Source organism: Desulfurobacteriaceae bacterium (assembly GCA_039832905.1).
GTDB lineage: Bacteria > Aquificota > Aquificia > Desulfurobacteriales > Desulfurobacteriaceae > Desulfurobacterium.
Map to the genome: position 1 here is coordinate 1 of JBDOLX010000018.1, position 44137 is coordinate 44137.

Consider the following 44137-nt stretch of genomic DNA (forward strand, 5'->3'; position numbering starts at 1 on the left):
TAAGGCTGTATCTAAGTACCTTGACAATGACAAGACTCCAAAGAGAAAGGTTGGAGAACTTGACACTCGTGGTAGCCACTACTGGCTTGCACGCTACTGGGCTGAAGAACTTGCTAACCAGAAAGAGGATGAGGAACTTGCAAAGATCTTCGAACCTGTGGCAAAAGCTCTCATCGAAAACGAAGAGAAGATCTTAGAAGAAATCAGATCTACAGAAGGATCTCCAAAGGATATCGGTGGATACTACCACCCAGATGATGAAAAGGCTACTGCTGCTATGAGACCAAGCAAGACATTTAACGAGATCATCGATAACCTATAAGCAAATTTTTGGTGTAAAATTTGGGGGCTTCTACCGTATCAGGTGGAAGCCCTTTTCCTATGTAAAGAACTTGTAAGGAGGAAACTTAGATGGCTCAAAGGGGTATTAGGGAATACGACGGAAAGAGAATATTAGCTACCCACTGGGACGAGTACTTTGCTCCAGCGTTTGAGTATGACTTTAAATCCGTTCTTGTAACTCCACAGACAGACTTAGATAAGCTTCCAGAAGAATATCCATGGCTTAAAGAGCTTCCTCTTGTAGCAAAGCCAGACATGCTTTTTGGAAAAAGAGGAAAGCTCGGACTTATTCTATTTAAGAAGGAAAAGCCTTGTGATGTTGACTATGAAACTGTAAAGGAGTGGATTAAGCAAAAAAGAGAAGAAGAAGTAGAAATTAAAGGAAAGAAAGGAAAACTTACCCACTTCCTCATTGAACCATGTGTTCCACACGCTCAAGAAGACGAATACTACGTAGCTTTTACACTTGATAGAGAAGGTGATAAAGTATTCATGTCTGCCTTTGGTGGAATTGACGTAGAAGAGAACTGGAATAAGGTTAGAGAAGTTCTTATTCCAGCTTTAGCATCTGACGAAGAAGCTGCTAAGCTTATTGAAGAAAACGTTCCAGAAGAAATTAAGGATAAAGAAAAGTATGCAGACTTCGTAAAGAGACTTTACAAGTTCTTTAAAGACATGCACTTTGCATACCTTGAAATCAACCCACTTGTTATGGTAGGAAACAAGGTTTATCCACTTGACTTTGTAGGAAGACTTGATGACACAGCTCAGTTCTTAGTTGGTAGAAAGTGGGGAGAAATAGAATTCCCAGCAGGATTTGGTGGAGAACTTACACCAGAAGAGAAATACATCAAAGAAATGGACGAAAAGTCTGGAGCTTCCCTCAAGCTTACTATCCTCAATCCAAAGGGTAGAATCTGGACACTCGTTGCAGGTGGTGGAGCATCTGTAGTTTACGCAGATACTGTAGCTGACCTTGGATACGTTCATGAACTTGCTAACTACGGTGAATACTCCGGAAACCCATCAAGGGCGGAAACAAGAGAGTACGTTAAAACAGTTCTTGACCTTATGACAAGAGAGAAAGATCCACAAGGAAGACCAAAGATCCTCATCATTGGTGGAGCTATTGCTAACTTTACAGACGTTGCCAAGACTTTTGACGGAATTATTGATGCTTTCAAAGAGTATGCAGATAAAATGAAAGAAGTTGGAGTTAAGATTTACGTGCGTCGTGGAGGACCAAACTACGAAGTAGGTCTTGCAAGAATTAAGAAAGCAGCTGAAGAACTTGGTCTTCCAATAGAGGTTTATGGACCTGAAACACACATTACAGCAATCGTTAAGAAAGCTCTTGAAGAAAATCCTTAATTTGGAGGAAGAATATGGCAAGACCCGATTACATTCTATTTGACAGAGAAACAAAGGCAATATTCTGGAACCTTAACAGAAATGCTATTCAAAGAATGCTCGATTACGACTACACAGTAGGAAGATCTCCATCTATCGTTGCTATTGTTGCTCCAACACAAAGCAGAAAGTTTGAAAAGTTCTTCTTTGGAACTCAGGAAATAATGATTCCTATCTATAGATCTACAGTTGAAGCTGCAGAAAAACACCCTGAAGCAGATGTTCTTGTTAACTTTGCATCCTTTAGAACTGCTTACAACGTAACAATCGAGGCTCTTAACATTCCAACTATTAGAACTGTAGCTATTACAGCAGAAGGTATTCCAGAAAGACTTGCAAGAGATATGGCTCTTAGAGCCAAGCAGCTTGGTAAGTGGATAATCGGTCCTGCTACAGTTGGTGGTATTGCTGCTGGTGCATTTAGAATCGGAAACGCTGGTGGAACAATTGAAAACATCGTTAAGTCTAAACTTCACAGACCTGGTTCTTGCGGTCTTGTTACAAGATCTGGAGGACTCTTTAACGAGCTTTCTAACATCATCGCAAGAAACGCTGATGGTATCGTAGAAGGTATCGCTATTGGTGGTGATAGGTTCCCAGGATCTGACTTCCTTGATCACCTTTTAAGATTCCAAAAGAACCCTCAAGTTAAGTACATGATAATGCTCGGTGAAGTTGGTGGCGAGCTTGAGTATAAAGTTGCTGAAGCTATCAAATCTGGACTTATTACAAAGCCTGTAATCGCTTGGTGTATTGGAACAATCGCTAAGCACTTTGGTGGAGAAGTTCAGTTCGGACACGCAGGTGCTAAAGCTGGTGCTGACAGAGAAACAGCAGATGCTAAGAATAGGGCTCTCAAAGAAGCAGGAGCTATCGTTCCAGATTCCTTCAACGACTTCCCAGAAGTTATTAGAGAAGTTTACGAGGATCTTAAGAGAAAAGGTGAAATTGGAGAAATTGAAGAACCAGAAGTTCCACCAATTCCAGAAGATTATGCAAAAGCTGTTAAGGCTGGAAAGGTTAGAAGACCTACAAACTTCATCTGTACAATTTCCGATGACAGAGGAGAAGAGGCTACTTACTGCGGTATTCCAATCTCTGAAGTTGTTGAAAAAGATTACTCAATTGCTGATGTTATTGGTCTCCTTTGGTTCAAGAAGAAGTTCCCAGCATGGGCTTCAAAGTTCATTGATATGGTAATCAAGGTTGTTGCTGATCACGGTCCTGCTGTTTCCGGTGCCCACAACGCAAAAGTAACTGCAAGGGCAGGAAAAGATCTTATGTCCTGTCTTGCTACAGGTATTCTCACAATTGGACCAAGATTTGGTGGTGCTATTGACGGTGCTGCTAAGTACTTCAAGATGGCAAAAGAGAAGGGAATGGATCCTTACGAGTTCGTAGAATACATGAAGAACGTTGAGAAGATACCAATTCCAGGTATTGGACACAGAATTAAGTCTACAAAGAACCCTGACAAGAGGGTTGAACTTCTCAAGAAGTTTGCAAAAGAGAACTTCCCATCAACAGAACTTCTTGACTACGCTCTTGAAGTTGAAAAGGTTACAACAGCTAAGAAAGAGAACCTCATTCTCAACGTTGACGGAACAATTGGTGTTCTCCTTGTAGACATGTTCAGAAACCTTGGCTACACAGACGAAGAAATTGATGAACTCATCAATGCAGGAGCCTTCAACGCCTTCTTCGTACTTGGAAGATCTATCGGATTTATTGGACACATCCTTGACGAGAAAAGACTCGCCATGCCTCTTTACAGACATCCATGGGACGATATCCTCTACGACGTTAAGAGACCTGAGGAAGCTTAATATTAGGGGGACTGTTGTCCCCCCTTTTTAAAATATCTAAAAATAAAGACCAAGAAAGGTAAAAGAAGTAAGCTTGTATTTTCTATTTCCCAAGTATTTCTTATCATTGAAAAAGTTAATTTCCCGTAATCCACTAATCTCTAGAATACCTAAACTCAAGATCTGGCCATCAGTGTGATGTTTCTCACCTTTTTCAAAGTTGTATGAATTACTAAAAAACAAAGGATTTTGATAAACTCTTATAAGATGGGAAAAGTCTTAAACGTTTTAACAAAAAAGAGGGGGATGTAGTCCACTATTCTTTGCGTACCTTTTAAAACGTTAGGCAAACAGTTTAGAGGAGAAATTCAAATGAAAAATAGTATGAAGCATAACGATCATAACATAACCATAGAAATGCCTCATCATGAGAAAGATGTAAAGCATGAAGGACATAAAATGAATCATAGCAGTCACCATGCTCATATGGTAGAAGATTTTAAAAGACGTTTCCTTATTTCTTCTATACTAACAATACCTATTCTGATCTTATCGCCCTTCATTCAAAACCTATTAGGTATTAGGCTAAGTTTTCCAGGGGATGTTTATGTTCTTTTTGGTCTGTCAACTGTAATTTACCTTTATGGTGGTTTCCCCTTTCTCGAAGGTTTTGTTAATGAAATAAGAACAAAAAAACCTGGAATGATGACACTGATTGCTACTGCAATAACAACGGCATACATCTACAGCAGCTTGGTTGTTTTTGGACTGAAGGGAAAAAGTTTTTTCTGGGAATTAGCTACTTTGATAGATATTATGCTGCTTGGACACTGGATTGAAATGAAGTCAATTATAGGGGCTTCTCAAGCCTTAGAAAAGTTAGCCAGATTAATGCCATCAAAGGCCCATAAATTCATGCCAGATGAAACTTTAAAAGATATTCCTCTCCAAGAACTAAAACCAGGAGATATAGTAATTGTAAAGCCAGGGGAAAAGATTCCTGCAGATGGGATCGTTATTGAGGGAGAAACTTCAGTAAATGAGGCGATGTTAACTGGTGAGAGTAAACCTGTTCCGAAAAAGAAAGGCAGTATAGTTATAGGTGGTTCTATTAACGGAGAAGGCTCAATTAAGGTTGAAGTTAAAAAAATTGGTAAAGATTCTTTTCTATCTCAGGTGATCGATCTTGTAAAGAAAGCCCAGGAAAGCAAATCAAAAACCCAAGATCTGGCAAATCGTGCTGCAGTCTGGTTAACAATAGTTGCTTTAGTTGGAGGAGCTATTACTTTCTTTGTGTGGACTGTAATAGTGCATAAAGATGTAGCTTTTGCTTTAGAGCGAACTGTTGCAGTTATGGTTATTACCTGTCCTCATGCTCTTGGCTTGGCAGTTCCATTGGTAGTAGCTGTCTCAACAGCTATCGCTGCAAAAAAGGGTTTCCTAATACGAAATCGTATTGCTTTTGAGAAGGCAAGGAATCTTCAAGCAGTAGTTTTTGACAAAACTGGAACGTTAACAGAAGGAAAATTTGGAGTTTCCGATGTAATCGTTTTATCTGAAGACATTACCGCTGAAGAAATTCTAAACTACGCAGCTTCTATTGAGCTACATTCGGAACATCCAATAGCAAAAGCAATTGTTTCTGCATCTAAAAAGACTATGGAAGTAAAGGAGTTCAGAGCCATTCCAGGAAAAGGAGCTGAAGGGAAAGTCAATGGAAAGAAAGTAATAGTTGTTAGTCCAGGCTTTTTAAAAGAAAAAGGTATTCATCTTTATGATGAAAAAGTTTTAAAGTTAGCATCAGAAGGAAAAACGGTAGTATACGTTTTAATAGATGGAGAACCAAAGGGTGCCATAGGTCTCGCAGATATAATTAGACATGAGTCTAAGGAAGCTATAAAAAGGCTAAAAGAAATGGGGATAAAATGCATAATGCTTACGGGAGACAACAAACAAGTTGCTAGTTGGGTTGCGAAAGAAGTTGGTCTTGATGAGTTCTTTGCTGAGGTTTTACCTAATGAAAAAGCCAAGAAGATAAAGGAGATACAATCCCGTGGTCTTGTTGTTGCAATGGTTGGTGATGGAATCAACGACGCACCAGCACTAGTTCAGGCAGATGTGGGAATCGCTATCGGTGCAGGAACCGATGTAGCAATTGAATCTGCAGACATAGTTCTTGTAAGAGATGATCCAAGGGACGTTGTTTCTATAGTTAAGCTTGCACGAGCTACTTACAAGAAGATAGTTCAAAATTTGATATGGTCTACGGGCTACAACGCAGTTGCTATACCCCTTGCTGCAGGTATTCTTTATAATTCTGGTTTCCTGCTTAGCCCAGCAGTAGGTGCAGTACTGATGTCCTTGAGTACGGTTATAGTAGCAATAAATGCTAAACTTCTGAAAATTTAGAAATGTCTTTATTTAAAAAGAAAAAACTTTTTTAAAGGTTCTAAAACACTATAGGTTCAAACTGGTAAAATTCTCCTGCACGCGATTAGTTTAAGTCTTAGGTGAGGAGGCATATATGTCTGTTAGAGTTCGCTTTGCTCCTAGTCCAACAGGTTTTATGCACGTTGGAAATGCAAGAACTGCTCTATTTAACTACCTATTCGCAAGACATCACAATGGAACTTTTATACTAAGAATAGAGGATACAGATACAGAAAGACACAGCGAAGAAGCGGTAAAGGTTATTTATGATGCCTTAAGGTGGATGGGGATAAATTGGGATGAAGGTCCAGATGTTGGAGGGAATTTTGGTCCTTATAGACAGTCCGAAAGACTAGACATTTATAGAAAGTACATTGAAGAGCTTAAAAGAAAAGGTCTTGTTTATGAGTGTTTCTGCACTCAAGAAGAACTTGATGAAATGAGAAAGAGACAACTTGAAAAGGGAGAACCACCAAGATATACAGGAAAATGTAGAAATCTTACGGAGGATGAAAAAGAAAAGCTAAGGGCAGAAGGTAGAAAACCGGTTCTAAGGTTTAAAGTTCCTGAAGATAGAACAATAAAGTTTCAAGATCTAGTTAAAGGAGAAATAGAAATTCATTCAAGACAACTTGGTGGAGATTTTGTAATTGTTCGCTCAAATGGGATGCCTGTTTACAATTTTGTTGTTGTAGTTGACGACGCCTTAATGGGAATCACACACGTTATTAGGGGAGAAGATCACATATCCAATACTCCTAAGCAGATACTAATCTACGAAGCTTTAGGGTTCAAAGTTCCACAGTTTGCTCACCTTCCGATGATACTTGGTCAGGACAGAAGTAAACTATCAAAGCGCCACGGTTCAACAAGTGTTAAGGAGTTTCAAGAAAAGGGTTATCTATCTGAGGCCTTTACAAACTTCTTAGCTCTCCTTGGCTGGTATCCAAAAGATGGAAAGGAAATTCTATCCTTGGAAGAACTTATTGAGAGATTTGACATAAAAGACGTAAATAGCGCCCCTGCTGTTTTTGATACAACAAAACTGAATTGGATGAATCAGGTTTACATTAGAAACTACCCTGTAGAAAAACTAACAGAACTCGTTATTCCATACCTTGAAAAAGCTGGATTTAAAGTAGATAACTACGAGAAAGATTGGCTAGCTAAAGTGATTGAGGCAACTAGGGAATACTTTACGGTTCTCTCTGATGCACCAACGTATATGGAAACTTTCCTAAAGGATAACTTTGATATCGAAGAAGACGCAAAGAATTTTGTCTTAGAAGATGAATTAAGGCTCAAAGTTATTGAAACTTTTTACAACAAAGTTAAAGATCTTCAAGACGAACTAACAAAAGAGAAGTTTAAGGAAGTTGTAAAAGCGGTAGGAAAAGAACTCAAAGCTAAAGGAAAGAACCTATTTATGCCTGTGAGGGTAGGACTTACCGGAAAAACTAAAGGGGTTGAACTTGATATTCTGGTAGATCTTCTTGGAAAAGAAAGGGTATTAAAAAGACTTGAAAACAGTATTGAAAAGCTTAAGCGGGAGTAGGGGATGGCTGAAGCTCAAAATTTAAAAGAAAAAGTGTTTTTCATTCTTACGGGTATTAGACTCCACGCTAAAGAGTATTTTCTACGTCTAACCGGTCTTTTTAAGAGATATGAATACTGTATAGCCTTTCCCTCTATTCCAGAAGGATTGAGAGCTGAAAAGTACATAAAAGGATTTAAGGCAGTTTCTATCCCCATACCTAATGAAATTTTCGAAGAGTGTGGTGTAGGAATACTGGTAAAAGAAGAGGATAAAGATAGATTAATAAAACATCTGAAAGATAATGGTATCCTAATTTCTGGAGTGTTCAAAAGGGTGGAGGATACTTTTCAAGAGGTTGAAAAGCCGTGAAAATAGCTATACTTGGTTCAGGTAGCTGGGGAACAGCATTAGCTATTCACTTTGGAAAGGCAGGTTTTGAAGTCTTCCAATGGTGTAGAGAGGCAGAGGTAGCAGAGAATATAAATGAAAAGAGAGAAAATCCATTTTATTTGAAAGGTTTCAAATACCCAAAAAATGTAAGAGCTACTTCTAATTTAAAAGAAGTTTTCAAAGAGAACTGTAACCTCTTCTTTTCTGTTATTCCTACCCAGTTTACAAGAGACTTTTGGAAAGAGATAAAGCCTTTTATAAAGGATCAAAAGGTTATCTGTGCAAGTAAGGGAATAGAGATAGAAACCCTTAAAACACTATCTATGGTCTTTGAGGAGATTTTTGGGAAAGTTGACAACTATTACGTTCTTTCTGGTCCTACTTTCGCAAAAGAGGTAGCTGCTGGACTTCCGGCAGCTGCTGTAATTGCTGGATATAACGACGGAGATGTTTTAGATCTTGTAAAAGTTCTTAATACTAAGACCTTAAGACTTTACGCATCAGATGATGTCAAAGGTGTGGAGCTCGGTGGAGCTCTTAAAAATGTAATAGCAATCGCTGCAGGCATCTGTGATGGAATGGGACTTGGTAACAACGCGCGTGCCGCTCTTATTACAAGGGGACTTTCTGAAATAAAAAGATTGGGAAAATTTTTGGGAGCAAAAGAGGAAACTTTTTATGGTCTTTCGGGTTTGGGAGACTTAATTTTAACTTGTACTGGTGATCTTTCAAGAAATAGACAGTTTGGATTGTCTATAGGTAGAAAAGAAGGAAAAGTTGATGAGAAATACGTAGTTGAAGGAGTTCACACAGTAAGAGCTGTGGTAAAGCTTGCCAAAAAATTCAACGTAGAAATGCCAATTTGTCAAGCAGTGTACAAAATTGTTTATGAAAAGTTGGACATGAAGAAAGTGATAGAGGAACTCCTCTCCCGTCCTGTGAAAGGAGAAAATTACTAATGAGCTGTTTTAATTTTGGAAAAGAGGACGAACTTTTCCCATTTGAAGAAAATGCCAATAGATGGATTGAAGGAATATCCCCTGACTGGAAAGTAAACAGGGATTACAAAATACCTACCAAACAAAGGGAAGTTGAGAAAAGACTTTTAAAGTTTAAACGTTTATTTTATGGAAGTGAATTTGAAGAAAAAGTGAACTACATTATTTATCTTAACAGTAGAATAACTTCTAAGTCTGAAAAAGGAAAATGCTTTTTTTTCATAGTTGAAAACTATCTTTTTCCGTTCCTTGAGAAGCTTATCTACTACCAAACAAACTATCCAGAAGGAGAAGAAGAACTTAATTTCCTTCTTAAAGAAATAGAGAAAGATTTATCCCTTACACAACTAAAGAACTTCGAAGACAAAATTAACAGAACCTTTGATATCCTTATTTCTGCACTCTACCAACAGATTGATTAAAAGTTTTTTGGGGGTAGTTATGATAGAACGCTACATAGAAGATCTTGACGAACTAAAGAGAAGCTTCATAGAAATGGCAGACATGGCAAGGAAAATAATTACTGAAGCAATGGAAGCCTTAACGGAAAGAGACACCGAGAAGGCAGAAATTACCTACCAGTACGATAGACTCATAGACCTAAAAGAACTTGAAATAGAGGAAAAGTGTGTCAGAATTCTTGCCCTTTATTCTCCAGAGGCTACCGATTTAAGGTTCGTTGTCTCTATCTTAAAAAGTATTGTTGACCTTGAAAGGGTTGGAGACTTAGCAAGGGACATTTGTGAAACAGCAATTTGTTTGGCTAAACATCCACCAATTAAGCCTTACATTGACCTACCAAGAATGCTTACAATAGTTGGGGAAATGTTAAAAGATTCCATAATGGCACTTTTGCGTGGAGATGTGGAGCTTGCAAAAGAAGTGATAGACAAAGATGACATTGTGGATAGTTTTTATCAAAGACTCTTTGATGAACTTACAGAAATCGCAAGTAAAAACCCAGAAAATGGAGCTATAGCTGTTAGGTTAATTCTGGTAGTGAAAGCTCTTGAAAGGGTAGGAGACCACGCTACAAATATTGCAGAGTACGCGATCTATTACAAGACAGGAGATGTAGTAAAGCATAAGAAAGCTCAAGAATACCTAAAGAAACTAAAAGAGAATCAAAAAGATGGAAATACATAATCCCTTTGTTTATCTAAGCTATGGATTCGGAATCAAAGCTCTATTAGCAAGTGTGTTATCAGGGATTATTTGTTCTGCAATAGGATCCTATGTAGTCTTGAAAAGAATGGCTTTTGTGGGAGCTGGGCTTTCCCACATAGCTTTTGCAGGAGTTTCTTTTGGCTTATTTGCTGGAATATCACCTTTAGTTTCTTCTTTAATCTTTACTCTTATTAGTGCAATTTCCATTTGGTATCTTAGAACGAAAAAGAAGGTTAACTACGATACAACTCTTGGAATCCTTTTTGCTACCAGCATGGCACTTGCCGTTATTTTCTTGAGTCTTTCAGGAAGCTACAGTTCAGAAGCACTATCCTACCTTTTCGGAAGTCCTCTAACGGTTGAGAACTCTGACATTTTCCTTTTACTAACTGTAGCGTTGATTACCCTCATGTTCTTCTTTTTTTTCTGGAAGGAAATTTACCTTACAGCTTTTAGTGAAGATATAGCGAAAGCTTCTGGGTTTGCTGTTGAGTTAATTACTTTTGTCTTATCTTTGCTTATCGCACTCGCAACCACACTCTCTATAAAAGCCGTAGGCTCTATTCTTGTCTTTTCGCTTCTTGTTATGCCTGCTGCTTCTGCCTTTAAAGTGGCTAAGAACTATACCAGTTTCTTCTTTCTATCATTACTTTTTGGTTTTCTATCCTCATTTATTGGAATTCTAATTTCTTTTCTTCTCGATATCCCTTCGGGAGCAGCGATAACGTTCGTATCGTTTTTAATTTTTGTTGTTTCTGTTTTCCTAAGTAGAAATTAAAGGGGGAAAATACCCCCAAACTATCTCTTTAACATCGTTAGAATCTCTCTAACCCTTTTACCAACACTTCTTGCAGTTTGTAGTCCCCAATCATCTATCTCAAATTTATCTTCTACTTGCTTTGAGATAGCAGCACATCCAAAGTGGGCAGTAGGATCTGAATCTGCTACTAAGATCATCCCGTGAATTAAAGCCCAAGCGTGTATTGCCTGTAAAGTATGCTCTTGCCCTCCATGTTTTGTTGCACCTACTGCAATTGCTGCACAAACTTTATCTTTTAAGTCCCAGTTAACCCTTAGAGTCCTAGATCTATCAAAAAGAGTTTTTAACATTCCAGTAATTGAACCAAAGTAGACAGGAGAACCAACAATTATTGCATCTGCTTCTTTCATTTTTTTTGCAATCTCTCCGTAGCCATCTTTCACTACGCATATACCACCATTTCTTTTACAAGCATTACAGACTTTACAGTATTCAAGTTTATAATCAGAAAGAGAGAGGATTTCCGTTTCAAACTCTGAAAGTTCTTTTAATGCTTCTTGAAGTAGTATTAAAGTAGAACCTTTTCTATGGGAACCATTGATTGCCAATATTTTCATATTTCCTCCCCTAAAACTTAATGATGAGAAATTACGAACGATAGTATACCAAAGGAAAGGAATATCAATCCAAAGAAAGTGAACGTAAGTTATTAGCGTTGCCACGGAAGATACAAGAGTTTCCATTTCTCCCACATTTACAGTCGAATACAATCAAACCGAAATCTCAAAGGACTTTAAATTAAAGAACAAAAAGATCTCACAGCACTTTGAAATCGGCCAAGCTATATTCAGGAAGTCGTTGAAGGAAAATGAAAGTTAGAAACAAACCAACCAACGAAAGGTAAGACAACTATTGGTTCTTTAAAAATCTCCTTCATACATCAGTTATGAACCCGCCAGGAGGCGGGCAAAAAAACTTAGGAAGGCCAAGGGTAGACATAAACTCCATAGTGAAGAATGTAGTACCTAAGTAAGAAACCTCCTACCAGAACAAGAATTGCAGCTATTGGAACGAAAGTTTTTATTTTCTTTGTCAAAGCTAAAATCTCTAAAACTAAAGGAACAATCAATCCCAAAATTAAAAATCCAAAGACAAATCCAGTGTCGCTAGTTAGATGCTCAAATACGTATTTTCCACCAGCATTTGCATAATAAAGATAGTTAAAGTAAGCTCCAAGCATTATTAGTTCTGCAATGATTAGAACTATATCAACCTTTTCATTCCACTTAGCCCACCAAGAACGCCTTTCATCTCCTTTAGAAAAGTATGTGTAAAGCATGTAGAAGGCTGTGGCTGTTGAAAGAGCAGAAGTTGCAAAAAGAACTGGAACAAGAGGATGGCTCCAGGCAGGAATGGCAGGGGCAACAGATAGTAAGAAACCTGTATAGGTAAAAGTTCCAACTCCAGAAATTAGTGTTACCCAACCTAAAAAGTTTGTAAGTTTAGACTCTTTTTTCATTTTTAGTAGAAAGGACCACAGGATACCTGAAAGTGTAAAGATAACAATTACGTTAGCTCCCCACATTATCCAAGGGTGGAAATTTCCTTCAAAGGCGGCAGCACCAAAAAGGGCTAGGAAAAACTTAAAAGGTTGTAGCATGTGAACTAAAAGGAAAAGCCCTCCAATGTTGACGAGCACTACCCCAAGAAAAGTTCCCCAAAAGTGCATGTTATTGTCTTTGTTCTTGAAAACAAGGTGGTTTAGGGCTGCTAAAAAGCCCATAGCTCCACCAAGACCACCTAGGAATAGGTATATTGCAATTCCTAAATGCCAACTATTTTGATGTTGAAAAGTAAGTTCTAAACCTCCCATTTCTTCCCTCCTTTACTTAACATAGTAAACCTTTGGTTTTGTTCCTAAATGCTCAGCTAAAGGTTTAGCTTTTCCACTTAAAACAAGTTCTGTTGCAGGATTATTCTTGTCGTTAAGATCTGTCCACATTCTGCAATTTGTAGGACAAGTAGAAACACAAGCAGGTTCCAATCCTTCAGAAATCCTATGATGGCAGAAGGTGCATTTATCGATATGAGGAACTAAATGCATTGCAAACTCTTTTCCAAAGATCTCTTTACTCTTGTTCACATCTTCTCTTTCGTATCTATAACGGGCATCGTAAGGACAGGCTATAACGCACGCTTCACAACCAAGACAGAGGCTTGGATTAACCAGTACTACACCATCTTCTGTTTTGTAAGTGGCTCCAGAAGGACAGGCGTAATAACAAGGAGTATTTTGGCAGTGCATACAGAGACGCGGAAAGAAAAGCCTACTACTTTCTCCTACTACTGCCTGCTCTACTTTTGTTCTCCACTTTTCGTTCCAGTAAGGAGTCTGATTTTCTTGTGCACAGGCAGCCATACAAGCATTACAGCCTATACAGTTTTTTAAATCAATAACAAACGCCCAATTTTTCATCTTTTTCCTCCCTTAACTTAGCTGTTAATTTTCCTAACTTTTACTGTCATTTCATCCCTGGTATAACCGGAAATAATCGGTTCTACCTTGTAGTTAAGCACATCAACGTGTCTTGCAGCTTCAGGAGGTTTTACTGCGAATCTAACAGGAGCTTCTGTACCGCCATTGAAAGGAATGAAGATTGTGTCTTCTCTAACCCACTTGGTAATAAAGGCTCTTGCCTTCATTTTTTTAGTAGGGTCTTCTGCGTTAATTACCTCTATTAGGTCGTTATCCCTTATACCTAGCCTTTCAGCAGCTTTCGGATGGATCCAAACTCTATAGTAGATCCTGTCAAGTTTTTTCCACTTGCTTACTCCAACAAGGAGAGGGTTATCTATAGTATGGATACCGGTGTGGGAGAAGATTGGAGACTTTCCATGGGATACAAAGAACTCATCTTTTTCTAAGCTATCTTTTCTTCTTAGAGGAACCCATTCACAGACAGGATCCCAGTTAGGCAGGTATCCAAAGAATCCTTGAACCATTTCAAATATTGTTGAAAAGAGTTCTATCCTTCCTGATGGAAGAGTGGTTGGAAGTTTTTCTGGAATCTTCCACTTTTCAAGAAGCTCGTCCATTTTTTCAATGTTGTAAAAGCCTTTTGTAAGAAGCTCTCTTTCTAACTTCTCTTTAGAAATACCTATCTCCTTAGACAGTTCTTCAAGTTGGTATCTGTACATACCCTTTGTAAACGGTTCTCTTTTACTCATAGCCTCAAACACGTATTTCTTGAGCTTTTCAGAGTCCCAACCGTTGAGCCTTGAAATAAAGTCGATATAAACTTCAGCTCCCTTTTGCACTGCTTCTTGCTGATTCTTAACCTTGCCCATTCTTAGAAGCTGGGAACCAATCATTCCTGCAGCCATCTCAAAGTAGAAGTCAACAGCGTGTTTAGAAGTTCCCATAGGTTTATCAACAGCAGGAACTCTCTTGAAAACTGTTAAATCGTAAGAGGTTCCTCTTGGAAGGATTAGATCGTCTCTTTCTAAATAGGTTTGGTCTGGCAAGATAACATCGGCATAGGCGTTAGAATCTGTTGGCATTGTGTCAAGAAATACAACAAGATCTGCCTCTTTCATCCACTTTTTCCACTTATCACCGTAAGGACTTCCAAGAACAGGGTTAACTGCGTATCCAAAAATTACTTTGGGTTTATACTCTTTTCCGTTCCACTTAAGCTTTCCTTCAAAAGCGTCTTCAAATCCGTAATCAGAGAATACAGGGAAAGCAACTCCTGGTTCTTGGCTTTTTCTTGTAAAGTAATCTACCCACTGCTTAAAACTCTTTAGAACAGATACGTTAGGATATCCACTTCGCGTACCACTTTTCACTAAGTCTGTATAGTCCAAAGTGGATAGGAACTTTCCTACCGCTTTTGGGTTCTGGGCATTAGGAAGAACTATTCCAAAGAAGTAGTCAAGCATCCAGAATACACCCGGCATTCGAAATGCTGGATACTTTGACTCGTGTATAGGATATCCAAGAGGAAACTTTACATACTTTCCACCTATCTTCTTAAAACCTTCTTTGTTTAACCAGTTCCAGAATTTAGCTACCTTATGTCTAAATTCTCCACCTACAATGTAACCACCAGGGTTATCGTGACCGTTTATTATTACCTGCATAAGAGTAAGAGCTTTTCTCAACTGTATAGTATTGGCATATCTTGCATCGTATATACCAGGTTCCACAACGGAAGGACGGTTGGTTGCAAATTCAATAGCCACTTCACGAATATCTTTAGCAGGTATTGTTGTTATCTTTTCTGCCCACTCAGGAGTGTAAGATTTTGTTTTCTCTTTGAGAAGTTCCCAAACGGTCTTAACGTCTCTAATATAAGGATTTTTCTTCTTAAGCATAGATAGAATTGCTTTTCTTTTTCCTTCATCAAGTTCTAGAGCAGGATCAATGTCTTTTCCTCTTATGTCTTTTTTATTGTGATTTGAGTATCCTTGTAGCACAGCCAAGGTGTTTCCTTTGTTATCCCAAACGTAGAAGTTCTTCCACCATATCATTCCATCCTTATCAGAAAGCAACCACCAAGTAGATTGCTTGGTTACTGGGTGGGGCATCTTTATAACAATGTGTGGAGCGTTTGTGTGGAACTTAAGAAAATCCTCATTGTAAGCATAGAGGTTTTTACCATGGTGTTTTTCATGAAGTATGACGTGAAGCATTGCAAGGACTAAGGCTAGGTCAGTACCGGGCTTAATCTTTAAAAATTTGTTCGCTTTTGCAGCTATTTCGGACTGTCTTACATCAACTGCAACAACTTTTGCTCCTTTTTTGAGGGCTTTTCCAAACCTATGGGCTCTACCTGTGGAAATTCCGACTAAAGAACCGTTTGAACGGATTACAAATATGAATCTTGCATTTTCATAATCGGCAACCATTTCTTCGTGGGTATTAAAGTATCCAAGGGTGGCATGTATTCCTAAGTGTTCCATTCCAACACAGTTCTGAATAGGAGCTCCCCAAACGTTTATTATGTCCATAAGAAGAGAAATAGAAAAAGTCCAAGGTCTATATTGGGCACATCCATGCCATCCACCAAGGAAGATCCACTCGTGAGGCTGTATGTTCTTTTCCATTACCTTCTTCATTATGTATTGGAAAGCTTCTTCCCAAGTAGCTTCTCTAAACTTCCACTCTCCACGTTTTGATCCTTCAACCCTTATTAGTGGCTTGGTTATCCTGTCAGGATTAAAGAGATAGGAAAGTCCTGACTGCCCTCTTGCACAGATTTTCCCTTGAGCGTAGTTGTCGTACTTGTTTCCTTCAATCTTTAAAGGCTTTTTGGTATTTCCTTTCTTGTGAACCCTTACGTTAAGACCACATACGTTGGCACAAAAACCACAAACGTTGGGTTTGTACTCTACATCACCTTTGGGAGAAAGTTCCTCAGCCCTTGCTTTTTCTGAAACCTTTAGAAACGGAAGGGTTGTTGCTCCGGTCGTTACAGCTATGGAGCCTTTGATAAAGCTTCTTCGGGATAACCCCTTTTTTCCCATGGAATCCTCCTAAAGATGTTTAGTTTTATTTAATCTTATTGTTTCTATTGTATAGCATTCAACAATTAAAAACAACCATAACTTACCACGATTTTATAGAAAAAATATGGTGAAATTCAAAAATAGAAACAAGCGAATAAAGAAATGAATTTCTATACTACTTGCAGACTGTTTCTACAATGAGACAAGAAGGTTAGAAGGGAAAGGAGTAATAAACGGAGGATTAAATTGGTAACTCTATGACGAAAGTGTTCCTATTAACGGTATATATTTTTCCTCCGTGATCTTCTATTATCTTTTTAACTATAGATAGCCCCAATCCCCATCCTTCTTCTTTGGTTGAAATATAAGGAGAAAATAGCTTATCCATTATTTCCTCAGGTATACCAGGACCGTTATCCCTGAAAACAATAAAAACCTTCCCATCTTTTGTAGTTGTAGATACTGAAACCTCTGTAGATCCAGCCTCTATACTGTTATCTATAAGGTTAGTAAATACCTCTCTCATTAAACTTCTATCTACCGGTATTTGAGGAAGATTTTCAAGCTCAAATATTATTTTTACTTTATTCTCGTAAGGTTCCAAAGTACTTCTTAGAAGTTCATTAACGTCTGTAAGTTTCTTTTCAGGAAGGGGAAGTCTTGCAAAACGTCTAAATTCGTCTATAAGTCGTCTAATCACTTCAACTTCTGCTAAAATAGAATCCACTGCTTTATCTATAACTTTTTCCATTTGAGGGTTTTTCTTTTTGTGCTGTCTCCTTATTCTTTCAGCGTTAAGAGTAATTGGAGTTAAGGGATTTTTTATTTCGTGAGCAATCCTTTGAGCAACCTCTTTCCAAGCTTCTGCTTTTTGAGCTTTAACAAGATTGGTTAAGTCTTCAACTATCAGTACCCTATCTCCTATTTCAGGAGATACAATAAGCTCAACGGATAAGAATTTTTCTCTTCCATTTATTTCCTCTCTAACCTCTGTTCTTCTAACTCCTTTTTCTAAAAGCTTTTCAACTGCTTTTTTAAGCTCTGGATAGTCCTCCAAAAGATCCCAGAGATAATCTCCTTTTCTTTTAGAAACTCCAAGTAGTTCCTTTGCTGATAAGTTACAGGAGATAATTTTCCCCTCATTGTTAAAAGTGATAATGGCGGGTGAAATACTGTTTATTACCTTTTCTATGTACTTACGACTGTCTTCCAACCTTTGCTTTAAGGCTCTTAACTGCTCTACCATGTAGTTAAAGGCAGTTATAACGTGTTTTAGCTCGTCAGTCCCTTCCTCTTCTACTCTAACGTTTAAATCGCCTTTCGACATTTTTTTCGTAGCCCTATAAAGGGCTTCTATTGGAACAGAAATTCTTCTTTCAAAATACCTTGCAAACCATAAGGCCCCAAAGAGAACAGCAACCCCCATAAGAGCAAAAGCCAAGGTATAAACTGTTTTTATTGGTCTCTCATATGTGACAAGTGTCTCGTAGTTAGAACGTAAGGTTCTTATTTTTTCTATGTCTTTTACTAAGCTTTCAGGAAACTTTTTTGAAACGCAAACAAGAAAAAAAGGCTTTTTACGGCAAGCGATGAAAAGTTTCTCTTTAGAATCTAAGTAATGGTAGTTATCAACTTTTGAAACAGCAATTATTTCTTTATCAGAAAGGGGAATAGTACCTACTCTGCTAATAATTTTCTTTTTCTTAAGATCCACTTTTAAGTATCCGTCTATTCCATATATTTTTAGGGTGTATGGATAAACTTTCCTGTAGGTAAGCTGGGAGATTTTCCTTCCTAAGTCCTTAGATATAAAATTTAAAAACTCCTCCGAGGTTTCATAGGATAAATTAACAATTCTTTTTACTTGAATCCTTAAGAGTCTATCAAGTCCTTTATTTACAACTCCGCTTGAGAGAAATATTGTAAACAGAGCAGGTCCCAAAATGAGAAGAACAAAAACCGAAAAAATCTTAAATCTCAAGTTTGTTCTAAACTTAGGGTAAAAGAAAAGAACTAAGTTTTTTATGAAAATTGCAAAAAGGACGGTAACCAATATTATGATGATAACAAAAAGCAAGTGAAAGATAGGGTTATTAAGATAAAATTCTCCAAAAGAGGAGGAAATAAACTCCACACCAAAAACGCTAAGGAAAAAGATACCCAACAAGCTAAGGAGAATCTGTGGAAACTTCCTACTTTTTACTTTAAACATCTACAATCTCTTCTAAACTGGTTATAAATGGACTCTTATGTTTGGAAGGATTTTCTTCTAGCTCTTTAATTTTCTTAATGGCTTTTGGTAGATAATCTATAAGATCACACGCTTTAAGGGACTCTTGAGAAAGTTCCTTTGCAGATAGGTCTCCAGCTAAAGAGTGTAAGAATGTTCCAAACTTTGCAGCAGTTTCTCCACTTAGTCCCATCGCAAGTAAACCACCTATTATCCCAGCTAAAACGTCTCCAGTTCCTGCTGTTGCCATTCCTGGATTTCCTATAACGTTGATAAAAACTTCTCCATTAGGAGTAGCTACTACTGTTCTTCCACTCTTTAAAACGACGCTAATTCCAAATTTTGTGGATATTTCTGCAGCTACTTCGTAAGGTGCTTCAAGTATTTTCTCTTTTTGTAGTCCAGTAAGTCTTGAAAATTCCCCAATGTGTGGGGTAATTACAATTTCCTGTTCTTTATCTTTAAGTATTTCCAAAGATTCACTTAAAGCATTGATACCGTCAGCATCTATAACTAAGGGTTTTGTAATTAACTTTACCACTTCTCTTGCAAATTCGTAAGTTTCTGGTTCACTTCCTAGTCCAGGGCCTAAGATTACTGCAGAAAATTTCCCTTCCTCTATAGCTTTCACGACCTGTTCTACTGTTTCTATTCCAAAATATCCCTTACCACTATCTTCAACAGGAATGGACATTGTTTCGGTTAACTTGACTTCAAAAATGTGATTCAAAGATGAAGGAACTATAACCGTTGAGAGTCCAGTTCCTACTCTTAGGGAGCTTTCTGCAGCCATACAAGGAGCTCCCGTTTTACCAACAGACCCTCCAATAACAGCTACATGTCCAAAGGTATATTTATGGCTCATTATCTCTCTAAAAGGAAAACTAAAAGCTACTTCATCAAAGGTCAGTAAATACCTTTCTGGTCCTAAATTCTGAGGAACATCCTCTGGAATGGAAATGTCAACAACAAAAAGTTTACCTACACTATAGCAAGCAGGAGGCATTACGTGGGCAATCTTTGGAAATCCAAAAGTAACAGTAATATCAGCCTTTACGTGCGTTCCTATTATCTTTCCAGTATCTGAAGAAAGACCGGAAGGTATATCTACGGAAACAACTTTCTTGGTGGATCGGTTAATAAGTTTTATTAACTCTTCATAAAAACCTTGGACAGGTTTCGTAAGCCCTGTTCCAAAGATGGCATCAACTATGAAATCTGCCTTTTCAAAAAGGGAGAGTACTTTAGAAAGTTTTGAAGCTTCCTTTACTATATGGATTGGAACTTTTAGCTTTGAAAGAACTTCTCCATTTATTCTTGCATCTCCTTTAAGCTCTTCAATGGAAGCTGTTAAAACAACTTCAACATCGTATCCTAAGTTGTAAAGATTTCTTGCTATGGCTAAACCATCTCCACCGTTATTTCCTTTACCGCAGACTACAATACAAGAACTTCCAGGGACTTCTTTATAGATTACAGAAACAACACCTCGCGCGGCATTTTCCATTAAGACAACACCAGGAACTCCTATCCTCTCTATAGTTTCTTGATCGTGGCTTCTCATTTCACTGGCTTTAACAAGCCTCATCTTTTCTCCCTCATTTTTCTTTCATACTGCCTTTTCAGTTTTTTGAACTTCTCAAGAGCAAGGCGCCTTTGAAGGGGAGAGAGTCTATCTATAAAAACGATACCGTTAAGGTGATCTATTTCGTGTTGAAGTGCTCTTGCGAGTAAACCCTCTCCTTCTATAGTAAACTCTTCACCATCAAGGTTCTGTGCCTTTACCTTCGCAAAAACAGCCCTTTTTACCTTCTTGTAAAGACCAGGTAGAGAAAGACAACCCTCTTCCTTTACTTCCTCTCCTTCGAGAGCTACTATCTCAGGATTTATAAGTACTATCTTTTCCTTTCCTTGATTTTCCTTTCCAGAGTTAAGATCAATAACAACAACCCTCTTTAGAACTCCTACTTGGTTTGCTGCAAGCCCTACTCCACCGCGTTTGTACATAGTTTCAAACATATCATTCACAAGGTTTCTAATTTCTTCATTGAATTCAACTACAGCTTCTGCTTTCTTTTTGAGAACTTCGTCTGGATAAATCCTTATATCCCTTATCACTTAAAACCTCCAAACTTTTCTCAATATCCCGAACACACTTATTCTCAAGATTAAATATAAAGTCATTATTAAGATTTTCTAAAAAGTCAAAGAACTTTTCAAAGTCAAAATTTCCCTCACCTATTGGAAGGTGGCTGTCACTTTTTCCATCATTATCGTGGACGTGAAACTCAAAAATTCTCTCTTTAAAAGCCTCAAACCACTCTTCCAAGGGAACTTCTGAAAAAATGTTAAGATGTCCTAAATCTATGCAGATTCCAACGTTTTCTGGAAGTTCATTTGTAAGCTTCAGTAAATGGTCAGGGACTTCATCAAATACGTTCTCAAGAGCAATTTTTACATCTTCCTTAGCAAGAAGTTCAAAAGTTTCAATAGCTCTTTCTAACCACCGTTCATAAATCGGATAAGTCTTTGCTGGGTGAAAACCTGTATGAAAAACTATTACTTCAGCCTCTAGAACCTTACTAACCAAGATAGTTTCTTGAAACCTTTTCCTCGTTGCTTCTAAAACATAGCTATCAGTAGCTCCGGCATTAAGGTCTAAAAACGGAGCATGGATAGTTACAGGTAAATCCTTAGCGATTTTTTTAATTGCATAAAAATCGCGAAGTGTGAAACTGTCTAGTACATCTGATGTTAGTTGAATTTCAACTCCTATTCCTAAGTCTATAATCTCTTCAACTGTATCTGTACCTTTTAAAAGCTCTTTCCCTGAAACGTGACCAACCAGTTTCATCTTAATTTCCCTTCTTTGTCTTTGCTACTTCTACAACAAACTCCTTCTTGTCCTCATCGAGATACTTAATCTCTATTCTTGGGAATAAAATTCCTCCCTTTTCAAGTTCTGTTCCTGGCTTTATTCCTCCCCATTCTTCAAATTCGGAAACTCGAAGATCCAAAGCACTCTTTCCAAGATTTAACATCTTAGCCATTTTTTCACCAGATTCAGGCATGTAAGGGTATACAAAAGCTGTAATAAATCTTAATGCTTCAACCATGTTATAGAGAACTCTATCAAGTTCTTCCTTTCCTTCTTTATTTAAAGTCCAAGGTGCTTTTCTATCGATGTAAAAGTTCACAAAAGAAACAAACTGCCATATTTCATCAAGAGCTCTCGTTAGCTCTGCTCTTGGTATTAGTTCTTTCATTTTAGAAAGAGTTGCTAACGCTTTATTTTTAAGCTTAACGTCCAATTCATCTTCTATACCTTTTGGTTCTGGTACCACGCTACCTTTATATTTCTTAAGCATAGAAAGAGTCCTGTTGAATAGGTTTCCTAAATCGTTGGCAAGTTCTCCGTTTATTCTTGCTGCAAGTTTTTCATAGCTAAAGTCTCCATCAAGACCAAAGGATACTTCCCTAAATAGGAAAAACCTTACTTGATCTACCCCAAACTTTTCAACAATCTCAAACGGATCAACAACGTTTCCTTTAGATTTACTCATTTTTTCGCCATTGACTGTCCACCAGCCATGTGCGAAGACTCTTTTTGGAACTGGAAGTTCCGCAGACATTAGGAATGCTGGCCAATAGACAGTATGGAACCTTAAGATATCCTTTCCTACAAGGTGAAGATCTGCTGGCCAATAGTGATTAAACTTTTGCGTATCTTCTGGATATCCAACTGCAGTTAGATAGTTTGTAAGAGCATCGAACCAAACGTAAATTACGTGGTTATCGTTTATAGGAACAGGAATTCCCCACTTAAAGCTTGTTCTACTAATAGAAAGGTCTTTAAGCCCTTGTTTTACAAAGTTTATAACTTCATTCCTTCTGAACTCTGGAGCAATAAAGTCAGGATTCTCTTCGTAAAGTTTTAAAAGAGCATCTTGATATTTACTAAGCTTGAAGAAATAACTCTCTTCTTTTACCCTTGTAACTTCTCTTTTACACATTGGACAGTATTTACCGTCGATGAGCTCTTTTTCTGTATGGTAAGTTTCACAAGGAATACAGTACCAACCTTCATACTCTCCTAAATAGATGTCCCCGTTTTCATAACACTTTCTAAAAATATATTGAACGGCTTTTATATGTTCTTCATCTGTCGTTCTAATAAAGTGGTCGTAGGAAATATTTAATTTTTCCCAGAGCTCCTTAAACTTTGGAACCAAAGAATCAACAAATTCTTTTGGAGTCATTCCTTTCTTTTGTGCTGCTTGTTCAATCTTCTGTCCGTGTTCATCCGTTCCCGTTAAGAAAAAAACATCTTTTCCTAAAAACCTGTTAAACCTTGCAATAATGTCCGCAGCTGTTGTCGTATAAGCGTGTCCTAAGTGGGGTTTATCGTTAACGTAGTAAATTGGCGTTGTAACGTAGAACTTTTTCAAGATTCTCCTCCCAGATGAATTTTGGGTTTGAATTATTATAAGAAAAAGATTAAGGCAAGTGCCCAATAGTTAGAAGTTTACAACTGCAAGCTAAATACAGAAACAAATAAAACAAGAAATAAATAATAGACTTTAGTTTGCGTTATTTCTTAGTCTTTAGTTAGTTTAGGTATGCTATACTTAAAATTGATTTCAGAACATTACCGAGGGAGAGAAGGGATGGGAGTACTTAAGAAAGTCAAACTTAACAAAGTTTCTACCCAAATCCTTGTAGTAGCGTTTATTATTTTGGCTTGTTACGTGGTTTTATGGAAAGTAGCGTTTAGCGTTTACGAAAAAAACTTCAAACCTACCAAAAAGATGACTTGCTATTTGCCTCTTGCGGAAAAGACCGCAGTATTTGTTCACAACTTGGCTGTAGAAAGAGGACTCTCCTCTGTTTTCATAGCTGGAGGAGCTGACAAGACTTCTTCTGCTTACAGAAAACTCTTGGCTCAGAGGGAGAAAGTAGACGGAATATTCCGGGAACTTGAAACCGAAGTTAGATCATTAGAGAAGAGAGAGGGAAAAAAAGTAGATATATCTTCTTTAAAAGGTAGGCTTTTAAATCTTAGGGAAAGAATTGATAATGCTGGGAATGTAGAAACAACGCCAATAGAAGTTTTGAGAAATTATACCGCCATTGTGGAAGAAGCAATAGCTAAGTTCATAGAAAAATTTGCTCTCAAGTCTTTATCTGGCACTGCTTTAAAAGAACAAATGATAGCTCTTGTAACATTTCTAAGATATAAGGACAAGTTTGGAATAGAAAGAGCTTTAGCCTCAAGCATCACTGCAAAGATAAATACTGGACAGGAAATTCCGTTAAATCTTTTAATGTGGTTTAACGCTATCAACGGAGAAGAGTTGATCTTAGAAAAGGTGTTTAGGAATACGATATACGAAGATATGAAGGAAGTTTTTGATTCAACTAAAACTACTGAAGAATATAAGAAGGTGAAGAAAATCAAAGATCTCATTAGAGATGAAAAGTTCCAGGAGCTAGGGAATTACAAGTCCTTGGAAGTTTTTGGAATCTATACCAATTTTCTAAAGGTTCTCAAGAAGTTCCAAGATAGATACATAGAAGCTTTCTCTCAAAAGAACAAAGAAATCTACATAAGAGCAAAGTTAGAAATGTTTATCCTTGTTCTAATAATGTTCCTATTGACTTTTGTTCTCCTATTTATCTATTTCCTAAGGAAAAAGATTTCTCGCTCCACTGAAGAAATAAAGGAAGTTCTGATGGAAATAGAGAACGGAAAACTCAATTTCTACTGTCAAGTTGAGGAAGACGATGAATTTGGAGATATGAAACGTTCTGTTGCAAAGCTTGTGGAGATGTTTAGGAACATAATTGGTGAGATAGAGAGAGTTTCAGAGAATCTTTCTAAGGGAAAAATTTCTACTACCAAAGTAAATAGGGAAATTTTCAAGGGAGATTTAGAAGCTGTCAGAAAACACTTAGAAAAAATAGTAGATACTCTCCGAAAGTTCACTGTACAGGTAGAAAAGGTAACAAATAGTCTATCTCAAGGAAGGTTGGATGTTAAAGTAGATGAAGAAAAATTTGAGGGAGACTATAAGAAGATAGCGAAAGAACTTAACAACATTGTTGAAAACTTTAGAAAGGTTGTAGAGGTAATAAATGAGATAACAAAGAACTTGTCTGAAGGAGTTTTTAAAACTTACGATAGAAGCTTTTACCCGGAGACTTGCGGGAGATTATTATCAACGTGAACAATGCTACTTTAAAGATTAAGGAAACTATGTCAGCTCTTACAGAACTCTTAGAGAGAGCTAACATAGACGAAACCATAGACACTGGAAGATTTCCTGGAGACTTACAAAAAGTAGGTATAGCAGCAAATACCTTTGCAACAACTATGAGGAGTATTATTAGGAGGGAGATTGACAGGTTTGTTAAAGAACTTGAAAGAGGAAATCTTAAAGCGGAACTTGACGAAGGAAAGTTTGTAGGTTCTCTAAATACCTTGAAAGAATCGTTAAAAGGAATTAAGAATATTTTGGTAACGATAAGGGATTCCCTTCTTGAGGCTACAAAGAAGTTGGAGGAGGGAAATCTCATCGTAAAAATGAGGGAAGACAGGCTAAAGGGAGACTTGAAAGAGATTGCGGTTTCTTTTAATAGGGGTGTTGAATCCCTGCGCAAGTCAGTTGGAATGTCTATAGAAACGCTAAAAGACGCTGTTGTTCATCTTGAGGAAAGGGTGAACAACCTCACAGATGTTGTAAAGAAAATACTATCCCAAACAGAGAAAACTATGGCTGTTTCTGAATCCGTTGAGCAGGTGGCAACGGGAATTGAAGGTCTGTCAAAGGAAATTTGGGAACTTAATTCGCTTTCTGATCAGAACCTTGAGGTGATTGCAAGGTCTCAGAAGTTAATACAGGAAATAAGAAAGCTGCTTGATGACAGAACTAAGGAGCTTACCTCTATTGTAGAGTTTATTATGCAGATAGCTGATCAGACAAACTTGCTTGCTCTCAATGCAGCAATAGAAGCTGCAAGGGCAGGAGAAGCTGGAAGGGGATTTGCAGTAGTTGCTGATGAGGTTAGGAAGCTCGCGGAGAGGACGGCTAAAGCGACTGACCAGATAAAGACCACAATAGAAAACATTAATGAAGACATCAGAAGAAAAGTTATAGATAACGTTCTGCAAATTTTTGAAAACATCAGTGATTCTATGAAAAAACTTGAAGAGCTTGTAGCTAAGGTTACGGAGGAGGCTAAAGAAGAGTCGGGTTCTGTTAAAGAAGTTGCTGAGGTAGTAAGAGGAGTAGCAAGCATTGCTAACAACAACGTTGAGGACCTGAAACAGGTTGCAGAAGGTATCAAAAGAGTTTCCGAGAAAATTAGAAGGCTTGAAGAAGAACTTGATAAGTTTAGAATAGAATAACTAACAGTTAAGAGGTTAAAGATGCTTTATGAAAAAATAAAGGGTTGTATCTTTGGGGCTGCTATTGGCGATGCTCTTGGAACCCTCGTTGAAGAGATGGACAAAGATACGGTAAAAAAGGCTTACGGTGGACCCATATTAGACTTTGTAAATCCATCTCCAATTTCTGTCTGTCCACACCTTAAAAAAGGTCAGTATTCCCACGAAACTCAGATGTTTCTGCTGGCTTTAGAGGTTTATGCTGAGAAAGGAACTTTTGATGAATTTACCTTCATAGAAAAACTTACAGAGTGGGTGAAAGACGAGAAATCCCACAGATACCCTGCAGGTTCTCACATAAACGCTGCACTCTCTTACCTTAAAGGTGCAGATCCAACAGAAGCAAGGGTAAAAGCAATAGATATTGATGGGGCAATTCCCGCAGTTGCTGCTGGAATTTTTAGATGGGACAGTAGCTATGATGCTTATGAAGATGGAGTTAAGATAGCATCTATTACTCACAATGACGAAACTCTACTGGACACAGCTGGAGTCTTAGCCGTTGCAATATCTGAAGTCATCGGTGGGAGAGTTTCGTTTTCAACGAAAGAGGATAGGCTCGGCTTTATTGATGTACTAAGAGAGTTCTCTCAAACGGAAATGGTAAGGGCGTATTTAGACATGGTGTCTCAGGCTTTACTTAAAGAGATAACCTCTATCGATGATCTTACCTTAATCTTGGGAAACGGAAGCTTTGCTCCCGAAAGTTTTGGGATAGCTCTGTTCTTAGCTATGGAAAACAGCCGAAACTTCAGAAATGCCATTTTAAAAGCTGTTAACAGTTATGGAGAGTTTGGAGGAGATACAGACGCAATAGGGTTTATTACGGGAGGACTTGTAGGAGGATACCTTGGATTTTCTGCAATACCAGGAGAGTGGGTAGAGCGTTTAGAACATAAAGATTATTTTGATATTATTTCTCAAAGGCTTTGTCCAGATGAAAATAGTATTTAGTTCCTTACTACTCTCCTATTCTATTACAAGGAGTGTTGATGTACCTAACTTGACGGTCAACTATTTTTAGGACTTTTATAACCCTCTTGTTTGTTCTTGGAAGTTCAATAACTTTATCTAAACGGTTGTTAACGTAAACGTAAACTCTTTCCTTACCTGTAAACCCTTGCTCACCGCTGTAGTTGTGAACATAAACAGTGTAGGTTCTTCCACTTTCTATTCTGTCTAAGGTTATTGTTTCTGGGCCATATCCGTCTGTGTCGTCCCTGTCAAGTTTTGCTTGGTTTTCCACACTTTTCATGTTTCTGTAAGAAACGTGAAAACCAGGACCTATGAGGTGAAGATCTTCATCTCTCGGTCTTTCATCCCAAGAAAGGACAAAACGGGCTGAATTTGCAGGAATCTGTTTTGTCATTAAAAATCTCTTATCCCATACACTTCCTACCATTACTCTTATTTCGGTCTTTAGAGGAATGTATCCACTCTTTTTCACAACTATTGGTATTCTAGCATCCATAAGTTCCGTAAAAGGTTTCATTGGAAAGTAAACTCTTCCCTTAGAATCGGTTGTCCTTTTTATTTTTCCACTACCAAGAGAAACCTCAGCCCCAACAATCGGCTCACAAGTCACAGCGTCCTTAAACGAAAGAAGCAGCTTTCCTTCAACTTCGGCGATTTCAAAATCAGCTATTTCATTTAAGTTCCAACACCCTCCTCCATAGGAAGTTGTAGAACTCAAGAAAATAAGAACTGTTGCACAAGTAAAGGTAAGGAGCTTTTTCATCTTTCCTCCCCCTTATAGATTTTTTATTCCCCCAGAAGAACCCCCACTAACGGTTCCTCTGCCAAGAAAGATACTTTTTCTTTAAAAGTCTCAAAATCTGCACTCTTTAAGTCCTCAAAAAACTTTCTGTAATAATCAGGATCTTTCATAACTGTTAAAGCGTAACCCATAGCATCTGCCTCTGCCTCTCCAGACTCCCTCCCAAATATTTCACCTTTTAAAAGCTTTGCTTTTGCAAATTCAAACTCTTCCTCTTTAAGGGATAAAACTTTATCTATTACTCTTTTTAAAGCTTCTTTGCCTTCTTCTATTTTATCCGTAATAACGGATATGAAAAAGTTTGAACCGAAAATTAAATTTTGATAGTTTGAATATGAAGCGTAAGCAATACCCGTTTCTCTTAAAAGTTGGTAAAGAACACCGCTTCTTCCAGAAGAAAGGAAAGAATCCAAAATCTCGTAATAGATATCATCCCTACTTGCAGGAGGTAATCTCCAACCAAAAATTAGATTTGGAACAGCAACAGTTTTATGTTTTACTTCAAAGTATCCTTCTACTTCTCTTATCTTTTCTGGAGTTGGTTCGAAAAGACTACCTTTCCTTTCCAGCCATCCAAAGTTTTCCTCAACTTCTTTTAATATCTCCTTAGCGTTTACCCTTCCAGCAATTGAAACGGTTATCCTTTCTGGAGTATAGAAAGCTTCGTAAAATCTTTTTAAGTCTTCTATCGAGAATGAATTTACAGTTTCTTCAAATCCTAAGATGGGAAACCTGTAGGGTGCTTCTCTATACAGCCTTTCCATAAATGTTTCTATGAAAACATCTTGAGGGTTGTCTTTACTTCTTGTTATCTCTTCTAAAACTATGGGCTTTTCTTTATTAAGCATCTCTTCGGAAAAGAGAGGACGAAGAACCAGTTCAGAAATGAGCTCAATAGCCTTTTTAGAGTACTGATAAGGCAGTGTAATGTAATAATAAGTAAAATCGTAAGAAGTTGCAGCGTTTATCTCTCCTCCTAAAAATTCAACCTCTCTGTCTATGTAACCTGGAGGATGGTTTTGAGTTCCATTAAACATCATGTGTTCTAAAAAGTGAGCAATTCCTCTCGTTTCATCATTCTCATAAGCAGCTCCTGCCCTTATCCAGACGCTGACAGTCACGGAGTTAAGGTCATGTCTTTCTTTGATGGAACACAAGATTCCATTGGAGATTTTTTCTACTATCATGCTTTTACCCCGTTTTTAATTTTCAGGGATAAAATTAATTCACAATTTTAAAAACAAGGAGAATTTTATGAATGTTCTTGTCCTTGGTAAAGGAAAAAGTGGTTTGGCAGCAGCAGAACTTTTGGAAAGAAAAGGATATAAAGTCTCTTTATACGATGATAAAGACGGAGGAAAGCTTATAGATAATCCCTCTTTTGTCGTTAAGTCTCCTGGTATTCCCCAAGATCACGAAGTCGTAAACTTTTACAAGAAAAAAGGAATAGATATTCTTGGAGAAATAGAGGTTGCCTATAGATACTGTAAAGGAACTATAGTTTCCATTACCGGAACAAACGGAAAGAGTACAACAACTGCTTTAATCTACCACGTTTTAAAAAGTGCTGGTTTTAAAACCTTCATAGGAGGAAACTTTGGAATTCCCTTTTCTTCCTTTTGTGAAGATACAACCGATGACTCAATAACAGTCCTAGAACTTTCTAGCTTCCAAATAGAAGATCTTAAAGCTTTCCGTTCCTTTATAAGTGTTATTCTAAACATAACTCCAGACCACTTAAACCGTTACAAAAGTTTTGAAGACTATGCTAACGCTAAACTTAAACTTTTAAACCTTTCAAGGCATAATATTCTTAACTTGGACGATGAAAAACTGAAAAACTTTAAAGGAAAAAATTTTCTTTTTTTCAGTAGAAAACAAAAAGCAGACGTTTACTATACTAACGGCAAGATACACACTGATGATTTTGAGATAAGCGTAAATTCTTTACCTTTAAAAGGTGTTCACAACCTTGAAAATTATATGGCTGCAATTTCAGTTCTCAAAACTTTAAAAGTTTACAAAGAGAAGATCTTAAAAGGTTTAGAAAGCTTCAAAGGACTTCCCCACAGAACCGAGTTTGTTGCTGAGATTAACAGAGTTAGGTTTATAAACGATTCAAAGTCAACGAATGTTGATTCTCTGAAGAAAGCGCTTGAAAGCTTTGAAAGCATAATCTTAATAGCTGGAGGAGTCGACAAAGGACTAGAGTTTTCCATCCTAAGACCTTTGGTAAAGAAAAAAGTTAAAGCTATCATTGCCATAGGAGAGGCTTCCAAAAAGTTTAAGTTGGTGTTTAACGATTTAGTACCGGTAAAAGTAGAAAAGGATATCTTTAGGGCTGTAGAGACTGCTTATGCTTTATCCAAACCAAAAGATGTTGTTCTTCTCTCCCCAGGTTGTGCAAGTTTTGATATGTTTAAGAATTTTGAAGAACGAGGAGAAAAGTTTAAGGAAGCTGTAAAAATCTTGGAGGAAAAAGTTGCAAAAAGGTAGAAGAAGGTTTGCCCTTTTACTTTTTTTAATAGCACTAATTTTATCTGTTAGTGGAATAATTTTTGTTTATACCGGAAGTTACTTTTTCTGTCTAAAGAAAGGAGTTCCACCCCACTTTTACGCACTTAAGCAAGGAGTAGCTTTTGTTTTTGGAGTAATCCTTGCTTTCGTAATATACAGGTTCTTTGACTACCGTAAGCTTGCCAGCAAGAAGTTCTTGTGGGGACTCTACGGGATAGCGATTTTTCTATTAGTAGTTGTTTTAATTTTTGGAAAAGAAGTTAACAATTCAAAGAGCTGGATAATTGTTGGAGGACTTTCTTTTCAACCTGCAGAACTTGCAAAAGTTTTTGTAATACTTTTCGTTTCTGGATACATTAAGTATAAATGGTATGAAATACAGTCCGACTTTAAAGTTTTTATAGGTTTTATTACCTTATCATTTCTACCAGTTCTTTTAATCCTGCTAGAAAAAGACCTTGGTTCTGCAATGATTCTTTCAATCGTTATATTTGCAATACTTTTTATAACTGGACTTGATTTAAAGTACATCTTATATCCTGTAGGACTCGGGTTTATTATGTTCTTTTTAGCAGTTATAACTGCCCCTTACAGGTTAGCCCGTATAAAGATTCTTCTTGATCCGACCGCTTACTATCACACCTCAGGGAAGTATGATAGTTATCAACTTGTCCAAGCTTTCGTAGCCTTTGCAAAAGGTGGAATTACCGGAATGGGACTTGGGCAAGGAGAGCAGTCAAAGCTTATGTTTTTAACCTTCCCTTTCAGTGACTTTATGTATGCCCACATTGCAGAAGAAACCGGTTTTATCGGTGCTGCTCTTGTTCTAATCGCTTTCTTTTTAATTCTCTACCTTGGATTGTCAATTTCTGATAGAACAGACGAAAAGCTTGGAAAATATATGGCTTTAGGCCTTACCCTTTATATATTCTTGCAGGCTATGGTTCACATAGGTGTTAACCTTGGAGTAATTCCTACCACAGGTATAACTTTACCATTTATGAGTCTTGGCGGAAGTTCTTTGGTTTCCACATTTATAGCTATAGGATTCTTAATGAACATAGCAAGATTTTTACCAAAGGAAGAGAGAATTAACTTCAAAATAATGGAAAGAGGTAAGTACGCTTGAGAGTTTTATTAGCTGGAGGAGGAACTGGAGGACATCTTTTTCCGTGTCTTGCAGTAGCCAAGAAACTTGAAAGTTTAGGCTACCAAGTTCTCTACGTTGGTTCAAAAAATGGAATAGAAGCTAAGAAAAAAGAGTTACTACCTAAAAACCACGTATTACTTGACGTTAAAGGAATAAGAGGAAAAGGTTTAAAAACCGTTTTCAATATTTTCTCCCTTTTCAAATCTTTAATCTCTGCTTATAAAATAACTAAAGAGTTTTCTCCCTCCAAGGTAGTTATCTTTGGAGGGTACGTATCCTTCCCCATCGGAATTTCTGCAACACTTCTAAAAATTCCATTAATCTTGCAGGAACAGAACAGTATTCCGGGAAAAACAAACAGATTTCTTGCAAAGTTTGCTTCAAAAATTCTAGTGGGATACAAGAGTGCTGAAAAGTTCTTTGGAAGGAAAACTATTTTCACGGGAAATCCAGTAAGAGAAGAAATAGTCTCGGCTTTTAAAGAAAGGGATCGGCTAAAGAAAAAAGTTTTAGAAAAACTACACTTAAGTTCCCAAAAGAAAACCCTTTTAGTTATCGGAGGAAGTCAGGGAGCGCTATGGCTTAACGAAATTATGAAAGAAACTATCCCTCTTTTGACAAAATTTAAAGATAGACTTCAAATAGTTCACATTACTGGAGAAGGAAAAAACGCTGATCTTGAAAAAATTTATAGATCTTTTTCTATCGAGGCAAAGGTCTTTCCTTTTCACGAAAAAATTTGGGAACTTTATTCTATTGCCGATGGAGCTATATCAAGATCTGGAGCTTTATCTATCTCGGAGATAGCCATTTTTGGTATTCCAACGCTCTTTATTCCATTTCCTTATGCTGTTGATGATCACCAATACTTCAACGCTAAAGACGTAGAAGAGTCTCAAGGTTGTATCTTAAGAAGACAAAATGAGCTATCTCCCCAAAAGCTTGTTGATATCATAGAAAGACTTCTCTTTGATATAATCATCTCTAATGAGCTTTCTAAAAACATTAAAAAATTTGGAATAGAAAACGCAGTAGATAAAATAGTGGAAGAGATAATCAAAGATGGATAGAGTAAAGAGGCTAATAGAGGCAGCAATTTTTTTATCTCAAGAACCTGTAAGTCTTTTAAAACTATCTGAAAAGTTAAATTTAAATCCTCAAGAGGTAGAGAAAGTTGTAGAAGAACTCCAAAAAGAATATGAAGTAAGGGGTATCATCTTAAGAAGAGTTGCAAATGGGTACAAGTTTTTTACAAATGGAGATTTAGCAAATGAGCTGAAAGCTTTCGTAGAGGATAAACCTGTAAAACTTTCCAAACACCTTCTAGAAGTTTTGGCAATAATTGCCTATAGACAACCAATAACAAGAAAAGAGATAGCCCAAATTAGAGGACAGAACCCTGACGGAGCTCTAAAGTCTCTTTTAGACAAAGGGTTAATTGAGGTAGCTGGTAGAAGTGATGCTCCTGGAAGACCTAAACTTTACAGAACCACAAAAGCGTTCCTTCTTCACTTTGGTATTGACAACTTGGAAGAACTACCTGAAATTCAAATAGAGGAACCATAGTATGAACAGAATAGAAGATGCTTTGGATATCCTCTACGAAGATGAAGAGCTTGCTCTGTGCTGTGAGAGACTCCTTCCACAAGTGGAAAAGATCCTAGAAGGACTTGATAAAAGTTTACCACCGTTTATTGACGGAGATTTTTTTGTTGAAATAGTTAATCTAGTTAGAGATAAACTTTTATCGGAAAACAAAGAACAGCTGGAGGAGAAGATGGGAATTGTTACGGTAACTTTTGAACTTGGTTCGGGAGGGCTGGAGTTAGCAAAGAAAATATCTGAAAAGCTCGGATACAAACTTGTGTTTGAAGAAATTTTAAAGGAAACGGCTAAGAGGTTAGGTGTTCCTGAGTGGAAAATAGAAGAATTCAACGAGTTTAAATACGCTTCTTCTAAACTTTCATTTTTTGACATGTTTCAACTGGACAAGGATTTTATAGATTTTAGTGCCCTTTTAGGAAAAGAAAGTCAAGAAATAACCTTCGAGAAGTTTAGAGAGACTTTAACAAAAGTTGTTGTTTCTTTTGCCGTATCAAACAATGTAGTAATAGTAGGACATGGATCTGCTTGCTTTTTAAGGGAATACCCTAACTGCCTTCATCTTAAAGTAGAAGCACCTTTTGTAGACAGGGTAAGAACTTTTGCACAAAATTATAATTTGTCTCTCGAAGAAGCTGAAAAACAATTAAGAAAAATAGACGAGAAAGAGAAGGAGTTCTACAAAGATATGTGTGATGCAGATATTTCTTCAATTGACCTATTCCACCTAAAGGTAAACACATCAAAAATTCCTGTTGAGGAGGCTGCAAAACTTGTAGTAGATACCTTTAAGCTTTTAGTAGAGGAATAGAATGGTAAAGATAACTCCTTACGATGCCCTAATAATAGTTGACGTTCAAAATGACTTTTTACCGGGAGGTTCCCTTCCTGTTCCACAGGGAGACAAAGTAATAGAACCTCTTAATCGCTATATAGAACTTTTTACTTTAAAAGGAAGACCTATTTTTGCCACAAGAGATTGGCATCCAGAAAATCACATCTCTTTCAAAGAGAACGGGGGGTTATGGCCTAAGCATTGCGTTCAAGGAACAAAAGGATCAGAGTTTCCAAAGGATCTGAAGCTTCCTCCTGATGCTTTCATAATAAATAAAGGAGAAAGACCTGAACTTGAAGCTTACTCTGGATTCCAAGGAACAATACTAAATGATCTTCTTAAAGAAAGAGGAGTAAAGAGAGTTTTTGTTGGTGGGCTTGCTACAGATTACTGTGTAAGAAATACGGTATTGGGAGCACTGAACTTAGGATATACAGTCTTCTTCTTGGAAGATGCTTCCCAAGGGGTTAACATAAACAAAGGTGATGTTGAAAAAGCTATAAATGAAATGCTTCTTGCCGGTGCCATAACGATAAGTCTTAAAAATGTAGAAAAATAAAAGGGGGATTGACTCCCCCCTTTTTTTTACTCGTCGTCTTTCAAGTCCTCAAGAAGTTTAGAAATATCAATGTCCAAGTCTTCAACACCTTCTTGACCTGTAAATGGTGGAGTAATGGAATTTCCATAGTTTCTTTCAGTAAAACCTGCAAATCTCATAGGTCTTCCTTTTTCGTCAAATCCCGTTGCTATAACCGTTACTTGAATTGTGTCTTCTAAAGTATCATCAATGCTTACTCCAAAGAAGAAGTTTGTGTCATCCCTCTTAGCTCTTTCTTTAATGAGTCCAGCAGCAGCATAAGCTTCGTCTAAAGTAAGGTCTGGACCCCCCGTAATGTTTACCAAGATTCTACTCGCTCCTTCAACTTGAACATTTTCAAGAAGTGGGTTGTCTATTGCCTTCCTTGCGGCAGTTAGGGCCCTATCTTCACCGCTTGCCTCTCCAGTTCCCATTAGTGCATATCCACCACTATGCATTACAGTTTTTACATCTGCAAAATCAAGGTTAATAAGACCTGGTCTTGTAATCACTTCAGTAATGCCCTTAACTGCTTGATAAAGAACGTTATCAGCAAGCTTGAAAGCATCTAAGATTGACATCTCCTTAGAGGCAACGGTAAGAAGCTTTTGGTTAGGAACAACCATCAATGTGTCTACAAATTCCTTTAGTCTCCTGATTCCAGCTTCAGCAAACTCGTGTCTTCTTCTACCTTCAAAGTCAAAAGGTCTAGTAACAACACCAACAGTTAAAATTCCCATATCTTTTGCAATCTTTGCAACGATCGGAGCAGCTCCTGTTCCCGTTCCTCCTCCCATACCAGCGGTAATAAAGACCATATCGGAACCTTCAAGAACTTCTCTAATCTTTGGTTCATCTTCAAGTGCGGCTTGTTCTCCAATTTCCGGTTTCCCTCCTGCTCCAAGTCCCTTGGTAAGTTTTTCACCTATTTGAACTTTTAGAGGAATTGGAAGCTTTGCAAGAACTTGGGCATCAGTGTTTATAGCAATAAATTCAACACCTTCTATTCCCTTTTCAAGCATTCTCGCAACAGCGTTTCCACCACCTCCACCAACTCCAATTACTTTTATCACTGGTCCTTGAAAAGTATCATCGGCTATATCAAACATAGTTCCTCCTTGATTTTCAAATTTTCATATTTGGTATTCTACCTTAAAATTTAAGATAGTTAAGAGTTAAGTGAGGTGAAAAATGAAAGCTTTTCTTGTAGATATAGGGAAAGGAACACAGGACATTCTTTACGCCGATTCAACAATTAACCCAGAAAACTGGATAAAAGCTATTCTACCGTCACCAACGAGAATACTTGCGGAAAGAATAAAGAAAATGGAAGAGGATGTATTTATCGATGGCTATGTTATGGGGGGAGGTCCTGTTAAAAAAGCTATTTTAGAACATCTTGCCAAAGGTTTTAAGGTCTTTATTTCAGAAAGTGCAGCAAAGACTATCAAGGATGATTTAAATAGAGTAAAAGAACTTGGAGTAGAAATCATTAGTAGAATGGAAAAATCCAACCTAATTTTTTCAGACCTAATGTTTGATCTTTGGAAAAAGATTATAAATCTTGTAGGAGAAGAATTCTCTCCAGAGATAGTAGGTATAGCTTGCCAGGATCATGGGTTTATAGAAGGACAGAGTGATAGGATAACAAGATTTTCCTACTTTAGAGAAAGACTTAAAGAGACTCAAGACCCTTACGAGTTCTTTTTCTTACGTAAGACAGGTTTCTTTTCAAGGTTTGACTCTGTAATAGAACAGCTGAAGATGAAAGGTTTGAAAGGCTTCGTTATGGACAGCAAAATTGCTTCTATCTGTGGAATCTTAAGTTATGCAGAAGAAATGGGCATAGATGAGTTTATAGGACTTGATATTGGAAATGGTCATACATTGGGAGTTTCGATGAAGGAAGGAAAAATAAGAGGACTTTTTGAACATCACACTAGATATCTTACGAAAGAAAAGCTTAAAGGACTTGTAAAGAGACTCTCTGAAGGAACCCTAACTTTTGAAGAAGTCTTTAATGATAATGGGCACGGTGCTGTCGTGTTGGGAAAGATAAACCCTCAAAAAATCTTTATTGCTGGTCCCAACAGGAAACTTTTTAAAGAGTTCGGAGAGTATGCTTACCCTGGAGGAGATGTAATGATTACAGGATGTATTGGTCTTTATGAAGTGGCAAAAAGATTAATGAACTTATGCTAAAGACTTTTCTATTTTTTCAAATAGTTTTTCTTTTACTTCTTCTAAGCTCCCTCTAAATTCAAACCCTGCAGCCATTTTGTGTCCGCCCCCTCCCATCTCTTTAGCGATTTGTGCAACATCTACACGGCCTTTAGAACGCATAGAAACTTTCCAAAGGTTTTCTTCCATTTCCTTGAAAAATATTGCTACTTCTACTCCCATTATAGAACGTGGATAGTTTATGAACCCTTCAGACTCTTCAAGAACTGCACAGGCTTCCTTTAGAAAGTTTTTAAATAAGGTTATGTGAGCGACTTTTCCTCCAGCAGCAAACTCTAAGGTTTCAAGAACAAGCTTTAAAAGTTTAAACCTACTAAGCCTATTCCTTTCAAAAAGGTTTTTAGTTATAAAGTAGGGGTCTATTCCCTTTTTTATGAGTTCTGCTGCTATTACATGAGTACGTGGCGAAGTGTTGCTATAACTGAATCCTCCCGTATCTGTAAAGATTCCTGTATAAAGGGGAAGGGCTACAGGATATTCTATAAGGCTGAAGTCCATAAGTTTCATTATCTCATAGGATAACTCACAAGTGCTGGAAATTTCCGGTTCAACTATAGAGTAATCAGCAAAATCCTCTGCAGTAATGTGATGGTCTATAACTATTGATTTTTTAGAAGGTATTACATCAAAGCCTGTTCTTTTGAAATCAGAAACGTCAGTAATTATTACCCAATCAAACTCCTCTTTTATTTCGTCAATGACATTTATTTCTTCTATTCCAGGAAGAAAGTCAAAGTTAAAAGGAGGAGAGTCTTTGTATATTATTTTCACATTTTTACCTAAACGCTTTAAAAAGTTATACCAAGCAAGAGAACTTCCTATTGCATCTCCATCAGGATTTTTATGGGTTGTTATTAAAATCTTTCCTTCAAGACTTCTTAAAAGTTTTGCCATTTCTTCTCTTGAAAGTCTCATAAAAACACCTCTGGGGCTACTACAAATTCAGGTCTTGGAACAACTCTTATTTTTAATCTTTTGCCAAGCAAGTGGTGAATAAAACCGGTAGCTTTGTTAAGCGTTTCCACTGCTAAAGCAGCATCTTCTCTCTTTAAGGAAGAAATAAAAACGGTAGCTTTACTTCCATCCTTTGAAATGTGAACATCGTGAACAGTGATAAACAAGTTTTCCGGCAAATCAATTTCTGTCCTTATTATCTCCGAAAGTTCTCTTATCAAAAGAGAACGAAGTCTCTCTCTTCTCCTTTCTCTCATTACTCTCCACTCACAGTTAAAGATTTGACCATTACAGATGGAGAACAAACGTTACCAATCCATCTTTGGTCTCTGCCAACTTCGGTAATTCCAGATAGTAGTTCCTTAATATTTCCAGCAACGGTCATACCGGTAACAGGCTGAACTAACTTTCCGTCCTTAAAATATATCCCACTTATACCTATTGAGAACTCTCCAGAAATAGGATTAATAGTATGAATACCCATAGCATCGGTTATTAGTAAAACCTCTTCTGGGGTCTTTATCAGTTCTTCAAGTCCTAAAGCTCCCTTTTCTACTACAAGATTTGTAATTTCTGCCTGTGGTAAAGAAGCTAAAGAACTTCTCATTCCGTTTCCTGTAGGTTTAAGTCCGAGTTTTTTTGCTGAATACGTGTCAAGTAAGAAGTTCTTGAGAACGCCTCTTTCTATGATAGCTTTTCTCTTGGTTGCTACACCTTCATCATCAAAAGGAATAGTTCCCATTCCATCTTTTAAGGTAGGGTCATCGTATAAATTTAGAACGTGACTTGAAACTTCCATACCAAGCTTTTCAGCAAAGAGGGATTTTTTTCTTAAAACATTGTTTCCAAGAAAAACGGGAGATAAAGCCTCTATTATTTCGGCAAAAACAGTATTTTTAAAGATAACAGTTAACTTTTTGGTTTCTAAAGGTTTTGCTCCAAGAAGTTGTAACGCGCTTTCACAAGCTCTCTTAGCAACAAGATCAGCGTCAAGATCACTAAAATATCTTTTAACATCAAAATCCCATCCCATCTGGGATTCACCATTTTCTTCCGCAGCTAAAAGAACGCTTAAGAAGAAATTTGAAGTTGTATAGCTAAAACTCTGACCGTTGGAGTTTAAGTAGTAAACGTTGGAAATGGAATCTCTGTATGCAGCCTTTCTCACCCTCTTTATTCTACTGTCAAAGGAATAGACATTTGATTCTAGTTCTAACGCAAGTTCCACCTTTTTATTAGTGGGAATAGAATGAAAGTTTTCATCATAAAGAGGGAAGTCCAAAGAGTTATTACTCGGCATGGAAAAGACGTATTCATCTTGGGATGAAAACTTAGCATTTTCTCTCGCACACTCAATAGCTATTCTTATACCCTCGTCAGAAATATCTGTTGTGTAGGCAAAACCAAGCCTTCCGTCCACGACAGCCCTAATTGCAATACCGCTTTTTACAGGTATTTTTATCCTTTCGACTTCGCCTCTTTTTACTTCTATAGATGATCCCCAAGATTCAACAGCATAGATATCGAAGTTATCAACATCTTGTTTTTTTAAAATACCGGCTGCCTTCTCCATAAACTCTACCATTTTGCCTCCTATAAGGAAGAGGAAAAATACCTTTTAACTTCCAACTGCTTACCGCAACTTTTCTTTCCTTCTGTACAGTATCCCAGAAAATAGCAGTTGGGACCAACTTTATTAAAAACAGAAGGTACCTCTTTCCTCAAAATTTTAAGCATTAAAATTGCCATTTTTCTTATTTCCCACTGGGCCCTATTGCAAGTTCTAAGCCTTAAGAAGTGAACAAGCTCTTCTCCATTCATAGTAAACAGAATTCGTGTAGTACAAGCATTTGGAAGGACAAATCTTGCATCTTCCCTAGGTATTTCTTTACTAACAAGTTCTTCGTAAAAAGAACCTATAGTTTCCATCAATTTATGGTACTTATCTTCCTCTTTTTTACCTTTTATTGAATCTGGAACAACGTATGGAAAATTTTTCATAGCAACGTATCTTTGGGATTGCTGGCTGTAAGAAGCAGGTCTGTGTCTTACAAGTTGGTGAGAACAGGCTCTAGAAATACCTTCTATCAAGAAAGTAAAGTATGAATGCCTCAAGAAAGCTTTTTCATCTTTCAAAGGAGGAAGATTCTTAGAAACCAAAAGAACTTTCAATTTTCTCCCCTTTTAGGCTTTTAGAACAGACTCAACAATCGACTTAAACATTCTAAAACCATCTACACTTCCTAGGATTTCTTCAGAAGATCTTTCTGGGTGTGGCATTAAACCAAAAACGTTTCCTCTCTTGTTGCATATCCCTGCAATGTTATTAAGAGAACCGTTTGGATTAAATTTTTCATTAACTTCACCATTTTCACTACAATACCTAAGAACTACCTGACCATTTGCTTCAAGTTCTTTTAGCGTTTCTTCATCGCAAGTATAGTTTCCTTCTGCGTGGGCAATAGGAATTCTTATAACTTCTCCTTTATCGTAAAGTTTAGTAAACGGAATATTATTGTTTTCTACCCTTAAGTAGACAAACTCACATATAAATGAAAGGGTTTTGTTGGGGAGCATAGCTCCCGTAAGTAATCCAGATTCAAGGAGTATTTGAAAGCCATTGCATATCCCCATAACGAGTCCGCCTTTCTCGGCAAACTCGCAGATACTTTCAGTGATTGGAGATAGTTTTGCCATCGCCCCGGCTCTTAAATAGTCACCGTAGGAAAAACCTCCAGGTACAATAACACAGTCAACTCCTGTTAAATCTCTTTCTTTATGCCAAAGGTACTTAACATCAAAACCCAAGACTTTCTCTATAACCCAACCTACATCCTTTTCACAGTTACTTCCAGGGTAAACAGGAATTCCAAATTTCATTACTTCACCTCTTCAATCTCAAATGTATATTCCTCAATAACAGGATTTACCAAGAACTTCTTTGCCATTTCTGCAAGTTCTTGCTTTACTTCATCAACGGAGTCCGCTTCTATTGTCATGGTAACGTACTTACCTACCTTCACATCTTTTACCTTTGTAAATCCTAAAGAATGGGCAGCTTTTTCTACTGCCACTCCTTGGGGATCAAGAACACCTGCTCTGTAAGTAATGAACACCTTTACAAAGTAGTTTGCCATTTCTCACCTCTTTGTTGCATAATCTACGTGTGGAAATTTTAGCAAAAGGGGAATCTATGCAGTGTAAAGAAACCTGTCCCTTGATTAAACTCTATTTTGTAACAATCATTTCAATGGCAATTTCTGTAAGATTTTTTAAAGTATATACTTCTTTCGTAGCATTTTTCTTAATGGTAATTGTTCCAATAGTCTTCTTTAAGAAAGATCTAAAAAGTATAGGATACAGGAATTTCACTAAGGGTTTCTTTTGGGGAGTAGTATCTCTATTAGTTCTTTCTCCTTTAGTTTTTATCTGTTCAGCGATAAGTAAAAACATTTATTTAGGAGAAGTGGTCAACTCATTTATAGCTTACTTACCGATGGTTATTGCCGAAGAAACATTCTTTAGAGGATACTTTTATTCACAAATAGAAAATGAGACTCTAATTGGTCCTATCTCAAAGGTTAATCTCATTTCAAGTTTCCTATTTACTAGTGCTTGTGTTTGGATTTATTACGATCCAGCCAAATTTTTAGCATTCTTTCCTTCCCTTGCAATGGGATACTTATACGAAAAAAGCTCTTCTATTTTGGCACCGATCATTTTTCATTTAGGGATTAATTTCATCTATACACTTTTTCCATGTTAAAGGGGGAAAAGTTGAAAAAGCAAGTGTTGATTATTTCCATAGTTTCTTTCTTTTTAGATAGGTTAACAAAGTTTTTAGCTGGAAAATACTTGAAGTTTAAAACGATAAACATAATTTCCGGTTTCTTTTCTCTTAGATATGCTGAGAACAAAGGAGCCGCTTTTAGTATTCTTTCAAGTGGAAACGAGATCTTAAGAAAAATTTTTCTCTTAGCTATTCCTATTATAGTTGCAGGTTGGATTGTTTATTATGTCTTAACAAAAGAAATAGAAAATAAAAGACTTAGGTGGGGACTTGGATTAATACTTGGAGGAGCTCTTGGAAACCTTTATGACAGAATAGTCTACGGGAAAGTAGTAGATTTTTTAGACTTTTACGTATCATCTTACCATTGGCCCACCTTCAATCTTGCAGACACCTTCGTTTTCTTAGGGTGTGTTCTTGTTATTCTTTCTCAAAGTAAAACCGATTAGTTGACTTTAATATTGAAGCGAATAATTTTTAGTTAGGCAACCAGACTCAAAATGAGGTGATATAATTGGGGAGTTTTAAAATCCCCTACTCTTTTATTCAGGAACTTCTTTCAAAAGTTGATATTGTAGATATAGTATCACATTATATTTCTCTTAAGCAAGTAGGAAGAAATTTTACAGCCCTCTGTCCCTTCCATGTAGAAAAAACTCCTTCCTTCGTTGTAAGTCCAGAAAAACAGATATTCAAGTGTTTTGGCTGTGGAGTAGGTGGAAATGCAATAACTTTCGTTGAAAAGTATGAAAACTTATCTTTCTTCGAAGCTGTAAGGAGAGTTGCTGAACTAAGTGGAATAGAAATCCCCCAAGAATTTGGAAACGAAGAAGAGACATCAATTATTGAAGAAACTGGCTTAAAAGCTGCAAAGTTCTTCTATTCAAAGCTCAAAGCCATAAAAGGATATTTAGAGGAAAGGGAAATTCCAGAAAGTATAGCTAAAAAATTTCTACTTGGATACGCACCGAAAGGGTATTCTAAGAGTCTCAAGATAAATAGAGAAGCAGCTCAGAAGTTGGGGTTATTAAATAGTAAAGGAAGGGAGTTCTTCTCTGAAAGGTTGATAATTCCTATTTTTTCCCATTCCGGAAAAGTTGTTGCATTCGCAGGAAGGATCTTAAACGAGGATAGCAAGTTACCTAAATACATAAACAGTCCAGAAAGCGATACCTTCAAGAAAGGAAATCTCCTTTATGGTTTTTACCAATCAAAGGAGGCAATTTTAAAAAAAAGAGAAGTTTTTATTGTCGAAGGATACTTTGACGTGATTTCTTTACACAAGGTAGGAGTGGAAAATGTCGTTGCTCCCATGGGAACATCGCTAACAGAAAATCATGCTAAGCACATAAAAAGATATTCAGCCACTCCAGTACTAATGTTTGATGGAGATAATGCTGGAAGAAAGGCAGCATTAAGAAGTGCGAGAATTTTTTATTCCTTAGGAGTAGAACCGTTCGTTGTAGAACTTCCTGAAGGAGAGGACCCTGATTCAATGGCAAGAAAAAATGAGGACTTACTTAAAGAACATTTAAACTCTCCTCAGGATTTTGTGAGCTGGTCGTTAAAAAAGTTAGAAACCCTCAACGATGTAGAGAAAACCCCATTTTTGAAAGAAATTGTTTCCGCTATTTTTCCACTAAAGTTTCACGATCCTTTCAAGTTTAAATCTATAATTTCCAAACTGGAAGCCGAATTTGACGTAGATGAGAAATGGATTAGGAAAAACGTTGTAGATTTTAGACAAAAAGAAAGGTCTTTAGAATCACAAGAAGAATTAATACCTCCTTATGAAAAAGCTTTTCTCAAAGCATTGCTTGAAGAACAGTTTCCTCTTCCCATCGACGTTTCTCCTACAAACTTCGTATCTCAAAAAGTAGCAACCATTTACACACTTTTTAAGAACATGAAGGATAAGGACTTAACTTCTTTTCAGGTTCAGTACCCAGAGCTTTCAAATGTTATTGCAGACGTGCTTTTGTCAGAATTTTCAGAAGTAGAAATTAAAAGTGCAGTTTGCAAAGTTTTGAGCAAAGAAATAGACAGAAGACTAAAGAAAACTAAAGAACTTAAGGAAAAAATGTTTCTCAAAAAGCTTGTTTTCGATTTGAAAAGAGGGAACTTGGAAAAGCTAAGAGGTTTTGCTCTAAAAACCGGTTAATAGGAGGAAGCCTTGGAAAAGCCAAACTTTGAGGAGTTAATAGAACTCGGAAGAGACAAAGGGTACATCACTTTTGACGAGTTAATGGAGCACCTTGACGAAGAGGTGCTCACACCAGAGTTAATAGAAGAGCTCATGGCTCAACTTGACGAGTTTGATATTCACATTATACCAAAAGAGGGTGAAGAACATATAGACCTCTCAAAACTCCAGATCACAATCGCTCCGGACACACTACCAAGGTCTGATGACCCAATTAGACTTTACTTACGGGAAATGAGCGGTATTTCCCTTCTTAAAAGACACGAAGAAATTGACCTCGCAAAGCGTGTAGAACTTGGAAGAAAAGCACTACTTAGATACCTTCTGAAAACAAGGGCTGTTCTAGACTACATCCTTGAAGTGGAAGAAGAAATAAAGAACGGAAAGGTTAAAGTAAGGGACATAATGCGCTCTCCTGATGATTTTGCTGAAGGCGGAGAAACCCAAAGGAAGAAAAAGTTTTT

General features: G+C 37.2%; 42 protein-coding genes. 24 read left to right on the forward strand and 18 right to left on the reverse strand.

Features of this window, described 5'->3' with window-relative positions; all coding sequences use genetic code 11:
• From ABGX27_01000 to ABGX27_01045, 10 genes are all read left to right on the forward strand, one after another.
• Positions 1-322 (forward strand): NADP-dependent isocitrate dehydrogenase (locus ABGX27_01000; GenBank protein ID MEO2068074.1); only part of this gene is annotated, 322 nt, incomplete at its 5' end.
• An 89-nt stretch (positions 323-411) separates the two neighbouring features.
• Positions 412-1713: an ATP citrate lyase citrate-binding domain-containing protein gene (locus tag ABGX27_01005; GenBank protein MEO2068075.1), complete on the forward strand. Its 1302-nt coding sequence runs from the start codon at positions 412-414 to the stop codon at positions 1711-1713.
• Positions 1714-1727: 14 nt separating this feature from the next.
• A complete protein-coding gene (locus ABGX27_01010) occupies positions 1728-3578 on the forward strand; it encodes a citrate/2-methylcitrate synthase (GenBank protein MEO2068076.1) in 1851 nt (616 codons plus the stop codon).
• A gap of 396 nt (positions 3579-3974) precedes the next feature.
• Positions 3975-5966: a copper-translocating P-type ATPase gene (locus ABGX27_01015; GenBank protein ID MEO2068077.1), complete on the forward strand. Its 1992-nt coding sequence runs from the start codon at positions 3975-3977 to the stop codon at positions 5964-5966.
• Positions 5967-6081: 115 nt separating this feature from the next.
• A complete protein-coding gene (gene gltX, locus ABGX27_01020; protein MEO2068078.1) occupies positions 6082-7542 on the forward strand; it encodes a glutamate--tRNA ligase in 1461 nt (486 codons plus the stop codon).
• Between the two features lie 3 nt (positions 7543-7545).
• Positions 7546-7893: a DUF3343 domain-containing protein gene (locus tag ABGX27_01025; GenBank protein MEO2068079.1), complete on the forward strand. Its 348-nt coding sequence runs from the start codon at positions 7546-7548 to the stop codon at positions 7891-7893.
• Positions 7890-8873 carry an NAD(P)H-dependent glycerol-3-phosphate dehydrogenase gene (locus ABGX27_01030; protein ID MEO2068080.1) on the forward strand — a complete coding sequence of 328 codons (984 nt, stop codon included), beginning with the start codon at positions 7890-7892 and terminating at the stop codon, positions 8871-8873. The genes ABGX27_01025 and ABGX27_01030 overlap by 4 nt, the downstream gene beginning before the upstream one ends.
• Complete coding sequence (locus ABGX27_01035; GenBank protein ID MEO2068081.1) at positions 8873-9334, forward strand: hypothetical protein; 462 nt, start codon at positions 8873-8875, stop codon at positions 9332-9334. Before ABGX27_01030 ends, ABGX27_01035 begins: the two co-directional genes overlap by 1 nt.
• 19 nt (positions 9335-9353) lie before the next feature.
• Positions 9354-10058: a phosphate signaling complex protein PhoU gene (gene phoU, locus ABGX27_01040; GenBank protein MEO2068082.1), complete on the forward strand. Its 705-nt coding sequence runs from the start codon at positions 9354-9356 to the stop codon at positions 10056-10058.
• A complete protein-coding gene (locus ABGX27_01045; GenBank protein ID MEO2068083.1) occupies positions 10045-10857 on the forward strand; it encodes a metal ABC transporter permease in 813 nt (270 codons plus the stop codon). The genes phoU and ABGX27_01045 overlap by 14 nt, the downstream gene beginning before the upstream one ends.
• 20 nt (positions 10858-10877) lie before the next feature.
• Here the strand turns inward: ABGX27_01045 and ABGX27_01050 are convergent, their stop codons facing one another.
• The 9 genes from ABGX27_01050 to metG all read right to left on the reverse strand — a co-directional run bounded on the left by ABGX27_01050 (position 10878) and on the right by metG (position 23031).
• Positions 10878-11582 carry a flavodoxin family protein gene (locus ABGX27_01050; GenBank protein MEO2068084.1) on the reverse strand — a complete coding sequence of 235 codons (705 nt, stop codon included), beginning with the start codon at positions 11580-11582 and terminating at the stop codon, positions 10878-10880.
• Between the two features lie 233 nt (positions 11583-11815).
• Complete coding sequence (nrfD, locus tag ABGX27_01055) at positions 11816-12712, reverse strand: NrfD/PsrC family molybdoenzyme membrane anchor subunit (GenBank protein ID MEO2068085.1); 897 nt, start codon at positions 12710-12712, stop codon at positions 11816-11818.
• Between the two features lie 12 nt (positions 12713-12724).
• Complete coding sequence (locus tag ABGX27_01060) at positions 12725-13315, reverse strand: 4Fe-4S dicluster domain-containing protein (protein ID MEO2068086.1); 591 nt, start codon at positions 13313-13315, stop codon at positions 12725-12727.
• A gap of 17 nt (positions 13316-13332) precedes the next feature.
• Positions 13333-16368, reverse strand: coding sequence for a molybdopterin-dependent oxidoreductase (locus ABGX27_01065; protein ID MEO2068087.1), 3036 nt, complete (start codon positions 16366-16368; stop codon positions 13333-13335).
• 223 nt (positions 16369-16591) lie between these two features.
• A complete protein-coding gene (locus tag ABGX27_01070; GenBank protein MEO2068088.1) occupies positions 16592-18562 on the reverse strand; it encodes an ATP-binding protein in 1971 nt (656 codons plus the stop codon).
• Positions 18555-20168 carry an NAD(P)H-hydrate dehydratase gene (locus ABGX27_01075; protein ID MEO2068089.1) on the reverse strand — a complete coding sequence of 538 codons (1614 nt, stop codon included), beginning with the start codon at positions 20166-20168 and terminating at the stop codon, positions 18555-18557. The genes ABGX27_01070 and ABGX27_01075 overlap by 8 nt, the downstream gene beginning before the upstream one ends.
• Positions 20165-20698 carry a peptide deformylase gene (gene def / locus ABGX27_01080; GenBank protein MEO2068090.1) on the reverse strand — a complete coding sequence of 178 codons (534 nt, stop codon included), beginning with the start codon at positions 20696-20698 and terminating at the stop codon, positions 20165-20167. The genes ABGX27_01075 and def overlap by 4 nt, the downstream gene beginning before the upstream one ends.
• A complete protein-coding gene (locus ABGX27_01085) occupies positions 20634-21434 on the reverse strand; it encodes a sugar phosphate isomerase/epimerase family protein (GenBank protein ID MEO2068091.1) in 801 nt (266 codons plus the stop codon). Before ABGX27_01085 ends, def begins: the two co-directional genes overlap by 65 nt.
• A gap of 1 nt (position 21435) precedes the next feature.
• The gene (gene metG / locus ABGX27_01090; protein MEO2068092.1) at positions 21436-23031 is read right to left on the reverse strand and encodes a methionine--tRNA ligase; all 1596 of its coding nucleotides are present in this window, start codon (positions 23029-23031) and stop codon (positions 21436-21438) included.
• A gap of 216 nt (positions 23032-23247) precedes the next feature.
• Here metG and ABGX27_01095 point away from each other — a divergent pair, with 216 nt between their 5' ends.
• Genes ABGX27_01095 through ABGX27_01105 form a run of 3 tightly spaced genes read left to right on the forward strand, consistent with a single transcriptional unit; the run spans position 23248 to position 26981 of the window.
• Positions 23248-24807, forward strand: coding sequence for a methyl-accepting chemotaxis protein (locus ABGX27_01095; GenBank protein ID MEO2068093.1), 1560 nt, complete (start codon positions 23248-23250; stop codon positions 24805-24807).
• The gene (locus ABGX27_01100; GenBank protein MEO2068094.1) at positions 24783-25988 is read left to right on the forward strand and encodes a methyl-accepting chemotaxis protein; all 1206 of its coding nucleotides are present in this window, start codon (positions 24783-24785) and stop codon (positions 25986-25988) included. The genes ABGX27_01095 and ABGX27_01100 overlap by 25 nt, the downstream gene beginning before the upstream one ends.
• 21 nt (positions 25989-26009) lie before the next feature.
• Positions 26010-26981: an ADP-ribosylglycohydrolase family protein gene (locus ABGX27_01105; protein ID MEO2068095.1), complete on the forward strand. Its 972-nt coding sequence runs from the start codon at positions 26010-26012 to the stop codon at positions 26979-26981.
• A gap of 7 nt (positions 26982-26988) precedes the next feature.
• Here ABGX27_01105 and ABGX27_01110 read toward each other — a convergent pair whose 3' ends face one another.
• Entirely contained in the window at positions 26989-27765 is a 777-nt protein-coding gene (locus ABGX27_01110) for a hypothetical protein (GenBank protein MEO2068096.1), read from the reverse strand.
• 23 nt (positions 27766-27788) lie between these two features.
• Positions 27789-28991: a pitrilysin family protein gene (locus tag ABGX27_01115; protein MEO2068097.1), complete on the reverse strand. Its 1203-nt coding sequence runs from the start codon at positions 28989-28991 to the stop codon at positions 27789-27791.
• A 67-nt stretch (positions 28992-29058) separates the two neighbouring features.
• Between ABGX27_01115 and murD the strand changes: the two genes are divergently transcribed.
• The 6 genes from murD to ABGX27_01145 are packed head-to-tail and all read left to right on the forward strand — an operon-like array spanning position 29059 to position 34467.
• Positions 29059-30300: a UDP-N-acetylmuramoyl-L-alanine--D-glutamate ligase gene (gene murD, locus ABGX27_01120; protein ID MEO2068098.1), complete on the forward strand. Its 1242-nt coding sequence runs from the start codon at positions 29059-29061 to the stop codon at positions 30298-30300.
• A complete protein-coding gene (locus tag ABGX27_01125) occupies positions 30287-31450 on the forward strand; it encodes a putative peptidoglycan glycosyltransferase FtsW (GenBank protein MEO2068099.1) in 1164 nt (387 codons plus the stop codon). The genes murD and ABGX27_01125 overlap by 14 nt, the downstream gene beginning before the upstream one ends.
• Complete coding sequence (murG, locus tag ABGX27_01130) at positions 31447-32541, forward strand: undecaprenyldiphospho-muramoylpentapeptide beta-N-acetylglucosaminyltransferase (protein MEO2068100.1); 1095 nt, start codon at positions 31447-31449, stop codon at positions 32539-32541. Before ABGX27_01125 ends, murG begins: the two co-directional genes overlap by 4 nt.
• The gene (scpB, locus tag ABGX27_01135) at positions 32534-33037 is read left to right on the forward strand and encodes an SMC-Scp complex subunit ScpB (protein ID MEO2068101.1); all 504 of its coding nucleotides are present in this window, start codon (positions 32534-32536) and stop codon (positions 33035-33037) included. Before murG ends, scpB begins: the two co-directional genes overlap by 8 nt.
• A 1-nt stretch (position 33038) precedes the next feature.
• Positions 33039-33884 carry a cytidylate kinase-like family protein gene (locus tag ABGX27_01140; protein MEO2068102.1) on the forward strand — a complete coding sequence of 282 codons (846 nt, stop codon included), beginning with the start codon at positions 33039-33041 and terminating at the stop codon, positions 33882-33884.
• Position 33885: 1 nt separating this feature from the next.
• Positions 33886-34467 carry a nicotinamidase gene (locus tag ABGX27_01145; GenBank protein MEO2068103.1) on the forward strand — a complete coding sequence of 194 codons (582 nt, stop codon included), beginning with the start codon at positions 33886-33888 and terminating at the stop codon, positions 34465-34467.
• A 26-nt stretch (positions 34468-34493) separates the two neighbouring features.
• Here ABGX27_01145 and ftsZ read toward each other — a convergent pair whose 3' ends face one another.
• Positions 34494-35594 (reverse strand): cell division protein FtsZ, encoded by a 1101-nt coding sequence (gene ftsZ, locus ABGX27_01150; GenBank protein ID MEO2068104.1) that lies wholly within the window; start codon positions 35592-35594, stop codon positions 34494-34496.
• Positions 35595-35676: 82 nt separating this feature from the next.
• Here ftsZ and ABGX27_01155 point away from each other — a divergent pair, with 82 nt between their 5' ends.
• Positions 35677-36687: a DUF1786 domain-containing protein gene (locus ABGX27_01155; protein MEO2068105.1), complete on the forward strand. Its 1011-nt coding sequence runs from the start codon at positions 35677-35679 to the stop codon at positions 36685-36687.
• Here the strand turns inward: ABGX27_01155 and ABGX27_01160 are convergent.
• Genes ABGX27_01160 through purS form a run of 6 tightly spaced genes read right to left on the reverse strand, consistent with a single transcriptional unit; the run spans position 36679 to position 40817 of the window.
• Complete coding sequence (locus tag ABGX27_01160) at positions 36679-37641, reverse strand: bifunctional oligoribonuclease/PAP phosphatase NrnA (GenBank protein ID MEO2068106.1); 963 nt, start codon at positions 37639-37641, stop codon at positions 36679-36681. The genes ABGX27_01155 and ABGX27_01160 overlap by 9 nt on opposite strands.
• The gene (rbfA, locus tag ABGX27_01165) at positions 37638-37937 is read right to left on the reverse strand and encodes a 30S ribosome-binding factor RbfA (GenBank protein ID MEO2068107.1); all 300 of its coding nucleotides are present in this window, start codon (positions 37935-37937) and stop codon (positions 37638-37640) included. The genes ABGX27_01160 and rbfA overlap by 4 nt, the downstream gene beginning before the upstream one ends.
• Complete coding sequence (locus tag ABGX27_01170; protein ID MEO2068108.1) at positions 37937-39265, reverse strand: TldD/PmbA family protein; 1329 nt, start codon at positions 39263-39265, stop codon at positions 37937-37939. Before ABGX27_01170 ends, rbfA begins: the two co-directional genes overlap by 1 nt.
• 8 nt (positions 39266-39273) lie before the next feature.
• Entirely contained in the window at positions 39274-39852 is a 579-nt protein-coding gene (gene thyX, locus ABGX27_01175; GenBank protein MEO2068109.1) for an FAD-dependent thymidylate synthase, read from the reverse strand.
• A 12-nt stretch (positions 39853-39864) separates the two neighbouring features.
• A complete protein-coding gene (gene purQ, locus ABGX27_01180) occupies positions 39865-40560 on the reverse strand; it encodes a phosphoribosylformylglycinamidine synthase subunit PurQ (protein ID MEO2068110.1) in 696 nt (231 codons plus the stop codon).
• Positions 40560-40817 carry a phosphoribosylformylglycinamidine synthase subunit PurS gene (gene purS, locus ABGX27_01185; protein ID MEO2068111.1) on the reverse strand — a complete coding sequence of 86 codons (258 nt, stop codon included), beginning with the start codon at positions 40815-40817 and terminating at the stop codon, positions 40560-40562. Before purS ends, purQ begins: the two co-directional genes overlap by 1 nt.
• A 56-nt stretch (positions 40818-40873) precedes the next feature.
• On the opposite strand from purS, the gene ABGX27_01190 reads away from it, so the two are divergent.
• The 4 genes from ABGX27_01190 to ABGX27_01205 all read left to right on the forward strand — a co-directional run.
• Entirely contained in the window at positions 40874-41446 is a 573-nt protein-coding gene (locus tag ABGX27_01190) for a CPBP family intramembrane glutamic endopeptidase (GenBank protein MEO2068112.1), read from the forward strand.
• Positions 41447-41457: 11 nt separating this feature from the next.
• Positions 41458-41919, forward strand: a complete 462-nt coding sequence (gene lspA / locus ABGX27_01195; protein ID MEO2068113.1) for a signal peptidase II — start codon at positions 41458-41460, stop codon at positions 41917-41919.
• A 65-nt stretch (positions 41920-41984) separates the two neighbouring features.
• Positions 41985-43631 (forward strand): DNA primase, encoded by a 1647-nt coding sequence (gene dnaG / locus ABGX27_01200; GenBank protein MEO2068114.1) that lies wholly within the window; start codon positions 41985-41987, stop codon positions 43629-43631.
• 12 nt (positions 43632-43643) lie between these two features.
• The coding region (locus ABGX27_01205; protein MEO2068115.1) for an RNA polymerase sigma factor region1.1 domain-containing protein at positions 43644-44137 on the forward strand (494 nt) is incomplete at its 3' end.

Excerpts from the sequence above, each read along its gene's own strand:
- ABGX27_01110 (MEO2068096.1), bottom strand. The coding sequence starts at position 27,765 with ATGAAAAAGCTCCTTACCTTTACTTGTGCAACAGTTCTTATTTTCTTG.
- ABGX27_01075 (MEO2068089.1), bottom strand. The coding sequence starts at position 20,168 with ATGAGGCTTGTTAAAGCCAGTGAAATGAGAAGCCACGATCAAGAAACT.
- gltX (MEO2068078.1), top strand. The coding sequence starts at position 6,082 with ATGTCTGTTAGAGTTCGCTTTGCTCCTAGTCCAACAGGTTTTATGCAC.
- ABGX27_01010 (MEO2068076.1), top strand. The coding sequence starts at position 1,728 with ATGGCAAGACCCGATTACATTCTATTTGACAGAGAAACAAAGGCAATA.
- murD (MEO2068098.1), top strand. The coding sequence starts at position 29,059 with ATGAATGTTCTTGTCCTTGGTAAAGGAAAAAGTGGTTTGGCAGCAGCA.
- ftsZ (MEO2068104.1), bottom strand. The coding sequence starts at position 35,594 with ATGTTTGATATAGCCGATGATACTTTTCAAGGACCAGTGATAAAAGTA.
- ABGX27_01160 (MEO2068106.1), bottom strand. The coding sequence starts at position 37,641 with ATGAGACTTTCAAGAGAAGAAATGGCAAAACTTTTAAGAAGTCTTGAA.
- purQ (MEO2068110.1), bottom strand. The coding sequence starts at position 40,560 with ATGAAATTTGGAATTCCTGTTTACCCTGGAAGTAACTGTGAAAAGGAT.
- ABGX27_01050 (MEO2068084.1), bottom strand. The coding sequence starts at position 11,582 with ATGGAAACTCTTGTATCTTCCGTGGCAACGCTAATAACTTACGTTCAC.
- ABGX27_01105 (MEO2068095.1), top strand. The coding sequence starts at position 26,010 with ATGCTTTATGAAAAAATAAAGGGTTGTATCTTTGGGGCTGCTATTGGC.
- ABGX27_01170 (MEO2068108.1), bottom strand. The coding sequence starts at position 39,265 with ATGGTAGAGTTTATGGAGAAGGCAGCCGGTATTTTAAAAAAACAAGAT.
- ABGX27_01140 (MEO2068102.1), top strand. The coding sequence starts at position 33,039 with ATGAACAGAATAGAAGATGCTTTGGATATCCTCTACGAAGATGAAGAG.
- rbfA (MEO2068107.1), bottom strand. The coding sequence starts at position 37,937 with ATGAGAGAAAGGAGAAGAGAGAGACTTCGTTCTCTTTTGATAAGAGAA.
- ABGX27_01145 (MEO2068103.1), top strand. The coding sequence starts at position 33,886 with ATGGTAAAGATAACTCCTTACGATGCCCTAATAATAGTTGACGTTCAA.
- ABGX27_01155 (MEO2068105.1), top strand. The coding sequence starts at position 35,677 with ATGAAAGCTTTTCTTGTAGATATAGGGAAAGGAACACAGGACATTCTT.
- purS (MEO2068111.1), bottom strand. The coding sequence starts at position 40,817 with ATGGCAAACTACTTTGTAAAGGTGTTCATTACTTACAGAGCAGGTGTT.
- phoU (MEO2068082.1), top strand. The coding sequence starts at position 9,354 with ATGATAGAACGCTACATAGAAGATCTTGACGAACTAAAGAGAAGCTTC.
- ABGX27_01070 (MEO2068088.1), bottom strand. The coding sequence starts at position 18,562 with ATGTTTAAAGTAAAAAGTAGGAAGTTTCCACAGATTCTCCTTAGCTTG.
- ABGX27_01190 (MEO2068112.1), top strand. The coding sequence starts at position 40,874 with ATGCAGTGTAAAGAAACCTGTCCCTTGATTAAACTCTATTTTGTAACA.
- nrfD (MEO2068085.1), bottom strand. The coding sequence starts at position 12,712 with ATGGGAGGTTTAGAACTTACTTTTCAACATCAAAATAGTTGGCATTTA.
- ABGX27_01005 (MEO2068075.1), top strand. The coding sequence starts at position 412 with ATGGCTCAAAGGGGTATTAGGGAATACGACGGAAAGAGAATATTAGCT.
- ABGX27_01025 (MEO2068079.1), top strand. The coding sequence starts at position 7,546 with ATGGCTGAAGCTCAAAATTTAAAAGAAAAAGTGTTTTTCATTCTTACG.
- scpB (MEO2068101.1), top strand. The coding sequence starts at position 32,534 with ATGGATAGAGTAAAGAGGCTAATAGAGGCAGCAATTTTTTTATCTCAA.
- ABGX27_01065 (MEO2068087.1), bottom strand. The coding sequence starts at position 16,368 with ATGGGAAAAAAGGGGTTATCCCGAAGAAGCTTTATCAAAGGCTCCATA.
- ABGX27_01035 (MEO2068081.1), top strand. The coding sequence starts at position 8,873 with ATGAGCTGTTTTAATTTTGGAAAAGAGGACGAACTTTTCCCATTTGAA.
- ABGX27_01115 (MEO2068097.1), bottom strand. The coding sequence starts at position 28,991 with ATGATAGTAGAAAAAATCTCCAATGGAATCTTGTGTTCCATCAAAGAA.
- ABGX27_01095 (MEO2068093.1), top strand. The coding sequence starts at position 23,248 with ATGGGAGTACTTAAGAAAGTCAAACTTAACAAAGTTTCTACCCAAATC.
- ABGX27_01085 (MEO2068091.1), bottom strand. The coding sequence starts at position 21,434 with ATGAAACTGGTTGGTCACGTTTCAGGGAAAGAGCTTTTAAAAGGTACA.
- ABGX27_01060 (MEO2068086.1), bottom strand. The coding sequence starts at position 13,315 with ATGAAAAATTGGGCGTTTGTTATTGATTTAAAAAACTGTATAGGCTGT.
- ABGX27_01045 (MEO2068083.1), top strand. The coding sequence starts at position 10,045 with ATGGAAATACATAATCCCTTTGTTTATCTAAGCTATGGATTCGGAATC.
- ABGX27_01015 (MEO2068077.1), top strand. The coding sequence starts at position 3,975 with ATGCCTCATCATGAGAAAGATGTAAAGCATGAAGGACATAAAATGAAT.